Consider the following 55,886-nt stretch of genomic DNA (forward strand, 5'->3'; position numbering starts at 1 on the left):
CATCCGTAGCTCAGCTGGATAGAGTACTCGGCTACGAACCGAGCGGTCGGAGGTTCGAATCCTCCCGGATGCACCATATTCTCCTCAGTAACAGCAATCTCGATTGTTGCATGGTATGCGAAATTATCGCGAGTACCAGGGAGGATAACGTTGCGTCAGCAACGGCCCGTAGGGCGAGGCGCAGCCGAGTAATCCTCCCGGATGCACCATCTTCTCTTCAATAAAACTCTCCAATTTTCATCCCAGCAGTACGACGCATTTTATCTCCTCGATAATCAACACATTTCTTATTGGCAAGTCGCTCTTTCCACTATAATTTATCCCTGTAGATCTACCTGAACCGGGTGTGATGAATGCAAGGAGAGAAATCAATGAAATGGTTCAAAGCAATACCTGCCTTTTGCGCAACGCTTCTGGTCGCCGTATCTCTGGCAGGCTGTGCCGGATCGTCCACCAAAGAAAGCACCGGCGGTTATATTGACGATACCGTGGTAACTACCAAGGTAAAAAGCGCGCTGTTTAACGAAAAAGATATCAAATCCTCAGAAATTAGCGTGCAGACCTTTAAAGGCCGCGTACAGCTGAGCGGTTTCGTATCGTCGGCTGAGAGCGCTAAACGGGCGGTAGAGGTCACCCGTCGCGTGCAGGGCGTGCGCGTGGTTGAGAACGACCTGCGAATCAAATAATACCGTTTTCGCTATCCCGAGTTGATTAAGGCGCCTGCAGGCGCCTTTGCTGTCTCTGGCTCCCCCGCGACAAAACCCGCCTTTTGCGATACAGTAACGTTTCCTTATCCGGTTTGTGAGAACACGATGTACCAACGTTACGCAGGACTGATTTTCGATATGGATGGCACCATCCTCGATACCGAGCCGACGCATCGTAAGGCATGGCGTGAAGTACTGGGCCGTTACGGTATGCGTTTTGATGAGCAGGCCGTGGTCGCGCTCAACGGTTCTCCAACCTGGCGTATTGCCCAGGCGATTATCGAGCTGAATCAGGCTGATTTAGATCCGCATCGTCTGGCGCAGGAAAAGACCGTCGCCGTCAAAGCGATGCTGCTGGATAGCGTACGCCCGTTACCGCTGATAGAGGTGGTAAAAGAGTGGCATGGCCGTCGCCCGATGTCGGTCGGTACCGGTAGCGAAAGCGCTGTTGCCGAAGCGCTGCTGGCGCATCTTGGCCTGCGCCACTACTTCTCCGCGGTGGTGGCTGCCGATCACGTGGCGCAGCATAAGCCTGCGCCCGATACCTTCCTGCTGTGCGCGGAGCGCATGGGCGTCGCACCGGAAACCTGCGTGGTCTTCGAGGATGCCGACTTCGGTCTGGAGGCGGCGAAGCGCGCGGGTATGGATGCTGTGGATGTGCGTCTGTTGTGAGCGACGCGCTGTCGCTCCTGTCGCTTTTTGCCAGCAGCTTTTTAAGCGCCACTTTACTGCCCGGTAACTCAGAAGTGGTGCTGGTTGCTATGCTTCTTACGGGGGCAAGTCAACCGTGGATGCTGGTATTAATAGCAACAATCGGCAATAGCCTTGGAGGGGTAACTAACGTTATTCTGGGGCGCCTGTTTCCGCTGCGCAAGCAATCGCGCTGGCAGGAGAGGGCAACCGGCTGGCTTAAACGCTATGGCGCGGTGACATTATTATTGAGCTGGGCGCCTGTTATAGGCGATTTGCTGTGTTTACTAGCGGGATGGATGCGCATTTCCTGGGGACCAGTGCTCTTTTTTTTATGCCTTGGTAAGGCGTTGCGTTATATCGTCATAGCGGCGGCAACCCTTCAGGGCATGACGTGGTGGCACTAATTGGACTGATTGTTCAACCATTACAATTATGCTAATTCAAACGATTTCGACAGGCGGGAGGTCAAATTGATCCCGGATGTATCACAGGCGCTGGCCTGGCTGGAAAAAAATCCGCAGGCGCTGCAAGGCATTAAACGTGGGCTTGAGCGTGAAACGCTGCGCGTTAACGCCGACGGCACGCTGGCCACGACCGGCCATCCTTTAGCTTTAGGTTCGGCGCTGACCCATAAATGGATTACTACTGATTTTGCCGAAGCCCTGTTGGAGTTTATTACTCCAGTGGATGGCGATGTCGATCATATGCTGACTTTCCTGCGCGATGTGCATCGCTTCACCGCCCGCCAGCTCGGCGACGAGCGGATGTGGCCGCTGAGCATGCCGTGCTATATCGCGCCGGGTCAGGATATTGAACTGGCGCAATACGGCACCTCTAACGTTGGCCGGCTGAAAACGTTGTATCGCGAAGGGCTGAAAAACCGCTACGGCGCGCTGATGCAAACCATTTCTGGCGTGCACTATAACTTTTCGCTGCCGATGGCGTTCTGGCAGGCCAAGTGCGGCGTGGAAGATGCCGAAAGCGGCAAAGAGGCGATTTCCGCCGGTTATTTCCGCTCGATTCGTAACTACTACCGTTTCGGTTGGGTGATCCCGTACCTGTTCGGCGCGTCGCCAGCGATTTGCTCCTCGTTCCTGCAGGGTAAACCGACGACTCTGCCGTTTGAGAAGGCCGGAAACGGCATGTATTACCTGCCATACGCCACTTCTCTGCGTCTTAGCGACCTCGGTTATACCAATAAGTCGCAAAGCAATCTCGGAATTACGTTTAACGATCTGCACGAGTATGTGGCAGGATTGAAGCGGGCGATTAAAACGCCATCGGAAGAGTACGCTAAAATCGGTCTTGAGAAAGACGGCAAACATCTGCAGATCAACAGCAATATTCTGCAGATTGAAAACGAGCTGTACGCGCCGATTCGCCCGAAACGCGTGACCCGTAGCGGTGAAACGCCGTCCGATGCGCTGCTGCGCGGCGGCATCGAGTACATCGAAGTGCGTTCGCTGGATATCAACCCGTTCTCGCCGATCGGCGTGGATGAGCAGCAGGTGCGCTTCCTCGATCTGTTTATGGTCTGGTGCGTGCTGGCCGATGCGCCGGAGATGAGCAGCAGCGAACTGCTGTGTACCCGCACTAACTGGAACCGGGTGATTCTTGAGGGCCGTAAACCGGGCCTGACGTTGGGGATTGGCTGTGAAAGCGCGCAGTTCCCGCTGGCGCAGGTGGGTAAAGATCTGTTCCGTGATTTACGGCGCGTGGCGCAAACGCTGGACAGCATCCACGGCGGCGAGGCCTATCAACAAGTGTGCGATGAGCTGCTGGCGTGCTTTGACGATCCGGAATTAACGTTCTCAGCGCGCATTCTGCGTTCTATGATTGAAGAAGGGATTGGCGGTACCGGGCGTAAGCTGGCTGATGAGTATCGTACGATGCTGCGCGATGAACCGCTGGAAATTTTAAGCGAAGAAGATTTTATCGCCGAACGTGATGCGTCGGTCGCGCGACAGAAGAAAGTGGAAGCGGAAGATAGCGAGCCGTTCGAGGCACTTTTAGCACGACACGCGTAGTAAAAAGCGCTACAAAAGAAAAAGGCCACATCACTGTGGCCAAACTTTCATCTCTGATTCAGGGATGATGATGATAATAAATGCGCGTCTTTCATATACTCAGACTCGCTGTTGAACGAAGAGTTCATTTTATTTTAAAAAAAATCACTATCGGAGGTGAAGAATGCCGTTGTTAGATAGTTTCACAGTCGACCATACCCGAATGGAAGCGCCTGCGGTGCGCGTCGCGAAGAAAATGAACACGCCGCACGGCGATCAAATCACCGTTTTCGATCTGCGATTCTGCGTACCGAACCAGGAAGTGATGCCGGAGCGCGGTATTCATACACTGGAGCACCTGTTTGCTGGTTTCATGCGCGATCACCTGAACGGTAATGGCGTGGAAATTATCGACATTTCTCCGATGGGCTGCCGTACCGGTTTCTACATGAGCCTGATTGGTACGCCGGAAGAGCAACGCGTGGCCGATGCCTGGAAAGCGGCGATGGCTGACGTGCTGAAAGTCAAAGATCAGAATCAGATCCCTGAGCTGAATGTCTACCAGTGCGGAACCTACACCATGCACTCGCTGGAGGAAGCGCAGGATATCGCCCGCCACATCATTGAGCGTGATGTTCGCATCAACAGCAACGATGAACTGGCGCTGCCGAAAGAAAAACTGCAAGAACTGCACATCTAGTGCGCATGCGTCGGCCCGGCCATCGCGTCGGGCCGCTCTCCGCTTATCATGTCGACAACGCTCTCCTTTTCCTTCCAGCACCGCGCTCTGGTGCCATTTGCCCATGATTACGCCCACGGCGATAGCGAACCAATGCATTGCCACGACTGCGCTCAGTTATTGCATATTCTCAGCGGCGTGGTTCGGGTGGAAACGCCGGTCGGATTCTGGGTCGTGCCGCCGGGGCGCGGCGTCTGGCTACCGGCACATACGCCGCACGCGTTGCGCATAACCGGCAATGTGGCCGCACGGACGCTATTTATCGATCCGCTGGCCCGTGCCGATCTGCCCTCTACCTGCCAGATCGTGCAGATCTCACCGCTGCTGCGTGAGCTTATCGTCGCGTCGCTGGCGCTGGAAGAGCGCTATTTCCCCGGCACCCGCGATGAACGTATCTATGAGCTGATGCTGGATGAAATTCGCGGGATGTCGGTATTACCTTTCGGTTTGCCGGAACCGCATAGCGATAGCCTGCGTCGGTTATGCCAGCGGGTGCGCGAAGCGCCCGGTGAACCATGGGGCAGCCGTGAGGCGGCGCAAGCAGGCGGAATGAGCGAGCGTACGCTGAACCGCCATTTTCAACAGCAGACCAGTCTGACGTGGAGCGAATGGGTGCGCCGGGCGAAGCTGATGGAGGCGCTGGTTCGCCTGGCGCAGGGGCAGTCGGTACTACGGGTAGCGCTGGATCTGGGTTACGGCAGTCACAGCGCTTTTAGCGCCATGTTCCGCCGGGTAATGGGGACCGCGCCCAGCGACTATTTTCGCCCGTTGGATTAATCCCTGGCGTGAACGGCATTACACAACGCCTGTAACGACGCGCGGGCAACGTCATTATCAATGCCGACGCCCCATCGACTTTCGCCATTGGCAAAGACGCAGCGAATATAGGCAACGGAGCGGCTGTCGCTGCGCGCCCCGAGGGTATGCTCGTGGTAGTCCTTGATAACGAAATGACGTTTTAACAGCGCGCTCAGGCCGTTGGCGGCGGCGGATAACAAACCGTTACCACGTCCGTTCAAGCGGCGGGTTTCGCCATTCATCCGCAGCGCAGCCTGTAACGTCAGTTCGCCATCCTGCTGGCCGTCGCTCTGATAGTCGAGTAACGCCAGCGTCGGCTGCGCCAGCAGGCCGTAACGGCTGCGAAACAGCTGCCATAATGCGTTATGGGTCATTTCTTTACCATGGCTATCCGTTTCTTGCTGAACGTACTGGCTGAAGTCCTGCTGCAACGCCCGCGGCAGCTTAAGACCATGGTTCTGCTCAATCAGCCATGCGCTGCCGCTTTTACCTGACTGGCTGTTAACGCGGATCACCGCTTCATAGCTGCAGCCGATATCCTGTGGATCGATAGGTAAATACGGCATTTGCCAGCGATCTCCCGGTTTACGGGCATCAAACCCTTTTTTAATGGCATCCTGATGTGAACCCGAAAAGGCGGTGTAGGCCAGACTGCCTGCCCATGGATGACGCGGATGTACCGGGAGCTGGTTGCAGTTCTCGACGATCTCTACCACCCGATTCATCTGCGTAAAGCGCAACTGCGGATCCACGCCCTGGCTATAGAGATTCATCGCCAGCGTGACCAGACAGACGTTGCCGGTACGCTCGCCATTGCCGAACAGACAGCCTTCAACGCGATCGGCGCCGGCCATCACCGCCAGCTCGGCGCTGGCGACGCCGGTACCGCGATCGTTATGCGGATGCACGCTGATACACACATCCTGGCGGCGCGAGAAGTGGCGGCAAAAATATTCAATCCGATCGGCGTAGACGTTTGGCGTGTTGACTTCGACCGTTGCCGGGAGATTAATAATCATTGGCCGTTCGCCACAGGGCTGCCAGATTTCCGCCACCGCTTCGCAGATTTCAAGGGCGAATTCCGGCTCGGTAAAACAGAAGGTTTCCGGTGAATATTCATATTGCCAACGGGTGTCCGGCTGCTGTTCGCAATGCAGACGAATAAGCCGGGTGGCGCGGGTGGCGAGCTCGATCACTTCGGCCTTTTCCATGCCGAAAACTAGCTCGCGAAACAGCGGCGCGGTGGCATTGTAGAGATGGATGGTCGCCTGCCGGGCGCCGCGCAGCGCTTCAAAGGTTCGTGCTATGAGTTCTTCCCGCGCCTGAGTCAGCACCTGAATGGTGACATCTTCAGGGATGCGCTGCTCCTCAATCAGCTGGCGCACAAAGTTGAAATCGGTTTGCGAGGCGGAGGGGAAGGCGACCTCTATTTCTTTAAAACCGCACTCCAGCAACAGATCCCAGAACTGCAGCTTACGCGCGGCGTCCATTGGTTCGGCCAGCGCCTGGTTGCCGTCGCGCAAATCGGTGGAAAGCCAGCGCGGCGCGGTAGTGATTTGCCGCTCGGGCCAGCGGCGATCGGGCAGGGTGATAGGTGGATAAGGGCTGTATTTTTCGCAAGGATTGGTCAGCATGATGTTCTCCTGTAGTCGGAGCTTTATCCTGCATGACATAACCCATCGGCGGCTTTAGCGAAATGGACAGAAGCTAGCGCGAAATGGACAAGGTCCGGCAATAAAAAAGGGACCCGCAGATCCCTTTTGTTAATACTTAGTGTGCGCCCCCGCCACCGCCGCCGGCGCTGAACGGCGGCCTGGCGAACCACACCAGGCCTAGCAGAAGGATAAAGATCCCCGCCGAAACCCAGAAGATTTCGTTGGCGGAGATAATCAACCCCTGGTTGGTTATCTGCTGGGCAATCCAGCCGGAAGCCTGCTGCTGGGTCATTCCCATACCCTGTAATTGATCGTACATCTGCTGGGCGTTGGGGTTGAACGGCGTCACCGACTCGGTGAGCTGCGCATGGTGCAGCGCCTCGCGGTTGGTCCACATGGTGGTGGTAATTGAGGTACCGATGGAGCCGGCAAGGGTTCGGGTAAAGTTCGACAAGCTCGACGCCGCCGCCAGCCGCTCCGGCGGGAGGCCAGAGAGAGTGATGGTAGTCAGCGGCATGAAGAAACAGGCCACCGCAAAACCCTGGATAAACTGCGGCCAGGCCGATGCGCCGAAGTCCATTCCCGGTTCAAAGGTCCACGCGCGCCAGTAGAAGCACACCGCATACATAATAAAGCTGAAGGTCACCAGCCGCCGCATATCGAGCTTATGAGCAAAGCGGCCGATAATCGGCGACAGAATGACCGGGATCACTCCGACCGGCGCCGAAGCCAAACCGGCCCAGGTGGCGGTGTAGCCGTATACCTCCTGCAGAAGCTGCGGCAGCAATACAATGGCGCCGAAGTAGAGCATATAGGCCAGGCTGATACACAAACAGCCGATGGTAAAGTTACGCGACTTAAACAGCGACAGGTCGACTATCGGGTTATCGTCGGTCAGCTCCCAGACGATAAGGAAACTTATCGCCACCACCGCCACGATGGTCAGGATGATAATCTCGTTGGAAGCGAACCAGTCGAGCTCTTTACCGCGGTCGAGCATCACCTGCAGGCTACCGATCCCGATAATCAGCAACGCCAGCCCGACGCCGTCGATACGCCGCTGCTCGGTGCGGGTTTCACGGCCGCGCAGGGTCTGCAGCGTCATGAGAACCACCGCCACGCCAATCGGCACGTTGATGAAGAAGATCCAGCCCCAGTGGTAGTTATCGCTGATATAGCCGCCGAGAATCGGGCCGCAAATCGGCGCGACGATGACCGTCATCGACCACAGCGCCAGCGCGATTGAGCGTTTCGCTGGCGGGTAGTTGCTGAGCAGCAGACTCTGCGATAGCGGGATCAGCGGACCGGCGACGATCCCCTGAATCACGCGGAAGAAAATCAGCATCGTCAGGCTGTTCGACACCCCACAGGCCCAGGAGGCGATGGCGAATGCCACCGTCGACCAGACGAAGAGTTTCACTTCGCCGACGCGCTTAGCCAGCCAGCCGGTAATCGGGATGGAGATAGCGTTCGCCACCCCAAACGAGGTGATGACCCAGGTTCCCTGACTCAGCGACGAGCCAAGGTTACCGGCAATGGTCGGAATAGCCACGTTGGCGATAGTGGAGTCCAGCACCTGCATGAAAGTCGCCAGCGACAGCGCAATGGTCATGATGACCAGTTGCGCGCCTTCGAGCGGTTTTTGCTGTTGCATTACGCTCACCCCGAATTATCCGGCGTTGGCCTGGATGATACCGTCGATCAGTTTATTCACCGGCTCAAGGCCGATTTCACGGGCATTACTTTCATAGACCGGCGAGCTTCGTACCTGGCTTGCCAGCATCTCGCCTTCGCGATTGCTGGTGTCTACTTCAACCAGCGTCGACAGGCCGATGCGCAGCGGATGTTGCGCCAGCTGTTTAGCATCTATCTCGATACGAACCGGCAGACGCTGGACGACTTTGATCCAGTTACCGGTGGCGTTTTGCGCTGGCAGCAGGGAGAAGGCGCTGCCGGTACCCATATCCAGGCCGACCACTTTACCGGTGTACTTCACGTCATCGCCATAGATATCGCTGATGATGGTCGCCGGCTGGCCGATACGCATATGGGCGAGCTGGGTCTCTTTAAAGTTGGCGTCAACCCACAGGTTGGTGGCTGGAACCACCGCCATCAGCGGGGTAGTGGTACCGATCTGCGCGCCAGGCTGCACCGAGCGGCGAGAAACGTAGCCGCTAATCGGGCTGACGATTTGCGTACGCTGCAGCGCCAGCCAGGCGTTGCGGACTTCGGTCGCCGCCTGCAGCACCGCCGGCTGCTGTTCCAGTTTGGTGCCCAGTACGATTGCCTGATTGGCGTTGTACTGTTGAATGGCGACGTCGAGTTCGGCCTGCGCGCTGGCGACGGTGTCACGTGCGTGCTGCAGCTCTTCGCGGCCAATCAGGTTCGCGGCGCCCAGCGGGATACGACGATTAAGGTCTGCCTGCGCCTGGGCGAGGGCGGTTTTTTTGACGTCAATATTCGCCTGCAGCTGCTTGCTGTTGATCATCTGCTGGCGAGTCTGGCGCACGCTAGCCGCCAGCTGGGTTTTGGCTTTTTCAAACGCCTGCTGGGCGTCGGTCTGGTCGAGGGTGACCAGTGGATCGCCTTGTTGCACAAAGTCGGTGTTGTCGGCCCAGACCTTAGTCACGCTGCCGGAAACCTGCGCCATGATCTGTACCTGGTTCCCTGCCACATAAGCGTCATCGGTCTCTTCATAATGACGCAGGACTAAAAACCAATAAATGCCGTAGGCTACGGCCACAATAACAAAGAGCAAGGTCAGGAGCAGAAGGGCGCCTTTGCGTTTCCCTTTCTTGCTGCCTGATTGCTGCGGAGTTTGGCTCGCCGCATTTTCGCTCATCTGATTCTCCACAATTTTACATTCTTATTATTTCACATCGGCTGAGCCGACCTGTTTACCAGAAAGGCCAGCAGAAGATCTGCTGGCCTGACCGTGTTCCTTGCAACTCAAAATATTGTGCGGCTCCGTGCTTAGCGCAGGGATCCCGCCAGCGCGCCGTCTTCTTCCATTTGGTCGAGGCGGCCAAGCAGTTTACGGGTGATGTGCTCCAGCTGGTCTTTTTCCGCGGTGCTTAAAGAAGACCACAGCTGATGTAGACAGTTGTGCTGCGGAGGTAATACCTCGCGCAAGAATTGATGACCTTTGTCGGTCAGCTGCAGGTGCAGGCAGCGACGATCGTTGTCGCTTTCACGACGTTCGATCCAGCCGCGTTTTTCCAGTTCGTCGGCGATGCGGGTGGCATTAGTGCGTGACGAACCCAGCGCGCAGCTCAGCTCGGAAGGTTGAATGCTGTGATTTTCCTGAGACTCAAGCGTTATCAGCGCCATAAATAATGTCTCGTTAATCCCTTGCGCTTTCAGCATTTTGTTACGGTTTTCCAGCAGCTTACCCTGCATGTGCATACAGAGACGGGTGAGGAGAATCTCCTGGAAAGGGAAATCTTCATGGCGGCTGGCGCGGAATTTGAGCATCTGCTCAATGGGAGTAAACGAACTATCCATTTGGGTATAACCTCATTAATTACAGCCGATATAATAACTATTGTGACAAATAAAGCAAATGAATTATTGGTCACTATTAATACTTAAAATCTCCGGCGAGTCGCCGATTTTCCATGCCAAACCATAGGCTAAAGCGCTGAGTTGCGTAGGGATAATAATGCTGTTCGCCACCTGTAAGCTCAACCTGAACGCGACGAAACCTACCCGTGTTGGTAGTCACGGGGGCTGACGTCAGGGAGCAGGAGTTTCCATATTGGTGACTTATTGATAACGTTGGTGAAAATTACGCCTGGAAAGAGTTATTCACCTTAGCAGACGGCGTGATGGCTTCACAATCGCTAAAATGGGAAATCAGAAAATACGCATTTTTATGCATATTCGTTTCATGCTGGTACAGGGGAAGACAGTCCCCACGGCGATAAAACGCCGCGGGGAGAGGGAGAGATTACTTCTGCGCCGCCAGCGCTTCTTTCACCCAGCCATCGAACAACTGCTGGTGGGCTTTAATCCAACCATCAACGTGACCGTTGATGTCGGCTTCTGAAGCATGGCCGGCATGCATCATCGCGTTTTCGGCGTTGATATCGGCAATTGGCAGCTTCATCAGGCTAAACAGCTTCGCCGCCGCCGGGTTTTTCTCGGCCCAGGCTTTGTTGGCGACGATATGCATGGTGTTCACCGGGAAACCGTAGTTGACGCCGTTCGGCAGCTTGGTGTCGATATCCTTTTGTTCTCCCGGCAGGGAGGAGAACGGCACCTGCAGCCAGACCACATCTTTACCCGGTTTCAGCACGTCGCTGACCCAGTACGGCGTCCAGGTGTAATAAAGAATCGGTTTCCCTTCTTTATAACGGGCGATGGTATCGGCCATCATCGCCGCATAGTTACCCTGGTTATGGACCACTTTATTGTTCAGCCCATAGGCATCAATCTGATGGTTGATGACCGCTTCGCAGCCCCAGCCGGGGGTACAGCCGGTGAGATCGGCTTTGCCATCGCCGTTGGTATCAAACAGTTTGGCGATCTTAGGATCTTTCAACTGGTCGATGGATTTAATGTGGTACTGCTCGGCGGTTTTCTTGTCGATCAGATAGCCCTGCGCCGCGCCGGTGACGAAGGTTCCTTCACGGTAGAATTTTTTATCGCCGCCCGCCGCCGCGTACATATCATCGTGCAGCGGTTGCCAGTTGGTGGCAATAAAGGTGGCATCGCCAGAGGCGATGGAGGTGTAGGCGACGTTATAGTCGACCTCGCTCGGCTTTTCGACGTTATAGCCCAGTTTTTCCAGCGCGCGACTGACCAGCAGCGTCTGGAAGGTTTCTTCGGAAATAGTACTCTGCGCCGGTTTCACGGTGATGCCTTTACCCGGCAGCTCGGCAGCAAACGCGCTGGTCGTGACGAGGGCGGTAAACGCTGTGGCAAGGAGAGTTGTATGTCGCATCGTTATTCCTTCTCTTATTTACAGAAAGGGCGGGTAATCAGCCCCAGAGGTCCGGTGGTGTACCAGCGGCGGTTACCGCGGCTACGGGAATCGCGGCCGACGGCCTGCGTCAGGCGGTCAAGGATAATCGCGAGGATAACGATCCCGACACCGCCGACGCTCGCCAGCCCCATATCCAGTCGGCCAATACCGCGCAGCACCATTTGACCGAGGCCGCCGACGGCGATCATCGAGGCAATAACGACCATCGACAGGGCCAGCATCAGCGTCTGGTTGACGCCAGCCATGATGGTCGGCATCGCCAGCGGCAGCTGGACTTTGAACAGCAGCTGGCGCGGGCTGGCGCCGAAGGAGCGTGAAGCCTCAATGAGGTCTGCCGGCACCTGGTTAATCCCAAGGATCGTCAGGCGGACAATTGGCGGCAGGGCGAAGATAATGGTCACCACCACGCCCGGAACGTTGCCGATACCGAACAGCATGACGATCGGTACCAGGTAGACGAACGCCGGCGTGGTCTGCATCGCATCGAGTAACGGGCGGATGATTTTCGCCGCCCGCGGGCTACGCGCCAGCCAGATCCCCAGCGGCAGGCCGATTATCATGCAGAACAGCAGCGCGGTCAGCACCAGCGCCAGGGTGACCATCGCCTGCGACCATGCGCCGATAGCGCCGATGGCTACCAGCGAGATCAGGGTGGCGATACCCATGCCGACGCTGGAGATCTGCCAGGCGATCAGCGCGAAGAGAATAATCGCCACCGGCGCCGGCATCCCCAGCAACAGTTGCTGGAAGGCGCTGAGAATATAATCCACCGGCACGCGGATCCCCTGGAACAGGGGACGGAAGTGCAGCACGATCCAGTCGATGGCGTGGGTAACCCAGCTATCGAGCGGGATCAGCGTTTTATGGAACGGATCCATAATATTGAAATGTTCTGGCTGCGGCGCAGGCGCGCTGTTAAGCCAGTCGGCGCCGCCGCCGTCAGCGGGCGCCGGTGTTGGGTTGCCCCAGGCGTCGGCAGACTGCGCCGCGTTATCCGCTGGCGCTGCGGTATCCCATGGGTTTGATTGATCAGCCATTGTTTGCCCCCTCGCGATCTAAAGCCTGTAGCAGCATGCGTTTTGAAATAATGCCGAGATACTGGTGTCCTTCATCCACCACCGGGACGGCGCACGGCGCCTGGCCAACGTGGGAGAGCAGGTCGCTGAGCGGCGTTTGTGCCTCCACCGCCTGCGGGGAGTCAATTAACGCCGCATCGAGCCCCTGATTTTCGCTCAGCGCGCTTTTCAGAGAGTCGATGGAGACAATGCCGACAAACTTATTACCGCGTTCAATGACGTAGCCATATTCACGGTCTTCATCCTGCAATAATTTCAGCGCCGAACGCGGGCCGAAACCGGGAGTTTTACGAATCAGGCCAACCGGGCTACGGCGGGCAATATCTTTAGCGCTAAATACCTGGCTAATATCGACGCCGCGGAAGAAAGTACGAACGTAGTCATTCGCCGGGTTATTCAGAATTTCGTCTGGCGTGCCAATTTGCACCACTTCGCCATTTTGCATAATGGCAATACGATCGCCAATACGCATAGCTTCATCAAGGTCGTGGGAAATAAAGACAATGGTACGTTGATGCTTTGCCTGTAATTTGGTGAGCTCATCCTGCATTTCAGTACGAATTAACGGATCAAGCGCTGAGAAGGCCTCATCCATGAGCAGAATATCGGGGTTGATCGCTAATGCGCGGGCTAAGCCGACGCGCTGGCGCATCCCGCCGGAAAGTTCGTCGGGATAGGCGTGGGCGTAATTCTCCAGCCCCACCTGACGTAGCGCATCCAGCGCTTTCTGCTGGCGCTCTTCGGCGGAAACGCCGGCCAGTTCCATACCGAACGCGGTGTTATTCAACACGTTCATATGCGGCATCAGGGCGAATGACTGGAAAACCATCGCAATCTTTTTCCTGCGCACCTCGCGAAGCTCGGCATCTGAGATTTTGGCGATATCGACGCCGTCAATCAGCACCTGTCCGCGGGTGGGTTCAATCAGGCGATTGAGAAGGCGAACCATGGTGGATTTTCCTGAACCGGAAAGTCCCATGATGACGAATATCTCGCCTTCTTCAATGGCCAGACTGGCGTCTTTAACGCCAAGCGATAGCCCCGTTTTTTCCAGTATTTGCTCTTTGGTAAGTCCTTTTTCAATATATTTGAACGCGCGTTGCGGGTGCTCGCCAAATATCTTATAGAGATTCTTGATTTCTAATTTAATTGCCATGCAATAAATGATTTCCTGTCTTTAATTATATCGATATCGTACCTGGTGAAGATTATTACCTTTTTACACCCTAACATACTGAGATTCTGTGACAACCCTCGATGTGAATAGCTAGCCAAAATCTGAATAGGGATCTCTGGCTGAATTGCCCGTGATATAAGGGCTGAGCCATCATATACGGCTGGTGATATTTTTTGATTATGCATGAATAATGAATGGGAAAATTGGTGTAAATGAAGGAAATATGACACGAAAATGGCCAGAGGGTTATTTGTGTGATAATAGGAAATAATGTGAAATAGATCACTGGAGAATGTATCGATATATTCCCCAGCGATCGCGAGATTAAAAGTCCCAATCGTCGTCGGCGGTCGCTTCAGTTTTACCCATGACGTAAGAAGAACCGGAACCGGAGAAAAAGTCGTGGTTTTCATCGGCGTTTGGCGACAGCGCCGCAAGAATTGCCGGGTTCACGGCGGCCATTTCCGCCGGGAATAGCGCCTCATAGCCAAGGTTCATCAATGCTTTATTGGCGTTGTAACAGAGGAACGCGTTGACGTCGTCAAGCCACGGGCTGTCGGCATACAGTTCGCGGGTATAAGCCAGTTCGTTATCGTATAGATCCATCAGCAGATCAAAGGCGAAATTTTTCAACTCCTCACGCTTCGCGGCGCTGACGATTTCCAGCCCTTTTTGATATTTATAGCCAATATAGTAACCGTGCACCGCTTCGTCGCGAATAATCAGGCGGATTAAATCGGCGGTATTGGTCAGCTTGCCGCGGCTGGAAAAATGCATCGGCAACCAGAACCCCGAATAGAAGAGGAAAGATTCGAGGAACACGCTGGCGATTTTTTTCTTCAGCGGCTCATCGGCCTGGTAGTAATTGAGCATCAACTGCGCTTTGCGCTGTAGCGGAGCGTTCTCCTCGCTCCAGGCGTAGGCGGCATCGACATCTTTGCTCTGGCACAGGGTCGAGAATATCGAACTATAGGAGCGGGCATGCACCGCCTCCATAAAGCTAATGTTCGACAGCACCGCCTCTTCATGTGGAGTGAGAGCGTCGGTCATCAACGCCGGGGCGCCGACGGTATTCTGGATGGTGTCGAGCAGCGTCAGCCCGGTAAAGACGCGGATGGTCAACTGCTGCTCCTGAGCCGTCAGGGTCTGCCAGTGCGGAATGTCGTTGGACAGCGGCACTTTCTCCGGCAACCAGAAATTACTGGTCAGCCGGTTCCACACTTCGAGGTCTTTATCATCCTCGATTTTATTCCAGTTAATGGCGCTGATGCGCGATAAATGGGTCATCCTGTTCTCCTTACAGCGCGCAGGACACGCAGCCTTCGATTTCGGTACCTTCCAGCGCCAGCTGGCGCAGGCGAATGTAATACAGCGTCTTGATACCTTTCTTCCACGCGTAAATTTGCGCTTTGTTGATATCGCGCGTGGTGGCGGTATCCGGGAAGAACAGCGTCAGTGACAGCCCCTGATCGACATGTCGCGTGGCTTCGGCATAGGTATCGATAATTTTTTGCGGGCCAATTTCCCAGGCATCCTGATACAGCGCCAGATTGTCGTTAGTCATAAACGGCGCCGGATAGTACACGCGGCCGGTTTTACCTTCTTTACGGATCTCGATTTTCGCCACAATCGGATGAATGCTGGAGGTGGCATGATTGATGTAAGAGATCGAACCGGTCGGCGGGATCGCCTGCAAATTGCGGTTATAAATGCCGTAGCGCATCACGTCGTCGCGTAGCTGGCGCCACATCTCACGATCGGGCAGGGTAATCCCCGCACGGGCGAACAGTTCGCGCACCGTGGCGGTTTTCGGCTGCCAGTCACCCTGCAAATACTGCTGGAAATAGTCGCCGCTGGCGTAACGCGACTGCTCAAACCCGGCAAAACGCACGCCACGCTCGCGCGCCATTGCCATAGAGGTGCGCAGGGCGTGCCAGGTGACGGTGTAGAAATAGAGATTAGTGAAGTCCAGCCCCTCCGGGCTGCCGTAGGCGATCCCCTCGCGGGCCAGATAGCCGTGCAAGTTCATCTGGCCAAGGCCGATGGCGTGCGATGCGGCATTACCCGCCGCCACCGATGGCACCGAGCGGATATCGCTCATATCGGAGACCGCCGTCAGGCCGCGAACCGCTACTTCGACGGTGCGGGCGAAGTCCGGCGAATCCATAGCGTGGGCGATATTCAGCGAGCCGAGATTGCAGGAAATGTCCTCGCCAACGGTAGCGTAATCGAGATTTTCGTCAAAGGTGGAGGCGCTATTGACCTGCAGGATCTCCGAGCAGAGGTTGCTCATATTAATGCGCCCGGCGATCGGATTGGCGCGGTTCACCGTATCCTCGAACATGATGTACGGATAGCCGGATTCAAACTGAATTTCCGCCAGCCGCTGGAACAGATCGCGGGCGCGGATCCAGCGTTTACGAACGCGGTCGTCGGCCACCAGTTGCGCATACATCTCGCTGACGGCGATATCGCCAAAGGCTTTGCCGTACAGTCGCTCAACGTCATAGGGCGAGAACAGCGCCATCTGCGCGTCTTCTTTCGCCAGCTGGAAGGTGATATCCGGAATGACTACCCCCAGCGACAGGGTTTTAATGCGGATCTTCTCATCCGCGTTTTCCCGCTTGGTATCGAGGAAGCGCAAAATATCGGGGTGATGGGCGTGAAGGTAAACCGCGCCGGCTCCCTGACGCGCTCCCAGCTGGTTGGCGTATGAGAAGGCGTCTTCCAGCATTTTCATCACCGGTACCACCCCGGAGGATTGGTTTTCGATACGTTTAATCGGCGCGCCCGCTTCGCGCAGGTTGGAGAGCAGGAACGCCACGCCGCCGCCGCGTTTTGACAGCTGCAGGGCGGAGTTCACCGCCCGACCGATCGACTCCATATTATCTTCGATACGCAGCAGGAAGCAGGAGACCAGCTCGCCGCGCTGCTGTTTACCGGCGTTGAGGAAGGTCGGCGTCGCTGGCTGAAAGCGCCCGGCGAGGATCTCATCGGCCAGCTGTCGCGCCAGGGTTTCATCACCCTGGGCCAGGGTTAGCGCCACCATGCAGGCGCGGTCGGCGAAATGCTCCAGGTAGCGTTTGCCGTCGAAAGTGCGTAAGGCATAGCTGGTGTAGAACTTCCACGCGCCGAGGAAAGTACGGAAGCGAAAACCGTGTTGATGCGCGTGGGCGAAGAGGGCCAATACGAAACGTCGCTCATAGCGGGCCAGCACTGCCGGATCGTAATAACCTTCGTCGCTCAGCCATTGCAGTTTCTCCTCCAGCCCGGCGAACGGTACGCTGTTGGGACGCACGTGATTATGGATAAATGCTTCGACCGCCTGTTGGTCCTTTTCCAGGGGAATACGGCCGTTGCTGTCGTATAAATTCAGCATCGCATTGAGGGCGTGGAAATCAGACGCCCCGGCGGTTACACGTTCTGCGGTTGTCGTTGCCAAAATTCGCTTACTCCTTTACGCACGTTGTCGACATCTTGCTGGGTACCCATCAGCTCAAAACGATACAGATACGGCACGCCGCATTTCTGCGCGATGACCTCTCCCGCCCGGCCATAGGCCTCGCCGAAGTTACGGTTACCGGCGGCGATCACGCCGCGAATCAGCCGGCGATTATGCGGATCGTTTAAAAAGCGGATCGCCTGACGCGGCACGGCGCCTGCCGTCCCGCCGCCGCCGTAGCTGGGGACGATGAGAATATAGGGTTCGTCTACCTGAATTCGCTCACGCTCGTTGAGCGGGATGCGCACGGCAGGCAGCGCCAGACGCTGCACAAAGCGATGCGTATTTTCCGAGCTGCTGGAGAAGTAGACGATGAGGCTCATAGGCTGGCCGTAGCCGCGGCGGGACGCAGGCGATTAATCATATCGGGGCGGAAGCCGGACCAGCGGGTTTCCCCGGCCATCACCACCGGTAATTGCTGGAATCCCTGCTCGCGCAGCATGTCGATGGCTTCAGGGTGTTGGTCGATGTTGACCATATCGAAGGCGAAACCGCGGCTCTCCATCGCGCGTTTGGTGGCATGGCATTGCACGCAGTCATTTCGAGTGTAAATAATAATGCGCATGATTCGTATTTCCATTTAAGATAACAAGACGGCGTAAAAAATCGTGCCGAACGTTATGGGCTTACTGTTCAGGAAATACTAGATGTAGTTATTTAAAACTTCAACCACGCAATATATAGAGTTTTTCGATAAGTTATCCCCCACCGACTAGCCTGGCGGGGGAGGGAAGTCGATACCCGAAAATTACATCCGCATCGCGACCGCAAGTCGGTTGAAGGCGTTCATCAGGCTGATGGCGAAGGTTAAATCGCTAATCTGGCGGGGGGTAAAATGCTCTTCTAAAGGCAGGTACACCTCATCTTCAGCGTGGCTGGCTGCGATATCAGTAACCGATTCCGCCCATGCCAGGGCCGCGCGTTCCGCGGCGCTGAAGTGGGCGCTTACGCGCCAGCCTGCCAGCGCATCCAGCTTGTCCTGGGCAACGCCGGCTTTGCGTAACGCTTTGCTATGCATCTCAAGGCAAAAAGCGCAGCCGTTAATTTGCGACACCCGCAAATAGACCAGCTCCACCATCGTGCTGCCCAATTCGCTTTTTTCCAGCGCTATGCTGGCCTGAACCAACCCCTTATAGATTTCCGGGCTCAGTTCGCTGTACGGCTGACGTAATGTGGTCATCTTGCAGTTCTCCTCTCTAAGACCCGGGCAAAATAGCACTATAATGGACTGCATAAGATAGCCATATTGTGATGAAAAAAGCAGACCATAATGGAAGCCAAAAAAGTGCCGCACTACCAGCGTATCGCCCGACAGCTGAAATCAGCGATTGAGAATGGCGAGCTGGCCCCGGGAAGCCGCCTGCCCGCGAGCCGGGTTTATGCGCAGGAGCTTGGCGTGTCGCGGGCGACGATTGAAAATGCCTGGGGCGAGCTGGTGGCCCAGGGTTGGCTGGAGCGCCGCGGCCAGGCGGGTACCTTTGTCAGCGAGCGCCTAAGCCCGCGGCAGGTCACGGCTCAGCGCCCGACGGTAGGCCAGGGATCCTCCGCGCCGCAGCCTTTTCAAATGGGGCTACCGGCACTGGATCTTTTCCCGCGCGGGGTGTGGGCGCGGGTGATGGGGCGGCGGCTACGGACGCAATCGCGCTTCGACCTCGCGCCCGGCGATCCCTGCGGCGAACCGGTTCTCCGTCAGGCGATTGTCGACTATTTACGTCTGTCGCGCAGCATCGAGTGCCAGCCGGAGCAGGTTGTGATTAGCGGCAACTATGCGGCCTCAATGGCGCTAATTTTGCGTACCCTCGCGCAACCGGGGCAGCATATGTGGATGGAGGATCCGGGATATCCGTTCATTCGGCCGGTGGTTAGCGCGGCGGGGGTCAATATCGATCCGGTACCGATTGACCAACAGGGAATGGATATCGACTGGGCGCAGGCACACTTTCCGCAGGCGCGCTTTGCGCTGTTGACTCCAGCGCATCAAAGCCCGCTCGGCGTGGCCCTATCGCTGGAGAGGCGCCGCCAGGTACTGCAGTGGGCGGCGCAGCGAGATAGCTGGATTATTGAAGATGATTACGACAGTGAATTTCGCTATCAGGGGAAACCGCTACCGCCGCTGAAAAGCCTCGATGCGCCACAGCGGGTACTGTACGCCGGGTCATTTAGTAAATCGATGTTTCCCGCGCTGCGCGTCGCGTGGCTGGTGGTACCGCTGCCGTTGGCGGCGCGGTTTCGCCGTCAGGCTGAATTGAGCCACTGTAATGTACCGACCTTATGGCAGCAGACGTTGGCGGACTTCATCAATGAGGGGCATTTCTGGCGCCATCTGAAAAAAATGCGCGCCAGCTACGCGTTGCGCAGGCAGTGGCTGGAGTCGGCGCTGCAGGAGCAGGGTTTTCAGGTGGTACCGCAGTCCGGCGGGATCCAACTGGTGATGGCGGTGAAGGGAGACGATCGCGAGCAGGCCCGGCGCTGCCAACGAGCCGGGCTGGCGGTGCAGGCGTTGAGCGATTGGCGCATGCTTAGCCGCGGTGAGGGCGGGCTATTGATGAGTTTTACGAATATAACGTCGGCGGTGATGGCGCGTGAAGTGGTAGGCGAATTAAAGCAAGCGCTGGCCAGCGGGGAATAACAAAAAACCCTGCGTACCATTGGGACGCAGGGTCAGACGCGTATTTGTTATCTTCACATGTAGTCTATCAATACTATTATCGACGCAAATTAAGCAAAACGCCAATAAATACCCCAACGGCGGCGGCCGCGCCAACGCTCTGCCAGGGTTTATCGCGCACGTAGCTGTCGGCGCAGCCGGCGGCATCCCGGGCGCGTTCAACGGTATCATAGGCCGCCTGGCGCAGGCGGGTATTGCCGTTCAGGCGGGCACGCGTCTCTTTCAGCAGCGACTGCGCTTTTTTGCGCGCATTCTCAGCTTCATCTTTCGCATCGCTGCCCCATGATTTCAGCACTTCTTCCAGCGTATCCGCTAATTGGCTGACTTCGTTATGAATATCCTCGGCGCTTTCATCAATGTCGTTGCGGTTCACACGGTTAGCCATTGGTTTCTCCCTTTGTTCCATTCGAGTTATTAAGTGTAGGACATGATTTTGCATTATGCTTTTGCGGGAGTTTATGGAATTTTCTGAAAGCGCTGCTATTCGTGAATAAGGTAAGGTAAATGTGCGGTAAAAGATAACGAGGAATCAGTATGTATTTAAGACCCGATGAGGTGGCGCGTGTTCTTGAAAAAGCCGGCTTCACCATGGATGTTGTGACGCAAAAAGCGTATGGATATCGCCGTGGCGATAATTATGTTTATGTGAACCGCGAAGCGCGCATGGGGCGTACCGCTTTAGTTATTCATCCGGCGCTCAAAGAGCGCAGTAATTCACTGGCTGAACCTGCCAGCGAGATTAAAACTTGCGACCATTATGAACAGTTTCCGCTCTATTTGGCGGGGGATGCGCAGCAGCATTACGGCATTCCCCACGGTTTTAGTTCGCGGATGGCGCTTGAGCGTTTTCTGAATGGGCTGTTTGGCGAAGCTCAGCCGCAGATGTCTCACGGCTAAATAGTCAAATGCGGGTTGGTTGAAAGCGGGCGACTGGCAGCGGCCAGTCGCTGAATGATAAGGATCAGGCTTTAGCTTGCTGATAAGGGCTGACGCGGAACAGGCGACGGCAGAAGTCGAGAAAGTAGCCGTACACTGCGCCCATCATCATTGATACCAGAATGTTTGAACTGACCGCGGCGGCAATTTGATGCCAGTCTGCGCCTACCGACAGTAGAATCAATACATACACCGGTGACTGGAAAGTCACATATGCGACGACGTCAGCAATGTTTTTCATCCATCCCGAGGTGCTGATTCGGCGCGCCTGGCGCATGGCGAAGTCGCGATAGAAGCCATAAGGCACCGCAATAATAATGTTGACCGGGATCGCGACCAGGCGTGAAGATAACGACTGCTCAAAGGTCATTCCGGAGAGGAAAATTTCGATCATCATATTGACAACGGTGCAGTAGACCACCATTGCAAAGGTGTCTGCTACCGCATGACGCAAGCGGGATTGAGCAGAGAACATCGGTATGCTCCTCGAAAAATGAAGTCAATAACGCCGAAAAGTGCGCATGTTGTAGCGGTTTTAGGCTGCCTGTTTTGATGTGTGTAGAGTATATCTCTGTGTAGTAAGTGGCAACTAGCTATAAATATTTATTTATCGCCTTTTTGTCGATAAAACACTCTGTGAACTGGCGTTTTGCTCAGCTTGCGCTACTTTTGTTCCTTTTTTTGATTATGTTGTTTAATATCAAATAGATATGATTTTGTTTTGTAAGGTGACGAGTAAGCATGACAGGGGAAGGGAGGTTGATAAGGCGGGCGCCTGATTACGTTATGTGATGCTGGTCACTATTGGCGTTATTTACTGTATGAATACCTTTTATCAGCATTTGCTGCTGTATGTAAATAATGGGTTTTATTCTGATTATGTGAATTTAAATTCATTACCACAAAGCTATTGGCATTCCCCACGGCGGGCGAAGATTTTATAACTCACTGAAGTGGCTATAAATATAACATTATGAATATTATCATGTCGCACTATGCATTATTCATCTGCGCTAGACTGTATTTATGTTCTATTTCGCTATTACCCGCCAATAAATTTCAGCGCGTTCATAGGTGTAATCCTGTACATATTTATTTGAATAAGCTAAGGCTGGAAATAAATATACATATCTATTAAACTGACCGGGTAATTCTTGTTTTATTTTTTCGATTTGGGATTTTTGATCTTTATGTCTTTTATGTTACAAAAACTGAATAATATTCGCTCACTGCGTGCTATGGCGCGTGAATTCTCCACTGACGTGCTTGAAGAGATGCTGGAAAAGCTCAGGATCGTCACTGAAGAAAAACGCGCTGAGCAGCAGAAGACGCAACAGCAGCAGGCAGAATATCAGGAGAAAATTAATACCTGGCTGGAATTAATGGTTGCTGATGGTATTTCACCTGATGAATTAGTGCTGCATGAAATGGCCCCGGCGAAGAGCAGTAAAAAGCGTAAGCCGCGTCCCGCTAAATATCGTTATACCGACCATACCGGCGCAGAAAAAACCTGGACCGGGCAGGGACGTATGCCGAAGCCGATCGCTTTAGCCGTCGCGCAAGGGAAATCGCTTGAGAGCTTCCTGATTTAAATCGAGCGTAGGTTAAAACGGTGGGATTCCCCACCGTTTTACTTAGCAGACGCCGAAATCGCCTTCTTCGGTATAAGGCGTAACATCAACCGCTTTCAGAGTAAACTTTTCACCCTGCTCGTTACTTGCCTGAACGACGACCAGACTATCGCCATTCACTTCCACTACCTTCAATTTTGGCCCGCCGACGCGCGGTTGTACCAGATCGCCTGTTGCAAACATGGTGTTTCTCCTGTGCATTGGTCACAACTAAGAACCTAAACGATAGCTCAACGACGCTGACGGATTCAATGATCGTGCTGTTTTTTGTTAAAACAATGTGGGGGTGGATGTATTATCTTTGTTAATGGTTTTAACGGCGCTGCGGTGAAGGCAACTAACGCTGCCAGCGAGGAATGATTAAAAACAGAACATGGTCAGATAAGCGAATATGAAGTATATCATTTTACTTATTATTATAATTGCTGTGCTCTACGTCCATTATCGCGGAAAGGTTCGCTATCGTTTCTGGCGACAGCTTTCCGATCATTCAACTTTTACCGCGCCCCTTAATGGCTTTATGTACCTTTTTTCTCGCGTGCCAAATACGCCGTATCTACGCCCGGAGACTTTTCCAGAGTTGGCGATATTACAAAAGAACTGGTTGGTTATTCGTGAAGAGGGGATTAACCTGCAGCGTCTGGAGCAAATAAAAGCGGCGGAAAAATATAATGATGCCGGATTTAACTCATTCTTTAAAACCGGCTGGAAACGTTTTTACCTGAAATGGTATGAAGACGCGCATCCCTCCGCCAGCCAGCTATGTCCAAAAACGACCGAGCTGCTGCGTGGGATTCCTTCGGTTAAAGCGGCAATGTTCGCCACGCTACCCGATGGTAGCCGTTTGCCTCGCCACCGCGATCCTTACGCCGGGTCGCTGCGTTTTCATCTCGGGCTGGCGACGCCGAATGACGACCGCTGTTTTATTGAAGTGGACGGCGAACGCTACAGCTGGCGCGATGGTGAAGGCGTGCTGTTTGACGAAACCTATATTCACTATGCGGAAAATACCAGCGGTGAGAATCGGCTGATTCTTTTTTGCGATATCGAACGGCCCATGCGTTACCGCTGGGCGCAGAAGGTGAACCACTGGCTGGGGCGAAATTTAATGAGCGCCGCCGCCGCGCCGAACGACGTCGGCGACCGCACCGGCGGAATTAATCGCAGCTTCCGTTACATTTATCAAATCCGCATTATTGGCAAGCGATTGAAAAAATGGAATAAAACGGTTTATTACATCGTCAAATGGCTGCTCTTCGGCGGCATCGCCCTACTCATCTGGCAGGCGTTTTAACGCCGGTTCCACGGCATGACCGCCAGCAGGCGCGCCATGCCGCAGAAACCGGTGAGACCAGCGAAAGTGAGCCCCGCGCCAACGAAACCACTCAGCAAGAAAAAGCCGCTGTTGACGGCGTAGCCCAGCACTACGCCCAGCAAAATCAGCGCGCCTGCGGCGATTTGCACCTGGCGCATTAGCGGCAGCGGCTGGGATTTATCTTCGACTATCGGCAACCCCGCTGCCCGCCACGCCTGAATACCGCCAGCCAGCAGCTTAACCTGCGCGGGCGCGGCGGCGGCGGCCAGAAAACTGGCGTTATTTTGCGTGCGCGAGCCGGCCTGGCAGTGAAAAATGATGGTGTCGCCCGGCTGCGCATTGAGCGCCGCGCCGTGAGTTAATTGTTCTAATGGCAGCAGTGTCGCCGCCGGAATATGCTCGCGGGCGTATTCGTCGGCAGCGCGGATATCAATTAACCGCGCCCCCTGGGCGATAAGCGCCAGGGCTTCGTTGGCTGAAACGGTAGCGATAATCATAAGGACTCCTTACGGGCAGTAAATGGTCTTCAGCGTAGCGATGACCTGCTGAACGGCGGGATGGGTAATGAAATAGCGCAGGCGCTGCGCATCGCGCTCGCAGTCGATTAGCCCTTCATCACGCATTCGTGCGAGGTGCTGAGAGGTGGCGGAAGGGCTCAGGCCGGTGATTTGCGCCAGCTCGCCTGCGGTTGTACGCGGGGCTTCGCAGAGCATGCACAGAATCAGTAATCGGTGGGGATTGCTCATCGCCTTCAGCAGGACAGCGGCTTCCCCGGCGCTGGCCTGCAGTTGTTGTGCTGTGGTCATTTTATTTTAGTATTTGCTAAATTTAGATTATTCTAAAATAAAAGATGACCCTTTACCAGCCGTATAAAGAACGGAGCTCACGCCTGCTGAGCGGCCCTGGCGATATGCTGGCGGGCGTGGGCAATGCCCGCGTCGCGGCCGTGCGGGCGAATATCCATCCCTTCGGCGTAGATAAATTCGACGTCGCTAATCCCCATCAATCCCAGCACCGCGCGCAGGTAAGGGGTGACCGCATCGCTGGGTTGCCCGTCATGGACGCCGCCGCGCGAACTAATGACCACCGCACGCACGCTTTCCACTAGTCCCTGAGGCCAGGTCTCGGTGTAGCGGAAGGTTTCCCGCGCCCGTGCCACCAGATCGAACCAGTTTTTGAGATCGGTTGGCACGTTGAGGTTATACATCGGCGCGCCGATCACCAGCAGATCGCTGGCCTTTAACTCGCCGATGAGTGAATCAGAGAGGGCGACGCCTTGCTGAATCGCCGGGCGCGGGTCTTGCGCGCCGCGCAGCGCGGCAAACAGCGCGCCGTCGAGTTTCGGCAAGGCGAGGGTGGTCAGATCGTGTTCGACGACCGAATCCTGATGACCGGCCTCGCGGCGGGTCTGCATATATTCATCTATTAGCTGGTTGGTTAGCGACGCCGGGCCGTTGATGCTGGATTTTAAAATCAAAACGTTACTCATGACGGACTCCTCATAAAGTTGATGGTCCGCAGGGTAACACTGTCTTTTTTTCTCCAGTAGTGACATTATTTTTTATCATTGTATCTATTCAGGAACCAATCAATGCGCAGTGATTTAAATGCGATCCCGGTATTTGTCGCCGTCGTCGAATGCGGCAACTTTGCGCAAGCCGCGGAGAAGCTGAACGTGACGCGCTCCGCCGTCGGCAAGACCATTTCCCGGCTGGAGCAGCGGCTTGGCGTCGCGCTGTTTCAGCGCACCACGCGTCGGCAGGCGTTGACCGAAGAAGGCGAGGTCTTTTATCTGCAATCCCGCCGGGCGCTGGATAACCTGCGGGATGCGGAAAATGAAATTCAGCGCGGGAAAACCCAGGTGCAAGGGCGGCTGCGAATCAGCCTGCCGGTGCTGTTTGGCCAGCGCTGCGTGGCGCCGATCTTGTTTCCTCTTAGCCAACGTTATCCGGAGCTTAAGCTCGAGCTGTCGTTTAGCGACCGTCAGGTCAATCTGTTTGAAGAAGGGTTCGATATGGCGATACGTATCGGCGCGTTGAGCGATTCCAGCTTTCTTAAGGCCCGGCGTTTAGGCCAGCACGGCATGATTCTCTGCGCATCGCCGTTATATCTGCATAATCAACCAGCGCCGCAGACGGCGGAAGAACTGCACGAGCATCTTACCATCGGCTATCTCTACGCCGGGCAGATGCAGAAATGGCATTTGCGCGATACGCAGGGAGCGGCGCTCGCGTTTCGCCCTCAGCCCGGACTGGCGATGGATGATTTCGCCGCCATCGCCGCGGCGGCAAAAAGCGGGCTGGGTATCGCCTGGCTGCCGGATTGGCTGGTGGCGGACGAGATAGCGCGGGGAGAACTCCAGCAAATATTGCCGTCGTCCGTCAGCGGCAGTTTTGCGATCAGCGCCGTCTGGCCGGAAGCGGTATGGGTGCCGCAGAAAATTCGCGTGGTGGTAGATGAACTGCTGGCGCGGCTGCCGCAGCAGTTAGCCGGTGGAGAAAACCAGGAGGATTCTTCAGCGTCAGGTTAATCCGGGCTTAAGGTATGCCGGCGATAATGACAGCATGATGACTGTGACGAGAACTCGCCATGAACCTGTTAGAAACGTTTAACCAGAACGCCTTCCTTACGCTGAATGCCGGGCCAGGTACGCCGGACAGCCTATTGCTACTGGCTCAATTCTCCGCCAGCTGGCTTATTCTCATTGTGCCGGCGATATTGCTGGGATTATGGTTCCTTGGCGGTCGTCAGGGGCATCGACAGGCGCTGTTTTGCGCCATGACGATTTTGATAGCGTTAGGGCTGGGGGTTGCCTGTGGAACCCTGTGGTTCCATCCGCGGCCGTTTATGATGCCGCTGGGTCATACCTGGATAAGCCACCCGGCGGATAACTCTTTTCCAAGCGATCACGGCACCGTAATGTTCAGCGCCGCCTTCGCGCTGCTGTCATTACGCCTGCGCGGCATTGGGCTGCTGGTGCTGGCGGCGGCGCTGCCGGTAGCATGGGCGCGTATTTTTCTCGGCGTCCATTTCCCGCTGGATATGCTGGGCGCGGCGCTGATTTCAGCACTGAGCCTCTGCGTAGCAAAAGTGGTCTGGCAACGGCTGGGGCAGACGCTGGTGGCGCTGTGCGAAGCGCTGAGCCGCCGTCTCTTCTCCTGGCTGCCGGCGCGCTTTACGCCGTAGTCACTTCCTTTGTACGCGCGCGGCCCGTCGATACAGCGTGCTGCGCGCGACGCCTAACGCCTGCGCCGCTTTACTCACATTGCCGTTAAAGCGGGCCAGCGTATCGGCAATCAGCTTTGCATCATGTTGTTGAAGCCCGCCCGGAGCGCTGGTTTGCTGCGAGCTTTGATACTCCTCCGGCAGCGCCGCGACGCCCAGGCATTCGCCATCGTCCGCCAGCGCCAACAGGACTTTGAGCAGGCTTTGCAACTGACGCACGTTACCCGGCCAACGACATAATGTCAGTTGATGAATCAACGCGTCAGAGAGGGTTATATGGCGTTCTGCCGCGCCAAGCGAGCGCCACAACGCTGGAATAAACTGCTTGAGTTCAGGCCATTGGCGTAGCGGCGGGATGGTAAAAGCATACTCGCGCAGGCGGTAGAGCAGGTCTTCGCGAAATGCGCCTTCGGCGACACGCTGCGCGAGATGACGGTGGGTAGCGCAAATCAAGGCGAAGTTCACCGGCGCGCTGCGATTCCCACCCAGCGGCATGACCTCTTTTTCCTGCAATACCCGCAGCAGACGGGTTTGCAGAGCCAGCGGCATATCGCCGATTTCATCGAGGAACAGCACCCCACCATCGGCTTCGCGAATTTTGCCGATATAGCCGTTTTTATTCGCGCCGGTAAAGGCCCCCGCCTGATAGCCGAAAAGCTCCGATTCAATCAGCGATTCTGGAATGGCCGCGCAGTTGATGGCGACAAATTTACCGCTGCGCCAGCGGCTATGCGCATGCAGTTCACGGCTGAGGAACTCTTTGCCGCAGCCGGTTTCGCCTTCGATACACAACGCGATACCGGCGTTGAGCAGGCGGACCATTTTCTCGCCTTCGCCGGACGCGCAAAACGGCAGGTTAAGTGCTGGTTGTGCGGGGACGGCGACGCTGGCGCGGGTTGGCGCGCGCAGACGGTAGTAGTAGTCACGTTGCTGGAAGGTCATCGGTAGCGGCACGCTGACCGCCGTTTGCGTCAGGCGGGGGAACAACTGCTGGAAGGTCATCTGTCCGATCTGTCCAGCCTGCAGGCCCAGTTCGCGGATGGCCAGGCGATTGGCCGCGGTCAGCAGGTTATCGGAGAAAACCAGCAGCAGCTCTTCGGCGCTATCGAGCTTCTGTACCCGCGAGTGCAGGCTCATTAACCACTGTTGCGGATGCAGACTCTGTTTCACCCACAGATATTCAATCTGTTTGGCGGCCTCTTTTATCCACGCCAGAGAGTGGGGATGCGGGATATGCGCCGGGCCGGAAATATCCAGCGCCCCGGCAATCTGGCCATCGGGGCTTTGTAGGGGAACCGCCGCGCAATACAAATCCTGATTACGGGTTAAATAGTGTTGGCGGCCTTCGACTTCGCAGCTGTCGTCAATCGCCAGCGCGGTACCGATAGCGTTGGTGCCGCGACCGCTTTCGCTCCAGATATTGCCTGGCTCCAGCGCGAAGCTTTGCGCTTTTTCCATCGCTGCGCTATTGCCGAAGGTTTGGAGCACCAGCCCGCTGGCATCGGAAAGAATCACTACCGATTGCAGCCCGGCGGCACGTTGCGCCAGCGGCGTCGCCACCGGTTGCGCCAGCCGTTGTAGGCTGCGGTTGCTTTCCAGCACGTCGGCCAGTTCGCCGCCGCGCAGGCGCGGAAATTCGTCGCTCGTTGGCTGCAGGCCATAACGCTGGCTGCGTTGCCAGGAGTCGCTCAGCAGCGTGCTGGACTGCGCCTCGGGGGTGATAGTGAACGGATTTCCTTGCACGGCGCACCTCGTGGTCGGCTGGTTTGTGTTGCAATATTGTAGCAATTAGGTTTTCTTGGTGTTGCGATTCGCAACACAGAAGCGGGATCCTGTGCGACAAAGAGGACGCGAATCGGCAGAGGGATATATGTAATTATTTGGAAATTATGAATTTTATGTGAAGTACGCAAACCTGGCATAACCCCTGCTACAGGAAAAAGCGTGCAGCGGACAATAGCAAAAACCACCACGCCGCTGCGCCTTAACCCTACAGAAGGAGATTGCTATGCGTTATGTTCATCCTGGCAAACCGGGCGCTTTGGTTTCATTCAAATCGGCCTACGGCAACTTCATAGACGGTAAATTCGTCGAGCCGTTAAGCGGCGAATATTTCATGAATACTTCTCCCGTCGATGGGAGCAACATTGCGCAGTTTCCCCGTTCCGACGCCAAAGATATCGATTTGGCCCTTGATGCGGCACACCGGGCGGCGGACGCCTGGGGGCGAACCTCGGTACAGCAGCGTTCTCATCTTCTGCTGCAGGTCGCCGACCGCATTCAGGAGAATCTGGAGTATCTGGCGGTAGCGGAGAGCTGGGATAACGGCAAACCAATCCGCGAAACCCTGAACGCCGACCTGCCGCTGGCGGTCGATCATTTCCGCTATTTCGCCGGTTGTCTGCGCGCGCAGGAAGGCAGTACCGCCGAAATTGACGACACCACCGTGGCTTATCATTTCCACGAACCGTTAGGCGTGGTTGGGCAAATTATTCCGTGGAACTTCCCGCTGCTGATGGCGGCATGGAAACTGGCGCCCGCGCTGGCGGCAGGCAACTGCGTGGTCTTAAAACCGGCGGAGCAGACGCCGCTGAGTATTACTTTGCTGATGGAAATTATCGGCGATCTCTTCCCGGCAGGGGTGTTGAACGTGGTGCAGGGCTTTGGCAAAGAGGCCGGCGAAGCGCTGGCCACCAGCAAGCGGATCGCTAAAATCGCCTTTACCGGCTCGACGCCGGTAGGCCGTCATATTATGGCCTGCGCGGCGGAGAATATTATTCCCTGTACCGTTGAGCTGGGCGGCAAATCGCCGAATATCTATTTTGCCGACGTAATGGATGGCGAGGAGGAGTTTATCGAGAAGGCGGTGGAAGGGCTGGTACTGGGCTTCTTCAATCAGGGAGAAGTCTGTACTTGTCCGTCGCGCGCGTTGATCCACGAATCGATCTACGAGCCGTTTATGGAGCGGGTAATGGCAAAAGTGATGCAGATCCGTCGCGGCGATCCGTTTGATACCGAAACGATGATCGGCGCTCAGGCATCACGCCAGCAGTTCGATAAGATCCTGTCATATATCAAGATCGCTCGTGATGAAGGCGGGCAGATCCTCACCGGCGGCGATCGCGCGAGCATTACCGCCGAGCTGGATAGCGGCTTCTATATTCAGCCGACGCTGATTAAAGGGCACAACGAGATGCGCAGCTTCCAGGAGGAGATCTTTGGCCCGGTCATCGGCGTGACCACCTTTAAGGACGAGGCGGAGGCGCTGGCGATCGCGAACCAGACGCAGTTTGGTTTAGGGGCCGGGGTGTGGACGCGGGATACTAACCTGGCGTACCGCATGGGGCGTGGCATCAAGGCCGGACGAGTGTGGACCAACTGCTATCACGTTTACCCGGCGCATGCTGCGTTTGGCGGCTATAAGCAGTCCGGCGTCGGGCGGGAAACCCACAAGATGGCGCTGGAAGCCTATCAACAGACTAAAAACCTGCTGGTGAGCTACGGCACTGCGCCGTTGGGGCTGTTCTGATTCATTTATAACGGCTGACCCGGGGGCGGCGTAAGCGCCTTCCCCGGGCTACAGGACTGGCGCCCGGTCTCATCTTATTGTTTGCGCTTTCCAGCAGCGGACCTGCGCGCCATTCGCTTGCGCCTCCAGCGGCTGCGGCCGTTCGCAGCCCTGGCTGGCGTAAGGACAGCGTTCCCGAAAGTAGCAGCCCGTCGGCAGCCGGCGGTTACCCGGTAGTTCGGTATTGCGCACGCCTTCGCCTAATGGTGAACCGATGCGCGGTACCGACTCCATCAATAGCCGGGTATAAGGATGCGCAGGGTTATCCAGCACCTGCCGCGCCTCCCCCATCTCAACGATTTGCCCGAGATACATCACCGCCACCCGATCGCTCATATGGCGTATCACCGAGACGTTATGCGAAATCAGCACGTAGGTGAGATTCTGCCGCTGCTGGAGTTCGACCAGCAGATTAAGGATCTGCGCCTGCACCGAGATGTCCAGCGCCGAAGTCGGCTCATCAAGCACGATTATCTCCGGCTGCGACGAGAGCGCGCGGGCGATGGCGATACGCTGGCGCTGGCCGCCGGAAAAAGCGTGCGGCAGCCGATCGAGATATTCGCTACGGATCCCCACCTGTAGCGCCAGCTGCTCGGCGAGATCGCGACGCGCCTTTTCAGGCATGCGCGACTGGATCCACACTGGTTCGGTGATGGTGCGCCAGACTGGTAGCCGTGGGTCCAGCGATGAGAGCGGATCCTGAAACACCATCTGCATGCGTCCGCTCTGGTTTTCGCCGCGCGCCGGCGCGCGGGTTAAGTGGCCGGAAGAGGGCTTTAACATGCCCATCAGCAGCTTCGCCAGGGTGCTTTTCCCACAGCCGGATTCGCCAACGATCCCTAAGGTTTCGCCGCGCCTGGCCGTCATATCCAGCCCATTTAGCGCATAGACGCGTTCGATGACTTTCCCGCGCCAGTTTTTCTGCGCGGCAAAGGTCAGGTGCACATCATTGAGGGTTAATAGCGTCTCAGACATGGGCGTTCTCCCGTTGCGGGTACCAGCAGGCAGCCTGTCTATCGGCGGCGCTATCATGAGCCTGCAGCGTGGGGGTGATACCGCAGGCTTCACCCGCGGCGAAGCAGCGTTCGCGGAAGGCGCAGCCGGCGGGAAGATGCGCCAGATTCGGCACGGTGCCGGGAATAGAACGTAGCGGCGTGCGCGGTTCTCCCTTATCAGGAGCGCTGTTTAACAGGCCAATAGAGTAGGGATGCTGCGGCTGCTGTAGTACTTCTCCGGTGTTGCCGCTTTCAATGACCGCGCCGGCGTACATGACGTACAGCCGATCGCACACCTGAGAGACCACTGCCATATCATGGCTGATAAACAGCACCGCCGTGCCGGTCGCCTGGGCCTTTTGCTTTAACAGGCGCAGTACCTGACGCTGCACGGTGACGTCCAGCGCGGTGGTCGGTTCGTCGGCAATCAGCAGGTCGGGCTCGCAGGAGAAGGCGATAGCGATCATCACCCGCTGGCGCATGCCGCCGGAGAGTTCGAAGGGATAGCGCTTGAGCACGCTTTGCGGATCGGCAATTTGCATATCCGCCAGCAGCTCGACGGCGCGGGCGCGTGCTTCACGCAACGACATGGGACGGTGCTGGCGGATGACGTCTACCATCTGCTTACCGATGCGTCGGGTGGGGTTAAGCGCGGTCATCGGCTCCTGAAAAATCATCGCGACCTTGCTGCCGCGAATATCGCGTAGCGTTTTTTCCGTCAGGTTGAGCATATCGTGACCCATCAGGGTGATAGCGCCGCTATGAATATGATAGCTACCGGCGGGAAGCAGCCGCATCGCCAGCATCGCGGTCACCGATTTGCCGGAGCCGGATTCGCCCACCACGCCGACGATTTCACCGCGATCGATGTGCAGCGAGATATTATTCAGCACGTTGACCTGGCCCTGATAGACCGGGAAACTCAGGCGAACGTTATCGATAGTTAAGACCCGATTTTCCATTAGTTGCGCCCTCCGGCTTTGGGATCCAGTAGATCCTGGATGCCATCGCCAAACAGGTTAAAGCCGACGGCGGTGATCAGGATCGCCGCGCCGGGGAAGGCGCAGTACCACCACTGATCGAGCACGTAGTTGCGGCCGTTAGCGACCATCGCGCCCCATTCCGCGGTGGGCTGCTGGGCGCCGAGGCCAATAAAACCGAGCGTGGCGGCCATCAGAATCGCGCTGCCGATATCCAGCGAGGCCTGCACCACCAGCGGCGGCAGGGCGTTACGCAGAATATGCCAACTGATCAGATGCCAGCGCGAGGCGCCAAACGTCACCGAGGCCTCGACGAAAGTATGCTGACGAACCACCAGCGTCTGGCCGCGCGCCAGGCGCACGTAAAATGGAATACGCACGATGGCGATCGCCAGCATCGCGTTGAACAGGCTCGGGCCTAACGCCGCCGCCAGCGCCATGGTCAACACCAGCGACGGAATCGACAGCATAATGTCCATCAGACGCATAATCAGCGCGTCGCTGCGCCCGCCAAGCACCCCGGAGAGACAGCCCAGCAGCGAGCCGCTGATCCCGGCGATCAATACCACCGCCAGCCCGGCGGCCACCGACTGCTGGCTGCCGATCAGCACGCGGCTGAACAGATCGCGGCCAACCTCGTCGGTACCAAACCAGTGATCGAACGACGGCGCCTGCAGACGCGCGGCAAGGTTGATAGCGTTAGGATCGTGCGGCGTCAGCCACGGCGAGAAGATCATTAAAAACAGCATGATCAGCATGATCGCTGCGCCAATCAGCGTTAGCGGGCTCTGGCGGATCAACCACCAACGACGCTTCCAGTGGCCGCTTTTTTCAGCCTTTGGCCGTGGAAGCGGTTGTTCCTGAGTCATCATCACTTAGCTTTCTCCCCGACCCATGCGCGGGTCGATCCATAAATAGAGCAGGTCGACTACCAGGTTGACCAGTACGTAAGCAAAGGAGACCACGATGGCGAAGCCCATCACGGCGGGGAAATCGAGCGCCTGAATCGAAGACACCACGTAAGCGCCCATTCCAGGCCAGGCGAACACCGTTTCAGTGAGCACCGCGCCGTACAGCAGATCGCCCAGCGCCAGCCCGAGTACGGTGATGGAGGGAATCAGCGCGTTGGGTAGCGCATAGCGCACCACAATGGTGAATTTCGGCAGGCCGCTGGCTAACGCGGTCCGAATGTAATCCTCATTGAGCTGCTCGAGCATTGCCGAGCGGATCTGCCTGGCGACGATGCCAAGATGAACGAAGGCAAGGGTGGCCGCCGGCAAAATGAGGTGCTGCAGGGCATTGAAGAAGACTTCAATATTGCCTTCCAGCAGTGAATCCAGCAGATAAAAACCGCTGACGCGGGTGGGCGGATCGAACCAGTCATCGAGCCTGCCGCTGCCGGGTAGCCAATCGAGCTTGCCGTAAAACAAGACGATTACCCCGAGACCGAGCCAGAATGCCGGAGTCGAGATGCCGGTCAGCGCCATCAGGCGCACCAGGTGATCGGTCCAGCGATTGCGGTAAACCGCCGACAGCACGCCGAGCGGGATGCCGACCACTAGGGCAATCAGCAGCGCGCAAAAGGCCAGTTCCAGCGTCGCCGGGAAGAAGGTTTTTAAATCTTCCAGTACCGGGCGGCCGGTGCGAATCGAGGTGCCGAGATCGCCGTGGAGCAGGGCGTCAACGTAGCGGGCAAACTGCTGCCAGAGCGGTAAATCCAGCCCCAGCTGCTGGCGAATATGGCGGACGATTTCATCGCTGGCGCGATCGCCCGCCAGCAGCCGCGCCGGGTCGCCGGGAATCAGGTGCGAAATAATAAAGGTAATCACGCAGACGCCGGCGACAACTAAAATCAGCCCCCAACAGCGCTGCCGTATTAAACCCCAGAAACTCATGATGGCGCTCCTCGGTCGGGCCTGCGACGGCCCGACCCGACAAGATGGAGAGACGGCCCGCTACTTGTGCATGTCGGCGATATTGTAAATCTGCTCAAGCATCGGGTTGAAAACGAAGCCTTTCACCTCCTTGTTCATGGCGACCTGATAGTTCTTCTGGAACAGGTAGACGTAGGCGGCGTCATCAATGACGATTTTTTGCGCCTGCTGATAATCTTTGGTCCGCGCCGCCTGATCGGTGGTGGCAACCGCCTGTTTCAACAACGCATCAACCTGTGGGTTGTCGTAGAACGCGCGGTTTCCCGGCAGCCCTTTTTTGTCCGACTCGAACCAGTAGTTCATAAACATATAGGGGTCGGCGAAATCCGGGCTCCAGTTACCGATCGCGATGTCGTAATCACCTTTACCCACACGCTCGCGCATGGTGGCGTTGGCCAGTTTCTCCAGCTTGACCTGGATACCCAGCGCCTGCAGGTTGGCCTGAGTGGAGAGCGCAATCGGCTCCCAGTTCGGATCGTTATCAGAGTAGAGGAACGTCAGCGTTTTCGGCTTATCCGCTACCTTGTCCAGCGCCGCTTTGGCTTTGTCGAGATCTAATGAATACTGCATGGCGCTGGCGTCGTAACCCCACATGCCATCGGGGATCGGCCCGCGCATCTGCTTACCGTTACCGCCGAGAATGCCGTCGACCATGCCTTTATAGTCCGTTGCCCACGACACCGCGCGGCGCAGATCCGCCTGGTTCATCGGCGCTTTGCTGTTGTTGAGATACAGGTAGGTGACGCGCAGAGCCGGATAGTCGTAGACCGTCACCTTGTCCTCTTTCTTCAATGCCGCAAATTGATCGACCGGCAGGGCGTCGGCGATATCCAGGTCGCCCTTGGTCAACTGCAGACGGCGAGCGGCGCTTTCGCCGATGATTTTCACCGTGACGCGCTTAAAGGCCGGCTTGTTGCCGCTGAAGTGCGGGTTGGGTACCAGCACCAACTGTTGGCCTTTCTGCCAGCGCTGCAGGCTATACGCGCCGGAGCCTGCGGTGTGCTCGGCCAAATAGGCGCGGGCGTCATCGGCGGCGTTGGCTTTCAGCACCGCAGGGTTAATGATGGAGGCGCCGTCATTGGCGAGGGTATGCAGGAACGGCGCGAAAGATTCCGGTAGCGTGAAACGTACGGTGGCCGGATCGACGACATCCACCTTCAGCCCGCTGGGAAACGCCTCCGATGGCCCCTGTTTAATGCGCATTAGCCGTTCGAAAGAGAGTTTGACCGCCTCTGCCGTCACCGGCGAGCCGTCGGCAAACTGCGCGCCTTTGCGCAGCGTGAAGGTCCAGGTTTTGCCGTCGTCGGAGGCCTGCCAGTTTTCGGCGAGATCGCCTTCGACATCGGTTGAACCTTTGCCATTATCGGTTTTGTATTTGACCAGCCGCTGGTAGGCCGGATAGGTCACCGTCCAGTCGTTGTTATCGATGGTGACGGCCGGGTCGAGCGTTTGCGGGTCGGCGGCTTTGCCGATCACCAGCATATCTTTCGGCACCGCGGCAAAGGCGGAAGGGATGGCGGCGCAGAGCGCGGCGGCTAATAGTAACGGGCGAAAACCTACGGATGCTGGGCGAGTCATGTTCATGGTGAAACTCCGTCAATCTGAGCGGGGGAGAAACAGGCGAAAACATCATCGAGTAGCGGATAACCGGCCGCGTCCGGTAGTTCGAAGTGCCACCATTCCGTGGTAATACCTTTAAAGCCGCCGCCGAACATAATGGCGTTCAGCAACAGGCGATTGCGCTGGGCCTCCTGAGCTACCGCCGGGTGGTAGGGATGCGAGCGATCGTCCATTTCGTCAAAGGCGGTGCCCATGTCGAGTAGGTTGTTGTGTTCATCGAGTAGCGTTACGTCGATGGCGGTGCCGCGGCTGTGGTTGGAGCCGATATTGGCCGGTACGACATAATCCTGGTTCGGGCAGGCATTCCACAGCAGTTGCTGGGCGCGCTGTGGACGATAGGCGTCAAGTACCAGCAGGCGATAGCCCGCCAGCGCGGCGATGGCGATAGATTTCTCCAGCGCGACGGCCGCGTCGGGGTGCAGCAGGCAGCGGGCTTCGCGGTAAATCGGTTGGCCGGTAATGTTATCGGCGGTAGCGTATTTCAGGTCGACAGGCAGCGTGGGAAAACGCGCGGCGATATCCACCAGGGAAAGATGGCTCATCGAAAATTTCCTTAACGTTCAAACTGACCAAATTCCTGCTGCAGCGCGCGGTTCGCGGCAAGGCGGCTGGAGAGGTTCGGCCCCAGCCGTTCCACCACCGCGGAGAGCAGCAGATTAAAAAGGCAACCGATCGGCGCCAGCGAATCCCAGAAGTGGCCGGTATCGGTTTTTACCTGTAGTAAATCAACCGGATAGTCGCGCGCCCACGGACACCAGATATCGGTGACCAGCGCGGTGGCAACCCCGCGTTCGCAGGCGACCCGGCAAAACTGGCGCGCGGCGACGGAGTAAGCGCGGGTATCGGTCAGCACCACATAGGGGCGCTGGTATTCAGAATTCAATGATTCCAGCCAGCTACCGGAACTGCCGTCGGCGTAGGTCACGCGCGGGCGCAGGTATTCCAGATGGCTGAAGAACGTGTTGGCGATGCCGCGGGTCGACTGAATGCCGAGCACGATAACCGCGTCGGCCTCGGCGATGCGTTGACTGACGCGGGCGAAGGTCGGTTCCTGCGCCAGTTGATAGACATAGCGAATGGCATCCAACTCCATCTGCAACGACAGGCTGGCGCGATCCGGCTGCGCCTGCTGCTGTGACCAGGAGTCAAGCCGGTCGATAACTCCCCACTGGCGGTAGGGCGTTGAAGCGGGCTCCTTCAGGCTGTGCTTCACGTCATCGAGATTGCGATAGCCCAGCTTGCGCAGATAGCGGCCTACGGTTATCCCGCTGGTGCCGGTGGCCTGCGCAATGCTGTCGGCGGTCTCAAACGGGATATGCTCCCGATGGCTTAACAGCCAGCTGCCAATACGCTTTTCGCTCGGCGTGAGCTGGCTGAAAGTGGATTCAATAATGTGAAACAAGCCGTTGCTATCGTTCATCTCTGCCCTTAATGATAGTTCGCTCTCATTTAACAGAATTCTGATACTCAATTAACAAAGCACGATGTGTGCCAGCTATTGCGGAAAATAGTATTTCCAGCAATATCGCTAAATTATTGGGAGGTGAGCGGATCCTGAGCGTAGGATTTGGTTATTCATTGCACAAATAAGGTGCAATGAATCCTGGTTGTGCATCACAAAATAAAAACATTTCATTAACATTTTGTGATATGGATAAAGCATGGATGCTATCAATAGGAGGTGTGCTGGCTGGGTGACGACATTACGCTGGACAGGAAAGGGTGAAAAATGAAAATCGCATTTGGCGAAATAAGATCGTTACTACAAAGTCAGCGTATTTTCCTCGGCGGGCAGAGGCTGGTTTGCGACCATCCGTTTTATCGTGATGAGCAACCAATTGAAGTACCAGAAAATTTATGCACTGAACCGTATACCACCTATTGGGGGCGCTGTGGCGAGCGGTTGGCTTCGCTGGGGGCTTTCAGTTACACCCGTACGTTGTTGCCGGCGTTTATTCAGGTTGGGCGCTACACCTCAATCGCTGATAGATTACAGGTATTAGGCGATCGTCATCCCTTAGAGTGGGCAAGCTCCAGCCCGGTTTTTTACGCCCGTCATTCAGCGCTAATGGCAACCCTGGCAGCGGATAACGGACGGGAAAATCATTTTTACGCTTTTGAAAAACAGACGCGCCCCATCGTGATTGGCAATGATGTCTGGATTGGACAAAACGTGACGTTGGCGCAGGGGATTACCATTGGCGATGGCGCGGTTATCGCCGCCAACGCGCTGGTGGTGAAAGATGTTGCCCCGTATACCATGGTTGGCGGGAACCCGGCGAAGCTCATCAAATACCGTTTTGCCGAACCGATTGTTGAGCAGTTGTTAGCGCTGCGCTGGTGGCAATATTCTGCACAGGATATTGCTATGTTTCCGGTGAACGAGGTGGCGCGCTTTTGTGAATTACTGCGCCATGCGCAGGAGCAAGGTGAACTCACGCCGCTTGCGCTACCAAAGCTGACGGCAACGGTGGTGAAAACCGTGGTCGCTGGCAGCATGAAGATGAAATCATAAGGAATTTAAGATGAAGTTAAAGTTGGGTGTGGCCCTGATGGCGGCGGTGATAGCCTGCGGCGTCCAGGCGCGTGATATGCAGTCAATTCAACAAAGCGGCGAGTTAAAAGTCGGCGTGCCGGGGGACTACGCGCCGTTGGCCTTTCATAACGGCGCCGGCGAACTTATCGGCTACGACGTCGATATGGCGCACGATCTGGGGAAAACGCTGGGAGTGAAGGTGACGTTTATTATCACCAGCTGGCCAACGTTATCGACTGATTTAAAAGCCGATAAGTTTGATATCGCTATGGGAGGCGTAACGGAGACGGCGGCACGGGCAAAAGATTTCTCCCTGAGCCATCCGGTGGTGGCCAATGGTAAAATCGCTCTGGCGAACTGCAGCGCCGCGCCAGCGCTCGGCAGCCTTGAAAAAATCGACCAGCCGAATGTGAAGGTGATTGTGAACCCCGGCGGTACCAACCAAAGTTTCGTTGATGAGCATATCAAGCATGCGCAGATCATCCGCGTGCAGAACAATATCGATAATCTGCAGGCGCTGCGGCAAAAAACGGCCGATATGATGGTGACCGACCTGATAGAAGGGGATTACTACCAGAGCAAGGAGCCCGGCGTGTTCTGCGTGGCGAATGAGACGCCGTTCCCCGGCACCGCCAGCTATAAGGTCTATATGATGAATAAGGATAATCCGGCGCTGCTTGAGAAAGTGAACCACTGGCTGGATAGCCAGGACAAAAATGTGCTCAAGCGGAAGTGGAAAATTCAGGGGTAATTCATGATTCCCGCTGCCGCCAGAATGCGACATTCTGGCGGCGCAGTGGATTAGCTTTTCTGCCGCGCCTGATAGCGGAAGTAGCAGTAGTAGCCAATCGAGGCGGTTAGGCAAAGCATGTAGCCGAACGACTCGCTACCCTCTTCAACGGTGTTTTTCACCACCCGCGCGTAGTTCTCATCGAGTACGGCATACCATAAGCCATGCATGCCGAACAGCCGTGAGAAGACCAGAATCGCCAGCAGGCCGCTTATCATCATGCCGTAGTAAGGCGTGCGGGTGTATTGCGCCAGTTGCGACAGCGTTTGACGAGCGTGGCGCAGCGGAGCGATTAGCGCGGCTATCGTCGTTGCCAGCGCGAACCACACCCAGCTGCCGTGAGTAATAAGATCAAACAGCGCATCCAGTTCGCGGATCAGCATCGCCAGGAAGAAGCCGCCAACGAGGATATTACAGTAGCGCAGGAGCTCATATTTTTTCGCCAGCAGGAAGTGCATCAGCACGATTATCGCCAGCACGCCCTCCTGCACTACCTCGGTAAGCGAAATCTCCGGGATATCGTTGCCAAACACCCGGATATCCATCCATAGACAAAGTACCGCGATGGCGGAAGCCGCCGCTGCGCCGAGAAAGAAAAGTAAGCTTCTGATGACAGACATTAACACCACTATTTATGTTCAAAACAGCAATGATAAGTATCGTGAATGCGACTTCCTGTTCACTTTGTGCGACATCGCGGCGTGTTTTAAACCTTTTGAGCTATTTAGCGCTAAATAGCGCAACTGCAGGTGAGAAAGGGGAGCTTTGCTCCCCCTGCTTAGCGGGGTAATTCAGACAATATCATCGACTACGCCGCCATCGACCCGTAGCGCGGCGCCGGAGGTGGCGGATGCCTGCGGCGAACAGACGTAGACCACCATATTGGCCACCTCATCCACCGAGGCCGCGCGCTGAATAACCGAAGCGGGGCGCTGCGCCATAACAAACTCTTTCGCCAGTTGTTCCAGCGGCTTACCGGTTCGCGTGACCTCATCTTTCATCATTTCGGCAAAACCGTCAGAAAGGGTTGGGCCGGGCAGCACGCTGTTTACGGTGACGCCGCTGCCGGCGACGTATTTCGCCAGTCCGCGCGCCAGCGACAGTTGCGCGGTTTTGGTTACGCCGTAGTGGATCATGTCGGCGGGAATATTGCGTGCCGATTCGGAGGAGATAAAGACCACCCGACCCCAGCCTTTACGCACCATGGCGGGCAACAGCGCGCGTGACAGGCGAACGCCGGACATCACGTTGGTTTGCCAGTAGTTTTCCCAGGTGGCGTCATCGGTGGCGTAAAAATCCTGCGGGCCGTAAATACCGGCGTTATTCACCAGGATATCGACTTCATTCACCGCCTGCAGCAGTTGGCTGACGCCCGCGGCGTCACTGAGATCGGCCACCGCGGGATAGGGCCGGAATCCCGGCACCTCCTGTTGCAGCCGCGCCATCGCCGCATTAACGCTATGTTCGCTGCGGCCGTTGATAATCACTTCCGCGCCGCTGGCCGCCAGCCCTTTGGCAATGGCATAACCGATGCCGGCCGTGGATGCCGTCACCAGCGCGACTTTCCCCGATAAATCAATATTCATGGTTGAGCCTTTTTTATGGAATGGAGTAGTAAGCGTAGCAGGTGGGGGAAGGGGGCTTCGGTCAGTGGCAATCAACAATATCGATGGTGATATCGAAATTATCCGTTAGAGCATAGCGGTGAGAGCCTCTAATAATGGAGGCTGTTTTTGGCGATTACACTGATACTGATGAGTAAACGATGAATACTACTTTTCCCAGTATAGTCCTCGGCGATATGCGCGTTACTGCCGTAAGCGATGGCTATTTGCAGGTAGGTTTTGGCCTGTTAACCAAAATTGATGAAGACGAGTGCAGAAACATCCAGGCTAACGCCCGTAGCGCACAACCGAATGCGGTCAACATAAACACCTTTCTGGTACAACAAGCCGGGATGAATATCCTGATCGATAGCGGCGCTGGCGGCGTTAAAGGGTGGGGAGGCCAACTGATCAATAATCTGGCTAAACTTGGCGTCAAACCAGAGGATATTGACGCCGTACTGTTGACCCATGCGCATCCCGATCACATCGGTGGCTTAATTAATTCGCAGCAAGACGCGGTATTTCCTCGTGCTGAATTGATAATACCTCAAGATGAATTCAGTTATCTCGAAGATGATCGTAATTTGGTTACAGCCAGTGAACGCGTTAAAGGTAATGTTATGTTCGCGCGCAGCGTGTTTAAACAATATCAGCATCGTTTACGGCTGATTGATGAAGGCGAGGTGTTTGCTGGTATCAGAGCCCTGGCATTAAAAGGACATACGCCAGGTCATACGGGGTATCTCCTCTCTGGAAGCATAGAACGCGTATTAGTGTGGGGGGATATTGTGCATTTTCCCCATATTCAGCTATTAGACCCCGAGGTCACGATAGCCTTCGACTTCGACCCGCTTTTGGCGCAGGAGACGCGCATTCGCCTTCTTGAAAAGGTCTGCGCTGAACAGATACTGGTTGCCGGGATGCATTTTGATACAGCTGGTTTCGCCAGGATTAAAAAATTCTCGTCCGGCTATCAAATTATCCCGGCGGACGGAATTAATAGCCAGTCTCACGCAGCCGTGGATCCTGAAATACGGATGCCACCATGAGGTTCAACTGCTGCAAATCGAAATGGGCGCCCTCAGGGCGGCAGAGTAGCTCAATTCCGAAATCATTAAACTCACCTGTTAATGGATGGATTTTTATTTTGCGCTGGATCTCATCACTGATTGAGCAACGCAGCACCAGCGAGACCCCTTTGCCATCGGCGATATTTGAGAACAGCACCGGGTAAGAGCCGCACTCCACGACGCGCCTGGGAGTAATGTTGCCTTCACGGAATAACATATCCAGATTGCGCGTTGAAGTTGCGCATTTTTTACTACTCAATAAAAAGACATTGTCATCCAGAGCGGAGGTCGCGGTGATGGCTGGATGATCTTTCGCGGTGATAATCACTAACTCACTAGTGAGCAACATAGCGCGCGTATGCTGTGGGGAGGAGAAGCCCGCGCCAATAATGACCGCATCATATTCGTGTCTATCGAAAGCATTAAGTAAACTGCTGGTATTGCCGATTGAAACATCAATATCCCAGCCTAAGTCATGGCCTGAATCAATCAATGCGCTGATAACATAGGGCGGCAAACATTCAATGATGCCGATTTTAATCGTTAATCGGCGTCTTTTTGAAAGGGTAATGTTGTGTTTGCAATCATCCGCCAGGTTAAGCATTTTGAGGGCATATTCATACAATATCTTTCCCTGCTCGGTTGGGATGCACCCCTCGTTCTTCCTGTCTAATAGCGTGGCATCCAGGCTACTTTCCAGGCTGCGTATCCGATGGGAAATACTGGATTGCACTCGATTCAGACGTTCTGCCGCCAGGGTGATATTCCCCGTTTCCACAACAGTAACGAACGCCAGAAGTTCATTAAGCTTCATCTTAAACCTTATATGAGCGTTATTTTCTAACCGCCAGCATATTTATAAATTTTGGTGACTACTTTGTCATCAGATTTTTAATTATTGACGAATATAGCGATGATTATCGCGGTGACGAACGGCCATCGATTTTTTCGCTAATAATCTCGATTTTATTCTCTGGTTTTTCCCTCTGGCGACATTCATAACAATAAAACCATTTGATCTGTTTTGATAAGGACCTGCGGATATGTCGCTGGTAAATAGTTGTTCACTTGATCAAGGTTTTGAGGCGCCGAGGCGCTATTTAGCCGCCGCGGCCATATTAATTGGCGTGCTAATGGCGGCGCTGGATAGTTCCATTGTCAATGTCGCCTTGCCTTCGATTGCCAGTGCGTTACGGGTCGATTCGGCGTCCGGTATCTGGATCACCAACGGCTATCAGGTAGCCAGCGCGGCGACGATGCTGATTTGCGCGTCGCTGGGCAGCAGAATCGGTGAGAAGCGTTTTTATACGGCGGGAATGGCGTTATTTACGCTCTCTTCGCTGGGCTGTAGCCTTGCGCCGACCTTTGGCGTACTGGTTACCATGCGGATACTGCAAGGGGTAAGCTATGCGGTCATGATAAGCGTGGGGCTGGGCTTGTACCGGGTTATTTTCCCACCCCGCGCGCTAGGAACGATTTTCGGGCTGAATGCGCTGGCCTTCGCGGTTGGCACGGCTATCGGTCCGGCGCTGGGCGGATTTATCATCTCGTCGCTCTCCTGGCCGTGGCTTTTCTATATCAATATCCTGCCTGGCGGCGCTGCGATTGTTTTCTCCTTGATTTCATTAGGGGAGGATAACGAAAAGGAGCAGGGCTTTGATTGGGCCGGGGCCGTGAGTTCAGCGGCGGCATTAGGCTTGATGGTGGTGGCGGTCGATCAAATTGGCCGCTGGGAGGGCCGAACGCTTATCTACTGCGCGGTGGCATCAGTGGCGTTATTTGCCTTCTTTTTTATCGCCCAGACGCGAGCGAAGCATCCACTATTGCCGCTTGATATATTTCGCTCACGCCAATATACCCTGGCGGTGATCTCGTCCAGCTCTTTGTTCATCGCCCAGGGAATGGCATTGGTCGGTTTACCGTTTGTATTGCAACATACCTACCATTACTCAGTACTGGAATCGGCTTTTATCTTTACGCCGTGGCCGGTGGCGGTCGCAATCTGCGCCCCGCTGGCGGGAAGCTTGTCAAACCGTTTTAATCCGACGCAGATTTCAACTGTCGGGGTGGTTATCTTTTGTCTTGGCTTAGGCTCGCTGGCACTGTTGCCGGGCGCTGCGACGGTGAATGATTTTCTGTGGCGGACCGCCGTTTGCGGGGTGGGGTATGGCTTATTCCTGCCGCCAAATAATAAGGAGATGTTTGCTAATGTCTCAGCAAATCGCACGGCAACGGCCTCCGGGGTATTATCCACCGCCAGGACGACTGGGCTGTCCATCGGTGCGGCGCTGGTGGCGATGGTTATTGCGCTGTTGAACGGCTTAACCGGCCCAGGCGGCGCACAGTTTGCCGTTTATGTGTTTGGCCTCGCCTGCGCTATTGCGGCGATATCCTCTATTGCCAGTACCTTACGCTTGCATCGCTAAAGAGAGGAATGCCGGTAGTGGTGAAAATGCAACCGCTACTGGCACGTTCGATTATGAGTTTTTAGCATTTTTACCCGTTTAGCGCGGGTTCAAAATTTTTAATATATTCAGCAAAACAGATTGTTTTCTTTCGTTATAATAAGGCACTTGAATGCGCTGACCCCCGGAATGGACCTGCTTTCTGATGCTGGAAATAAAAAATATCGCCTGCCTGCGGGATGAACGAACCCTTTTTACCCACCTATCGTTTGCGGTACAACCCGGCGAGATTATTCAAATTTCAGGCCCCAACGGCGCGGGAAAAACCTCGTTATTACACCTCCTGACCGGGTTATCGACGCCAGAAGAAGGGGAAATTCTCTGGCAGGGCAAACCGCTGCGGCGTACTCGCGATAGCTGGCACGCGCAGCTCTTGTGGCTCGGTCATCAGGTGGGGGTTAAAGGGGCGCTAACGGCGGACGAAAATCTGCGCTTTTACCATCCTGAGGCGACCATTGAGGCGCGCTGGCAGGCGCTGGCGCAGGTTGAGCTGGTGGGCTTTGAGGATGTTCCGGTAGCGCAACTCTCTGCCGGGCAACAGCGGCGCGTCGCGCTGGCGAGGCTTTGGCTCAGCCGCGCGACGTTCTGGATTTTAGATGAACCCTTCACCGCGCTCGATGCGGCTGGCGTGCAAACGCTGACCACCCGGCTGGAGCAGCACGTCGGCCAGGGCGGTGCGGTCATCCTGACCACCCATCAACCCCTGCGCCCTCTGTGCGTTCCCTTACGCACGATTATGCTGAGCGACGATGAGGCGGTTGCGGCATGATTAAGCAGATATTCTGGCGCGACCTGCGCCTCGCCTTTCGCAATTACGCCGAAATTATCAACCCGCTGTGGTTTTTCCTGATTATTATCACCCTGTTCCCCCTCAGTATCGGCCCCGAACCGCAGCTGCTCCGGCAGATTGCGCCGGGCATTGTGTGGGTGGCTGCGCTCCTCTCTTCGCTGCTGGCAATGGACCGGCTGTTTCGCGATGACTGGCTGGATGGCTCGCTGCAGCAAATGATGCTGATGCCGGTGCCGCTGTCGCTGGTGGTGCTGGCAAAGATCGCGGCGCATTGGGTGGTCTCCGGGCTGCCGCTGCTGATAATCTCTCCGCTGATCGCCATGTTATTTGGACTTTCGACGGCGGAGTGGCAGGTGCTGGCCCTGACGCTATTGATGGGCACGCCAACGCTGAGCTTTATTGGCGCCATCGGCGTGGGGCTGACTGTCGGTCTGCGGCGCGGCGGCGTATTGCTGAGCCTGCTGGTGCTGCCGCTGATGATTCCGTTACTGATTTTCGCCACTGCCGCCGTGGGCGCGGCGCAGATGCAGTTGCCGGTTGACGGCTATATGGCCATTCTTGGCGCCTTTCTGGCGGGAAGCGCCACCTTAAGTCCGTTTGCTACCGCGGCGGCACTCAGAATTAGCGTGCAATAATTCCCGTTCCCTCGGGGCAATGAGGCAAAAAAAATGTGGAAAGTGTTACATCAACTCGCCATTCCAGAGCGCCTGTATAGCGTATGCGGACGATGCATTCCGCTGATGGCTATCCTCAGCGCGCTGTTTCTGGTGGTGGGCTGCGTCTGGGGATTTGTCTACGCCCCGGCAGATTATCAACAGGGTGAAAGCTATCGCATCATGTATCTGCACGTTCCGGCGGCGATGTGGTCGATGGGGATTTACGGCTCAATGGCCGTGACCGCTTTTGTCGGCCTGGTCTGGCAGATGAAAATGGCGGATAAAGCGGTGATTGCGATGGCGCTGCCAGGCGCGGTTTACACCTTTATTGCGCTGGTGACCGGTTCCGCGTGGGGAAAACCGATGTGGGGAACCTGGTGGGTGTGGGATGCGCGTCTGACTTCCGAACTGGTCCTGCTGTTTTTATACGTCGGGGTGATTGGCCTGTATCACGCTTTTGACGATCGCCGGCTGGCCGGGCGCGCCGCCGGGATACTGGTGCTGGTCGGGGTGGTCAACCTGCCGATTATTCATTATTCCGTGGAATGGTGGAACACCCTGCATCAGGGCTCGACCAATATGCAGAAAACCATCGACCCGTCGATGCGCATGCCGTTGCGTTTAACCATTTTCGGTTTCTTATTCCTCTTTATTACTCTGACATTAATGCGTATGCGTAATTTAATTCTGTTACAGGAGCGCCGCCGTCCGTGGGTCGTGGCGCTGGCTGGCGCTAGTAAGCGCGAGGAGAACTCATGACCAGCGCTTTTCACTCCTGGAGCGATTTCTGGCAGATGGGCGGCTACGCCTTTTATGTCTGGCTGGCGGTTGCAGTGACGGTCATCGCGCTGCTGATTTTGTTCATCCATACCCGCTGGCAGCGCCGGGCGCTACTGGCGGATATACGCCGGCAGATGGCGCGCGAGCGGCGGGTATCGGCGGCGCGTAAGCAAAGCACTATGAAGGGAGATGCGTTGTGAATCCTCGGCGTAAAGTACGTCTCTGGCTCGCCTGCGGAGTGATTGGGGGGCTGGCGCTGACCGTTGGTCTGGTGATGTATGCATTAAGCTCCAATATCGATCTCTTCTATACCCCAGGCGAAGTGATATACGGCAAACGGGAAAATGGCCAGAAGCCAGAGCCGGGGCAGCGTCTACGTATCGGCGGCATGGTGATGCCCGGCAGCGTGAAGCGTGACGATAAAACCCTCGATGTGACCTTCAAACTCTATGATGCCCGCGGCGTCGTCGAGGTGAGCTATACCGGGATCCTGCCGGCGTTGTTCCGCGAAGGGCAGGGGGTCGTAGCCCAGGGGACGCTGCAGGACGGGACGCATATCCGCGCGAAAGAAGTGCTGGCGAAACACGATGAAAATTACACCCCTCCGGAAGTGAAAGAAGCGATGGAAGAGAATCATCATCCGGCTGAAAAGCCACAGGGAGCCGCGCAATGATCCCCGAAATCGGCCTCTTCCTGCTGTGCCTGGCGCTGGGCATTTCCTGCCTGCTGGCGCTATTTCCCTCCTGGGGCGCGATGCGGCAGGATGCGCGGATGATGGCGCTGGCGAAGCCGCTGTCGGTAGCGATGTTTGCCGCCATCCTCGGGGCGTTTCTCATTCTGGTGTATGCCTTTGTGGTGAATGACTTCACCGTTCTGTATGTCGTCAGTAACTCGAATACGCTGCTGCCGGTGTGGTATCGCGTAGCGGCGACTTGGGGGGCCCACGAGGGATCGTTGCTGCTGTGGGTATTGCTGATGAGCGGCTGGACCTGCGCGGTCGCGGCCCTGAGCCGTAATATTCCGCTGGAAGCCTCTTCGCGGGTGCTGGCGGTAATGGGGATGATCTCCTTCTGCTTCCTGGCGTTCATCCTGCTGACCTCAAATCCGTTCGTGCGCACGCTACCTGATTTCCCCATCGAGGGGCGCGATCTGAACCCGATGCTGCAGGATATCGGGCTGATCTTCCACCCGCCGATGCTGTACATGGGCTATGTGGGCTTCTCCGTGGCCTTCGCTTTCGCCATTGCGTCGCTGATGACCGGGCGCCTTGATAGCGCGTGGGCGCGCTGGTCACGCCCGTGGACGCTGGCGGCGTGGAGCTTTCTGACGGTCGGTATCGTGCTGGGGTCGGCGTGGGCCTATTATGAGCTCGGCTGGGGCGGCTGGTGGTTCTGGGATCCGGTAGAAAACGCCTCCCTGATGCCGTGGCTGGCGGGAACGGCGCTGATTCACTCGCTATCGGTCACCGAAAAGCGCGGCAGCTTTAAATCCTGGACCGTACTGCTGGCGATTCTGGCGTTCTCGCTGTGCCTGCTGGGCACTTTCCTGGTGCGTTCCGGGGTACTGATTTCCGTACACTCCTTCGCTTCCGATCCTACGCGCGGCATGTTTATTCTGGCGCTGTTGGTGATCACTATCGGCGGTTCGCTGCTGTTATTCGCCATCAAAGGCGGCAAGGTACGTTCCCGGGTGCGTCACGAACTGTGGTCGCGCGAGTCGCTGTTGCTGGGCAACAATGTGCTGCTGATTGCCGCCATGCTGGTGGTACTGCTGGGGACGCTGCTGCCGCTGATACACAAGCTACTGGGGCTAGGCAGCATTTCTATCGGCGAGCCGTTCTTTAATTCCCTCTTTATTGCGCTGATGATCCCGTTCTCGTTGCTGCTTGGGATCGGGCCGCTGGTGCGCTGGCGTCGCGATGAATTCCACAAGCTGCGTAAGCGGCTGCTGATTGCCGCGGTGGTTGCCGTCGTACTGGCCATCGCACTGCCGTGGCTGATGCAGGATCGTATTAAAGCCATGACCGTAGTTGGCCTGCTGATGTCGCTGTGGGCATTCGTGCTTACCGTGATGGAAGTGGTGGAGCGCGCCACCGACCGCCACCCCTTCTGGCGCGGGCTGACCCGCCTCGGACGCAGCCACTGGGGAATGGTCGCCGGCCATGTGGGGCTGGTGGTCACCGTCATTGGCATCGCCTTCAGTCAGAATTACAGCATCGAACGCGACGTGCGAATGAAGCCGGGCGATAGCGTCGATATCCACCAGTATCACTTTGTGTTCCGTGACGTGCGGGATATCACCGGGCCGAACTACTTTGGCGGTGAAGGGGTGATCGAAGTTTCGCAGAATGGCCATCACGTGAGTACGCTGCGGGCGGAGAAACGCATTTACAGCAGCAGCCGGATGGAGATGACCGAAGCCGCCATCGACGGCGGGCTGGCGCGCGACCTGTACGCTGCGCTGGGTGAAGAGCTGGCCGACGGTAGCTGGGCGGTGCGCTTGTACTATAAACCTTTTGTTCGCTGGATCTGGTTCGGCGGGATGTTAATGGCGTTTGGCGGCGTGCTGTGCATCCTGGACCCACGTTACCGCTTACGTAAATCACTGCCGGAGAACGCGTGATGAACCGCAAAGTCTTATATTTACCGCTGGCTATCTTCCTGATTCTGGCGGCGGCGCTGATGTGGCAACTGATGCGCAATAGCGACGGCGACGATCCTACCGTGCTTGAATCTGCGCTGGTGGGTAAACCTCTGCCGGATTTCCGCCTGGCGTCGCTGGAAAAACCGGATGTCATGCTGGATCCCTCTAACATTATCAATGGTAAACCGGTGCTGATTAACGTCTGGGCCACCTGGTGCCCCACCTGTCGGGCGGAGCATCAGTATTTGCGCTCCCTGGCGGCGCAGGGCATTCGCATCGTTGGCATCAACTATAAAGACGATCGCCAGAAAGCGGTGAACTGGCTGCACGAATTGGGCAACCCGTATGCGCTGGGGGTGTTTGACGGCGACGGCATGCTGGGGCTGGATCTTGGCGTGTATGGCGCGCCGGAAACTTTCCTCATCGACGGCAAAGGCATTATCCGCTACCGCCATGCCGGCGATGTGAACGAGCGGGTCTGGCAGCAGGAGATTCTGCCGCTGTGGAATAAATATAGCCAGCAGGGGGGCGCGTGAAATATCTGCTCATCACTTTACTGACGGCGCTGTTCTCGTTTCAGGCGCTGGCGGCGATTGATACCTATCCATTTAAAGATGAGGCTCAGGAGCAGCAGTTCCGCCAGTTGACCGAACAGCTGCGCTGCCCGAAATGCCAGAACAACAGTATTGCCGATTCGAACTCGATGATTGCCGCCGACATGCGCAAAAAGGTCTGGCAATTGATGGAGCAGGGACAAAGCAATCAGCAAATCACCGATTACATGGTGGCGCGCTACGGCAACTTCGTGACCTACGAACCGCCGGTGACCCCCGCGACGATTATCCTCTGGCTGCTGCCGGCTTGTTTCGTTGTGGGCGGCGCGCTGGTGATTTTCCGTTTAAGCCGTCGCTCACGGGCTGAACGCATCAGCGAGCTGAGCGCGCAGGAACAGGAACGCTTAAAGGCGCTGCTTGATGACAATAAAAGGACCCTGAAATGATTGTCGCTTTGCTCATCATGTTGGTGTTACTGCTGGGAACCGCGGCGCTGCTGTTTATTCCGTGGAGCGGCAGGCAGCGCGTTGACCGCAATACCATGAACCATATGATTTATCGGGCGCGCCTGCAGGAGCTTGATGAGGATCTTTCAGCGGTGAATGCGGCGCAGCAACAGCAGCTGGTTGACGATTTACGCTTGAATTTATTGGAAGATTTGCCCGAATCTGCCGAAACGAATCACAAAAATAGTAGTTATTGGGTGTATATTCTTGGGGTTATTATACTAACCTCTTTATGCGTAGGGGTTTTTATCCGAACGAGTTACATGACCCGCGTGGTTGAGTGGCAGCAAGTTGTCCAGCAAACGCCGCAGTTGATGCAGCGGGTGATGGATCCACAGGGTAAACCGTTGTCGGAAGAAGAGCTGTTTCGACTGGCGCTGGGGCTACGCACCCGCCTGCAGCAATACCCGGCCGACCAGCTGAGCTGGACGATGCTCGGCAGGCTGCAACTGGTGCTCAATAATCCAGGCGCCGCGTTACAGGCGTTTGATAAGGCGCGACAGCTGGCGCCAGGCAACGCCGATGCGCAGCTGGGATATACCGAAGCGTTACTTCACTCTACGGATCCCAACGATAGCCGTGAAGCCCAGCAACTGCTCGATACGTTGCTGAAGAATAACCATAACGATGTGCGGGTGCTTAGCCTGGCGGCGTTTAACGCCTTTGAGCACCAGCAGTATGACAAAGCGATCGCAGCGTGGCAGCTGATGCTGCAACTGTTACCGGCGGATGATGCTCAGCGAGAAATTATCATTCGTAGTATTGACCGGGCTAAAAAAGAACAAGCCGCTATTCTGCAATAATTAAAATAACGTGAGTATTGTTCGAAGGCATATTGGATTTGCAATGGGTTATCGCTCTGAAATCACAGGATAATCATCCCCGGCTGATTATCCTGGCTCCGAAAATTTCCAAAAATTTAGTTGGATTAGAAGGTGAGTGCAATCGTTATAGATTTATTTATATAACGATTGCCATCTGGCAGGGACTTTTGCGTCTTTCATTTAGGAAAAGGGTTAAATAATAAGATGAGTAAACTTTCACTGGAACGCTCTGGTAGGCGAAAAATTATATTTATCGCCTTGCTGGTTGGGATCATTATTGGCGTGGTATTGCTGGCTGGTACCGCGACTATTATGCATAAAACCAGCGATACCGAATTTTGTGTGTCATGTCATACCATGCAGCAGCCTCTGGCGGAATATCAGGGCAGCGTGCATTTCCAGAACGATAAAGGTATTCGCGCCGAGTGCGCCGATTGCCACGTTCCTCATCAGCCGATCGATTATATGCTGACCAAAATTGGCGCCCTGAAAGATGTCTGGGGTGAAATGACCGGCAAAATCGACACCCCGGAAAAATACGAGGCGCATAAACTGGCGATGGCCCAGAGCGTCTGGGATGGGTTGAAGAAGAGCGATTCGGCGACCTGCCGTTCCTGCCACGACTATAAAGCGATGGATATTCTGGCGCAAACCCCTGAAGCCCGTAAGCAGCACCCGGTCGCAATCAAAGAGGGCGAAACCTGCATCGACTGCCATAAAGGCGTGGCGCATATTCTGCCTAACATGAGCGGCCTGGCGGCGGCAGGGGCGAGCGAGCTCGCTAACGCGGCGGCGAAAACTCCGGCGACCGCGACCACCCTTTACACCATTCAGACCCAGCCGTTCTGGCTGAGCGAGAAAGCAGGCGACCATAACGACGGTAACCTGATGGCCTCCACTGAAGTGAAAGTGGTGAAGCGTGAAGGCGACATGGTGCTGGCGGATGTTCATGGCTGGCAACAGGATGGCGTCACCGAAGCCTTCTACGCCGCGCGCGGCAAACGCATCATGAGCGCGCTGCTGGGCGAAGAAGCTCGCAAAGCGTTAAAAGTCTCTGGCTCCGTTACCGATGAAGAGACCAAACAGGTCTGGCATGAAGTCGATCTGCAGGTCTGGCTGCCGGCGAAAAATCTGATTGGCGATCAACAAAAAATCTGGAGTTACGCTTCTGAATTAATGGCTAACAACTGTACCGGCTGTCATGGCCTGACCGAGTTGAATCGCTTTAACGCCAACCAGTGGATTGGGGTGGTTAAAGGTATGTCCGGCCGTACTTCACTGACTCAGGAACAGGTTCGTCTCCTGACCCAGTATGTACAAAAACATGCGAGCGACATGCCAGCAGCGGCCAATCAGGACAAACAATAAGGAGCCATGATGAAAAAGAATAACGATTATGACATGGCGGATCAGAGCCAGGAACCCGGTATGAATCTGACGCGTCGCCGTTTTCTGGCTGGCGCCAGCGCTCTGATGGCGGCGCCGCTGCTGGCGGGGCTGTGGCCGCGTTCGGCGCTGGCGGAGGCCATTAGCCAGGCGATGCCGCAGTTTATCGCATTGCGCCAGGCTGAAAGCGGTATTCTCACCGGTGCCCACTGGGGCGCGTTTGAAGCCATCGTCCGCGACGGCAAAATGGTTGACGTTCGCCCGATTAAAGACGATCCGTATCCCAACGAACTGATTACCATGGCGCCGTATCAGGTTCACGCCGAAAACCGGATTAAATATCCGATGGTGCGTAAAAGCTGGTTAGAAGGCGGGGCGAAAAACGGTAAGCCGGAGCTACGCGGCCGCGATGAGTGGGTCCGCGTCAGCTGGGATAAAGCCCTGCATCTGGTGGCGGGTGAAATCAGCCGTCTGCAAAAAGAGCATGGCCCATCATCTATTTATGCCGGTTCTTACGGCTGGAAAAGCGTCGGGATGTTCCACAACCCGAGAACGCTGCTGCAGCGCATGATGAACCTGGCGGGCGGCTTTGTCGGCTATTCCGGTGACTACTCCACCGGCGCGGCGCAGGTGATTATGCCGCACGTGGTCGGTTCCGTTGAGGTTTACGAACAGCAGACCGCGTGGCCAAACGTGATTGATAACAGCGAGCTGGTGGTGATGATCGGTTGTAACCCCATGATCACGCTGAAAAACAGCTGGAACCTGCCGGATCACGTCGGCCAGACGGGTTTTGAAGCGCTGAAGAAAAAGGGCACCCGGATGATCTGTATCGACCCGGTGCGCAGCGACAGCGCGCGTGAGTTAGGCGCCGAGTGGATCGCCCCGCGCAGCTACACCGACTGCGCGCTGATGGCGGGGGTAGCCCATACGCTGCTGGCTGAAAATCTGCATAACCCAGATTTCCTGAAAACCTACACCGTAGGGTTCGATAAATTTGAAGCCTACCTGAACGGTAAAGAAGATGGCGTCGTCAAAGATGCCAACTGGGCTGCGGATATCAGCGGCGTTGATGCTGAGACTATCAAGCAGCTGGCGCGAGATATGGCGAAGCATCGCACCATGATCATGGGCGGCTGGGGCATCCAGCGTCAGCATCATGGCGAACAGGCCCACTGGATGATGGTGACGCTGGCGGCGATGCTGGGGCAGATTGGCCTGCCCGGCGGCGGTTTCGGCTTTAGCTATCACTACTCTTCCGGCGGTAGCCCAACCGCGCGCGGCGGTATTCTGGCGGGGATCTCCGCCGGTAGCCCAACGTCGCCGGCGGCGAAAGATATTACGCCGTTCCCGGTGGCGCGCATCGCCGATGCGCTGGCGAACCCAGGCAAGACCATCGACTATAACGGCACGAAAGTCACCTATCCGGATATTAAAATGGTGTACGTGGCGGGCGGTAACACCTTCCACCAGCATCAGGATACCAACAACCTGGTGAAAGCCTGGCAGCATCCGGAAACCGTGGTGGTGAACGAACCGTACTGGACGGCGACGGCGAAACACGCCGACATCGTACTGCCGGTGACCACCACCTACGAGCGCAACGACATGGATATGGGCGGCGACTATTCGCAGCTTTATGTCTTCCCGCTGCGCCAGTGCGTACCGCCGCAGAACGAAGCGAAAAACGACTTTGATGTCTTTGCGGGGATTTCCGAGATCCTTGGGGTGCATGAGGCCTTTACCGAAGGCAAAGATGAGATGCTGTGGTTGAAGGGCATGTATGACGAGATGAAAGCCCAAGCGCGCAACGCTCGCGTGGCGCTGCCGCCGTTTGATATGTTCTGGGCTTCCAACAACTACATTCGCTTCCCGATCCCGCAAGAGAACACTCAATGGGTGCGTTTCGCCGATTTCCGCGAGAACCCGCTGCTCAACCCGCTGGGGACGCCGTCAGGGAAAATCGAGATCTACTCTGACGCCATCGCCAAAATGGGCTACGAGGACTGTAAAGCGATTCCAACCTGGATGCCGCCGCACGAGTGGTATCGCGGGCCGGAAGCCGAGAAATATCCGTTGTCGCTCAATACCGGCCACCCGATTAACCGTCTGCATTCTCAGCTCGATAATACGCCGCTGCGCAAGAAATACGCGGTAGCCGATCGCGAAGCCATCTGGATCCATCCGAAAGATGCTAGCGCGCGCGGCATCAGTGAAGGCGATCTGGTTCGCGCCTTTAACGATCGCGGGCAGATCCTGGTCGGAGCGGTGATTACCGATAACGTTCGCGAAGGCGTGGTGCGCATCAGCGAAGGGGCATGGTTTGATCCGGCCGATCCGTCACAGCCGGGATCGCTGTGTAAAAACGGTAACGTCAACTGTCTGACCTTTGACGTTGGCTCCTCCAGCCTGGCGCAGGGGAACTGTGGACAGATGTCGCAGCTGCAGATCGAGAAGTACACCGGACCGGTGCTGAAAAACACCGCGCACGATGTGCCGGTAGGCGCGTAACCCGCAGCTGACGTTTGAAAGACAAAACGGACACTTCCGTGAGGGAGTGTCCGTTTTATTGTTTTATGGCTTTGACGAACCGGCCAGGTAAGCGCTAGCCTGCGTACCGACGTCAGGAATTCGTAGGTAGCCGTTTCCCACAACTCAGGCGAAAAATCATATCCATATCGGCTTTTGAATTCATCATCCAGCCTGTCGCTGTAACTCTCAATGAAAGTATCAATGTCTTGGCCTGCTGGCTAATTGATAGTGAGGCACCCACTGCTTTTTCCTGCACCAAGCAAAGATTTGATATTTTCTCGATTAAGATAGATTGGTCTAGAAATTACGTCTTCGCAACGGTTTCCAGAAGTGAGCGTTTCTGTCGGGTAATTCACTCTCTTGATTTTTCCCGCCTGTAGACCATGCTCATTTGATACATGCGAGAAACAATAACGTCATCTTTAGCCGAAGGCGATACAGGTAGTTGGCCTTTGGTATATCTAATGATGCCCCTTAACAATAAGAGACCACCATGCTTGAACTCCGTCCTAATTGTGAATGCTGTGATAAAGAT

General features: G+C 55.9%; 58 protein-coding genes and 1 pseudogene (1 of these 59 cut by a window edge). 29 read left to right on the forward strand and 30 right to left on the reverse strand.

The genetic code is table 11. The features are described from left to right. Window positions 1–371: 371 nt before the first annotated feature. The 6 genes from AC2CGP_RS17645 to AC2CGP_RS17670 all read left to right on the forward strand — a co-directional run bounded on the left by AC2CGP_RS17645 (window position 372) and on the right by AC2CGP_RS17670 (window position 4,922). On the forward strand, window positions 372–686 hold the full coding sequence (locus tag AC2CGP_RS17645) for a BON domain-containing protein (RefSeq protein WP_015370060.1): 315 nt from the start codon (window positions 372–374) through the stop codon (window positions 684–686). Window positions 687–812: 126 nt separating this feature from the next. Beyond that, on the forward strand, window positions 813–1,379 hold the full coding sequence (gene yqaB, locus AC2CGP_RS17650; RefSeq protein ID WP_020078121.1) for a fructose-1-phosphate/6-phosphogluconate phosphatase: 567 nt from the start codon (window positions 813–815) through the stop codon (window positions 1,377–1,379). Next, on the forward strand, window positions 1,376–1,804 hold the full coding sequence (locus AC2CGP_RS17655; protein ID WP_015370062.1) for a YqaA family protein: 429 nt from the start codon (window positions 1,376–1,378) through the stop codon (window positions 1,802–1,804). Before yqaB ends, AC2CGP_RS17655 begins: the two co-directional genes overlap by 4 nt. A 66-nt stretch (window positions 1,805–1,870) precedes the next feature. Next, a complete protein-coding gene (gshA, locus tag AC2CGP_RS17660) occupies window positions 1,871–3,427 on the forward strand; it encodes a glutamate--cysteine ligase (RefSeq protein ID WP_015370063.1) in 1,557 nt (518 codons plus the stop codon). 163 nt (window positions 3,428–3,590) lie between these two features. Further along, window positions 3,591–4,106, forward strand: coding sequence for an S-ribosylhomocysteine lyase (gene luxS / locus AC2CGP_RS17665; RefSeq protein ID WP_015370064.1), 516 nt, complete (start codon window positions 3,591–3,593; stop codon window positions 4,104–4,106). Window positions 4,107–4,154: 48 nt separating this feature from the next. Then, the gene (locus AC2CGP_RS17670; protein ID WP_015370065.1) at window positions 4,155–4,922 is read left to right on the forward strand and encodes an AraC family transcriptional regulator; all 768 of its coding nucleotides are present in this window, start codon (window positions 4,155–4,157) and stop codon (window positions 4,920–4,922) included. Here the strand turns inward: AC2CGP_RS17670 and leuA are convergent. The 13 genes and pseudogenes from leuA to AC2CGP_RS17735 all read right to left on the reverse strand — a co-directional run bounded on the left by leuA (window position 4,919) and on the right by AC2CGP_RS17735 (window position 18,520). After that, window positions 4,919–6,577, reverse strand: a complete 1,659-nt coding sequence (gene leuA, locus AC2CGP_RS17675) for a 2-isopropylmalate synthase (RefSeq protein ID WP_032715676.1) — start codon at window positions 6,575–6,577, stop codon at window positions 4,919–4,921. The genes AC2CGP_RS17670 and leuA overlap by 4 nt on opposite strands. Before the next feature lie 136 nt (window positions 6,578–6,713). Beyond that, window positions 6,714–8,252 carry a multidrug efflux MFS transporter permease subunit EmrB gene (gene emrB, locus AC2CGP_RS17680; RefSeq protein WP_020078123.1) on the reverse strand — a complete coding sequence of 513 codons (1,539 nt, stop codon included), beginning with the start codon at window positions 8,250–8,252 and terminating at the stop codon, window positions 6,714–6,716. Window positions 8,253–8,267: 15 nt separating this feature from the next. Next, window positions 8,268–9,440: a multidrug efflux MFS transporter periplasmic adaptor subunit EmrA gene (emrA, locus tag AC2CGP_RS17685; RefSeq protein WP_032715675.1), complete on the reverse strand. Its 1,173-nt coding sequence runs from the start codon at window positions 9,438–9,440 to the stop codon at window positions 8,268–8,270. A 131-nt stretch (window positions 9,441–9,571) separates the two neighbouring features. Further along, window positions 9,572–10,102, reverse strand: coding sequence for a transcriptional repressor MprA (gene mprA, locus AC2CGP_RS17690; RefSeq protein WP_015370069.1), 531 nt, complete (start codon window positions 10,100–10,102; stop codon window positions 9,572–9,574). Window positions 10,103–10,165: 63 nt separating this feature from the next. Beyond that, window positions 10,166–10,318 (reverse strand): annotated as a pseudogene (locus tag AC2CGP_RS17695) (hypothetical protein); the annotation flags it as partial. Window positions 10,319–10,547: 229 nt separating this feature from the next. Then, the gene (gene proX / locus AC2CGP_RS17700; protein ID WP_015370071.1) at window positions 10,548–11,543 is read right to left on the reverse strand and encodes a glycine betaine/L-proline ABC transporter substrate-binding protein ProX; all 996 of its coding nucleotides are present in this window, start codon (window positions 11,541–11,543) and stop codon (window positions 10,548–10,550) included. A gap of 14 nt (window positions 11,544–11,557) precedes the next feature. Further along, window positions 11,558–12,622, reverse strand: coding sequence for a glycine betaine/L-proline ABC transporter permease ProW (proW, locus tag AC2CGP_RS17705; RefSeq protein ID WP_015370072.1), 1,065 nt, complete (start codon window positions 12,620–12,622; stop codon window positions 11,558–11,560). Further along, window positions 12,615–13,817, reverse strand: a complete 1,203-nt coding sequence (gene proV / locus AC2CGP_RS17710) for a glycine betaine/L-proline ABC transporter ATP-binding protein ProV (RefSeq protein WP_015370073.1) — start codon at window positions 13,815–13,817, stop codon at window positions 12,615–12,617. Before proV ends, proW begins: the two co-directional genes overlap by 8 nt. 345 nt (window positions 13,818–14,162) lie before the next feature. Then, window positions 14,163–15,125, reverse strand: a complete 963-nt coding sequence (nrdF, locus tag AC2CGP_RS17715) for a class 1b ribonucleoside-diphosphate reductase subunit beta (RefSeq protein ID WP_015370074.1) — start codon at window positions 15,123–15,125, stop codon at window positions 14,163–14,165. Between the two features lie 10 nt (window positions 15,126–15,135). Continuing rightward, entirely contained in the window at window positions 15,136–17,280 is a 2,145-nt protein-coding gene (nrdE, locus tag AC2CGP_RS17720) for a class 1b ribonucleoside-diphosphate reductase subunit alpha (RefSeq protein WP_015370075.1), read from the reverse strand. Continuing rightward, a complete protein-coding gene (nrdI, locus tag AC2CGP_RS17725) occupies window positions 17,253–17,663 on the reverse strand; it encodes a class Ib ribonucleoside-diphosphate reductase assembly flavoprotein NrdI (protein ID WP_015370076.1) in 411 nt (136 codons plus the stop codon). Before nrdI ends, nrdE begins: the two co-directional genes overlap by 28 nt. Then, window positions 17,660–17,905, reverse strand: coding sequence for a glutaredoxin-like protein NrdH (gene nrdH, locus AC2CGP_RS17730; protein WP_015370077.1), 246 nt, complete (start codon window positions 17,903–17,905; stop codon window positions 17,660–17,662). Before nrdH ends, nrdI begins: the two co-directional genes overlap by 4 nt. A gap of 183 nt (window positions 17,906–18,088) precedes the next feature. Then, the gene (locus AC2CGP_RS17735; RefSeq protein ID WP_015703232.1) at window positions 18,089–18,520 is read right to left on the reverse strand and encodes a carboxymuconolactone decarboxylase family protein; all 432 of its coding nucleotides are present in this window, start codon (window positions 18,518–18,520) and stop codon (window positions 18,089–18,091) included. Window positions 18,521–18,610: 90 nt separating this feature from the next. On the opposite strand from AC2CGP_RS17735, the gene pdxR reads away from it, so the two are divergent. After that, the gene (pdxR, locus tag AC2CGP_RS17740) at window positions 18,611–19,969 is read left to right on the forward strand and encodes a MocR-like pyridoxine biosynthesis transcription factor PdxR (RefSeq protein ID WP_475702460.1); all 1,359 of its coding nucleotides are present in this window, start codon (window positions 18,611–18,613) and stop codon (window positions 19,967–19,969) included. 76 nt (window positions 19,970–20,045) lie between these two features. On the opposite strand, the gene AC2CGP_RS17745 is transcribed toward pdxR, so the two are convergent. Continuing rightward, the gene (locus AC2CGP_RS17745; protein ID WP_015370080.1) at window positions 20,046–20,393 is read right to left on the reverse strand and encodes a DUF883 family protein; all 348 of its coding nucleotides are present in this window, start codon (window positions 20,391–20,393) and stop codon (window positions 20,046–20,048) included. Between the two features lie 149 nt (window positions 20,394–20,542). Here AC2CGP_RS17745 and AC2CGP_RS17750 point away from each other — a divergent pair, with 149 nt between their 5' ends. Continuing rightward, entirely contained in the window at window positions 20,543–20,905 is a 363-nt protein-coding gene (locus AC2CGP_RS17750; RefSeq protein WP_015370081.1) for a DUF2002 family protein, read from the forward strand. Window positions 20,906–20,969: 64 nt separating this feature from the next. Here the strand turns inward: AC2CGP_RS17750 and alaE are convergent, their stop codons facing one another. Beyond that, entirely contained in the window at window positions 20,970–21,419 is a 450-nt protein-coding gene (gene alaE / locus AC2CGP_RS17755; RefSeq protein WP_015370082.1) for an L-alanine exporter AlaE, read from the reverse strand. 715 nt (window positions 21,420–22,134) lie between these two features. Between alaE and stpA the strand changes: the two genes are divergently transcribed. Continuing rightward, complete coding sequence (gene stpA / locus AC2CGP_RS17760) at window positions 22,135–22,536, forward strand: DNA-binding protein StpA (protein ID WP_032706443.1); 402 nt, start codon at window positions 22,135–22,137, stop codon at window positions 22,534–22,536. 42 nt (window positions 22,537–22,578) lie between these two features. On the opposite strand, the gene AC2CGP_RS17765 is transcribed toward stpA, so the two are convergent. Continuing rightward, on the reverse strand, window positions 22,579–22,758 hold the full coding sequence (locus tag AC2CGP_RS17765; protein ID WP_015370085.1) for a hypothetical protein: 180 nt from the start codon (window positions 22,756–22,758) through the stop codon (window positions 22,579–22,581). Window positions 22,759–22,966: 208 nt separating this feature from the next. Here AC2CGP_RS17765 and lpxO point away from each other — a divergent pair, with 208 nt between their 5' ends. Next, window positions 22,967–23,869, forward strand: coding sequence for a lipid A hydroxylase LpxO (lpxO, locus tag AC2CGP_RS17770; RefSeq protein ID WP_015370087.1), 903 nt, complete (start codon window positions 22,967–22,969; stop codon window positions 23,867–23,869). Here lpxO and AC2CGP_RS17775 read toward each other — a convergent pair. From AC2CGP_RS17775 to AC2CGP_RS17785, 3 genes are all read right to left on the reverse strand, one after another. Beyond that, window positions 23,866–24,387: a rhodanese-like domain-containing protein gene (locus AC2CGP_RS17775; RefSeq protein WP_475702461.1), complete on the reverse strand. Its 522-nt coding sequence runs from the start codon at window positions 24,385–24,387 to the stop codon at window positions 23,866–23,868. The two genes, lpxO and AC2CGP_RS17775, sit on opposite strands and share 4 nt — an antisense overlap. 9 nt (window positions 24,388–24,396) lie before the next feature. After that, window positions 24,397–24,696, reverse strand: coding sequence for an ArsR/SmtB family transcription factor (locus AC2CGP_RS17780; RefSeq protein WP_015370089.1), 300 nt, complete (start codon window positions 24,694–24,696; stop codon window positions 24,397–24,399). Window positions 24,697–24,773: 77 nt separating this feature from the next. Continuing rightward, the gene (locus AC2CGP_RS17785) at window positions 24,774–25,379 is read right to left on the reverse strand and encodes an FMN-dependent NADH-azoreductase (protein WP_049052420.1); all 606 of its coding nucleotides are present in this window, start codon (window positions 25,377–25,379) and stop codon (window positions 24,774–24,776) included. A gap of 102 nt (window positions 25,380–25,481) precedes the next feature. Here AC2CGP_RS17785 and AC2CGP_RS17790 point away from each other — a divergent pair, with 102 nt between their 5' ends. Both AC2CGP_RS17790 and AC2CGP_RS17795 read left to right on the forward strand, forming a co-directional pair. Then, complete coding sequence (locus AC2CGP_RS17790) at window positions 25,482–26,420, forward strand: LysR family transcriptional regulator (RefSeq protein ID WP_049052418.1); 939 nt, start codon at window positions 25,482–25,484, stop codon at window positions 26,418–26,420. 59 nt (window positions 26,421–26,479) lie between these two features. Beyond that, window positions 26,480–27,076, forward strand: coding sequence for an undecaprenyl-diphosphatase (locus AC2CGP_RS17795; RefSeq protein WP_015370092.1), 597 nt, complete (start codon window positions 26,480–26,482; stop codon window positions 27,074–27,076). On the opposite strand, the gene AC2CGP_RS17800 is transcribed toward AC2CGP_RS17795, so the two are convergent. Next, window positions 27,077–28,858 (reverse strand): sigma-54-dependent Fis family transcriptional regulator, encoded by a 1,782-nt coding sequence (locus AC2CGP_RS17800; RefSeq protein WP_049052414.1) that lies wholly within the window; start codon window positions 28,856–28,858, stop codon window positions 27,077–27,079. 265 nt (window positions 28,859–29,123) lie between these two features. Between AC2CGP_RS17800 and exaC the strand changes: the two genes are divergently transcribed. Beyond that, window positions 29,124–30,644: an acetaldehyde dehydrogenase ExaC gene (gene exaC / locus AC2CGP_RS17805; RefSeq protein ID WP_015703226.1), complete on the forward strand. Its 1,521-nt coding sequence runs from the start codon at window positions 29,124–29,126 to the stop codon at window positions 30,642–30,644. 69 nt (window positions 30,645–30,713) lie between these two features. On the opposite strand, the gene AC2CGP_RS17810 is transcribed toward exaC, so the two are convergent. The 7 genes from AC2CGP_RS17810 to AC2CGP_RS17840 are packed head-to-tail and all read right to left on the reverse strand — an operon-like array spanning window position 30,714 to window position 37,632. Continuing rightward, complete coding sequence (locus AC2CGP_RS17810; protein ID WP_045413259.1) at window positions 30,714–31,658, reverse strand: oligopeptide/dipeptide ABC transporter ATP-binding protein; 945 nt, start codon at window positions 31,656–31,658, stop codon at window positions 30,714–30,716. Continuing rightward, the gene (locus tag AC2CGP_RS17815; protein WP_045413262.1) at window positions 31,651–32,640 is read right to left on the reverse strand and encodes an ABC transporter ATP-binding protein; all 990 of its coding nucleotides are present in this window, start codon (window positions 32,638–32,640) and stop codon (window positions 31,651–31,653) included. Before AC2CGP_RS17815 ends, AC2CGP_RS17810 begins: the two co-directional genes overlap by 8 nt. Then, window positions 32,640–33,533: a D,D-dipeptide ABC transporter permease gene (gene ddpC / locus AC2CGP_RS17820; RefSeq protein WP_015703223.1), complete on the reverse strand. Its 894-nt coding sequence runs from the start codon at window positions 33,531–33,533 to the stop codon at window positions 32,640–32,642. Before ddpC ends, AC2CGP_RS17815 begins: the two co-directional genes overlap by 1 nt. After that, window positions 33,534–34,553, reverse strand: a complete 1,020-nt coding sequence (locus tag AC2CGP_RS17825; RefSeq protein ID WP_047038950.1) for an ABC transporter permease — start codon at window positions 34,551–34,553, stop codon at window positions 33,534–33,536. Between the two features lie 60 nt (window positions 34,554–34,613). Next, the gene (locus AC2CGP_RS17830; RefSeq protein ID WP_047038947.1) at window positions 34,614–36,176 is read right to left on the reverse strand and encodes an ABC transporter substrate-binding protein; all 1,563 of its coding nucleotides are present in this window, start codon (window positions 36,174–36,176) and stop codon (window positions 34,614–34,616) included. Then, complete coding sequence (gene ddpX, locus AC2CGP_RS17835) at window positions 36,173–36,754, reverse strand: D-alanyl-D-alanine dipeptidase (RefSeq protein ID WP_015370100.1); 582 nt, start codon at window positions 36,752–36,754, stop codon at window positions 36,173–36,175. Before ddpX ends, AC2CGP_RS17830 begins: the two co-directional genes overlap by 4 nt. A gap of 11 nt (window positions 36,755–36,765) precedes the next feature. Further along, window positions 36,766–37,632, reverse strand: a complete 867-nt coding sequence (locus AC2CGP_RS17840; protein WP_059304846.1) for a MurR/RpiR family transcriptional regulator — start codon at window positions 37,630–37,632, stop codon at window positions 36,766–36,768. A gap of 309 nt (window positions 37,633–37,941) precedes the next feature. On the opposite strand from AC2CGP_RS17840, the gene AC2CGP_RS17845 reads away from it, so the two are divergent. Further along, window positions 37,942–38,727, forward strand: coding sequence for a CatB-related O-acetyltransferase (locus tag AC2CGP_RS17845; RefSeq protein WP_059304847.1), 786 nt, complete (start codon window positions 37,942–37,944; stop codon window positions 38,725–38,727). A gap of 10 nt (window positions 38,728–38,737) precedes the next feature. Next, complete coding sequence (locus AC2CGP_RS17850) at window positions 38,738–39,499, forward strand: transporter substrate-binding domain-containing protein (RefSeq protein ID WP_020078136.1); 762 nt, start codon at window positions 38,738–38,740, stop codon at window positions 39,497–39,499. A 50-nt stretch (window positions 39,500–39,549) separates the two neighbouring features. On the opposite strand, the gene AC2CGP_RS17855 is transcribed toward AC2CGP_RS17850, so the two are convergent. Next, on the reverse strand, window positions 39,550–40,158 hold the full coding sequence (locus AC2CGP_RS17855; RefSeq protein ID WP_020078137.1) for a hypothetical protein: 609 nt from the start codon (window positions 40,156–40,158) through the stop codon (window positions 39,550–39,552). Window positions 40,159–40,329: 171 nt separating this feature from the next. Then, window positions 40,330–41,124: an SDR family NAD(P)-dependent oxidoreductase gene (locus AC2CGP_RS17860; RefSeq protein ID WP_015370106.1), complete on the reverse strand. Its 795-nt coding sequence runs from the start codon at window positions 41,122–41,124 to the stop codon at window positions 40,330–40,332. Window positions 41,125–41,303: 179 nt separating this feature from the next. Here AC2CGP_RS17860 and AC2CGP_RS17865 point away from each other — a divergent pair, with 179 nt between their 5' ends. Next, the gene (locus tag AC2CGP_RS17865) at window positions 41,304–42,194 is read left to right on the forward strand and encodes an MBL fold metallo-hydrolase (RefSeq protein ID WP_171824692.1); all 891 of its coding nucleotides are present in this window, start codon (window positions 41,304–41,306) and stop codon (window positions 42,192–42,194) included. Here the strand turns inward: AC2CGP_RS17865 and AC2CGP_RS17870 are convergent. Continuing rightward, on the reverse strand, window positions 42,142–43,029 hold the full coding sequence (locus AC2CGP_RS17870) for a LysR family transcriptional regulator (protein WP_047057982.1): 888 nt from the start codon (window positions 43,027–43,029) through the stop codon (window positions 42,142–42,144). The genes AC2CGP_RS17865 and AC2CGP_RS17870 overlap by 53 nt on opposite strands. A gap of 229 nt (window positions 43,030–43,258) precedes the next feature. Here AC2CGP_RS17870 and AC2CGP_RS17875 point away from each other — a divergent pair, with 229 nt between their 5' ends. From AC2CGP_RS17875 to AC2CGP_RS17935, 13 genes are all read left to right on the forward strand, one after another. Then, window positions 43,259–44,641: a DHA2 family efflux MFS transporter permease subunit gene (locus tag AC2CGP_RS17875; RefSeq protein WP_475702464.1), complete on the forward strand. Its 1,383-nt coding sequence runs from the start codon at window positions 43,259–43,261 to the stop codon at window positions 44,639–44,641. A gap of 184 nt (window positions 44,642–44,825) precedes the next feature. Further along, a complete protein-coding gene (gene ccmA, locus AC2CGP_RS17880) occupies window positions 44,826–45,449 on the forward strand; it encodes a cytochrome c biogenesis heme-transporting ATPase CcmA (protein WP_015370110.1) in 624 nt (207 codons plus the stop codon). Next, window positions 45,446–46,105: a heme exporter protein CcmB gene (gene ccmB, locus AC2CGP_RS17885; protein ID WP_045378271.1), complete on the forward strand. Its 660-nt coding sequence runs from the start codon at window positions 45,446–45,448 to the stop codon at window positions 46,103–46,105. The genes ccmA and ccmB overlap by 4 nt, the downstream gene beginning before the upstream one ends. A gap of 33 nt (window positions 46,106–46,138) precedes the next feature. Beyond that, complete coding sequence (locus tag AC2CGP_RS17890; protein WP_063446085.1) at window positions 46,139–46,885, forward strand: heme ABC transporter permease; 747 nt, start codon at window positions 46,139–46,141, stop codon at window positions 46,883–46,885. Then, complete coding sequence (ccmD, locus tag AC2CGP_RS17895; protein ID WP_045378277.1) at window positions 46,882–47,106, forward strand: heme exporter protein CcmD; 225 nt, start codon at window positions 46,882–46,884, stop codon at window positions 47,104–47,106. Before AC2CGP_RS17890 ends, ccmD begins: the two co-directional genes overlap by 4 nt. Beyond that, window positions 47,103–47,579, forward strand: coding sequence for a cytochrome c maturation protein CcmE (ccmE, locus tag AC2CGP_RS17900; protein WP_015703212.1), 477 nt, complete (start codon window positions 47,103–47,105; stop codon window positions 47,577–47,579). The genes ccmD and ccmE overlap by 4 nt, the downstream gene beginning before the upstream one ends. Continuing rightward, a complete protein-coding gene (locus AC2CGP_RS17905; RefSeq protein ID WP_020078141.1) occupies window positions 47,576–49,528 on the forward strand; it encodes a heme lyase CcmF/NrfE family subunit in 1,953 nt (650 codons plus the stop codon). The genes ccmE and AC2CGP_RS17905 overlap by 4 nt, the downstream gene beginning before the upstream one ends. Then, on the forward strand, window positions 49,528–50,085 hold the full coding sequence (locus tag AC2CGP_RS17910) for a DsbE family thiol:disulfide interchange protein (RefSeq protein WP_015370115.1): 558 nt from the start codon (window positions 49,528–49,530) through the stop codon (window positions 50,083–50,085). Before AC2CGP_RS17905 ends, AC2CGP_RS17910 begins: the two co-directional genes overlap by 1 nt. Further along, window positions 50,082–50,549, forward strand: coding sequence for a cytochrome c-type biogenesis protein (locus AC2CGP_RS17915; protein WP_015703210.1), 468 nt, complete (start codon window positions 50,082–50,084; stop codon window positions 50,547–50,549). The genes AC2CGP_RS17910 and AC2CGP_RS17915 overlap by 4 nt, the downstream gene beginning before the upstream one ends. Continuing rightward, window positions 50,546–51,412, forward strand: a complete 867-nt coding sequence (gene ccmI, locus AC2CGP_RS17920) for a c-type cytochrome biogenesis protein CcmI (protein WP_015703209.1) — start codon at window positions 50,546–50,548, stop codon at window positions 51,410–51,412. Before AC2CGP_RS17915 ends, ccmI begins: the two co-directional genes overlap by 4 nt. Before the next feature lie 225 nt (window positions 51,413–51,637). Beyond that, entirely contained in the window at window positions 51,638–52,801 is a 1,164-nt protein-coding gene (locus tag AC2CGP_RS17925) for a NapC/NirT family cytochrome c (RefSeq protein ID WP_006798114.1), read from the forward strand. 9 nt (window positions 52,802–52,810) lie between these two features. After that, window positions 52,811–55,330: a trimethylamine-N-oxide reductase TorA gene (torA, locus tag AC2CGP_RS17930; protein WP_407609204.1), complete on the forward strand. Its 2,520-nt coding sequence runs from the start codon at window positions 52,811–52,813 to the stop codon at window positions 55,328–55,330. A gap of 514 nt (window positions 55,331–55,844) precedes the next feature. After that, a protein-coding gene (locus tag AC2CGP_RS17935) for a DUF1272 domain-containing protein (RefSeq protein WP_213759432.1) crosses the window boundary here: on the forward strand, window positions 55,845–55,886 show its 5' portion. Its footprint extends 186 nt past the window's final position; the window shows 42 of its 228 coding nt (coding positions 1–42); it begins with the start codon at window positions 55,845–55,847; its stop codon lies off the right edge, out of view.

The sequence above is a fragment of the Klebsiella sp. SYXHC3 genome (assembly GCF_057196925.1).

Coding starts and splice junctions, on each gene's coding strand:
- AC2CGP_RS17645 (WP_015370060.1), top strand. CDS start 372: ATGAAATGGTTCAAAGCAATACCTGCCTTTTGCGCAACGCTTCTGGTC.
- yqaB (WP_020078121.1), top strand. CDS start 813: ATGTACCAACGTTACGCAGGACTGATTTTCGATATGGATGGCACCATC.
- luxS (WP_015370064.1), top strand. CDS start 3,591: ATGCCGTTGTTAGATAGTTTCACAGTCGACCATACCCGAATGGAAGCG.
- AC2CGP_RS17670 (WP_015370065.1), top strand. CDS start 4,155: ATGTCGACAACGCTCTCCTTTTCCTTCCAGCACCGCGCTCTGGTGCCA.
- leuA (WP_032715676.1), bottom strand. CDS start 6,577: ATGCTGACCAATCCTTGCGAAAAATACAGCCCTTATCCACCTATCACC.
- emrB (WP_020078123.1), bottom strand. CDS start 8,252: ATGCAACAGCAAAAACCGCTCGAAGGCGCGCAACTGGTCATCATGACC.
- emrA (WP_032715675.1), bottom strand. CDS start 9,440: ATGAGCGAAAATGCGGCGAGCCAAACTCCGCAGCAATCAGGCAGCAAG.
- mprA (WP_015370069.1), bottom strand. CDS start 10,102: ATGGATAGTTCGTTTACTCCCATTGAGCAGATGCTCAAATTCCGCGCC.
- proX (WP_015370071.1), bottom strand. CDS start 11,543: ATGCGACATACAACTCTCCTTGCCACAGCGTTTACCGCCCTCGTCACG.
- proW (WP_015370072.1), bottom strand. CDS start 12,622: ATGGCTGATCAATCAAACCCATGGGATACCGCAGCGCCAGCGGATAAC.
- proV (WP_015370073.1), bottom strand. CDS start 13,817: ATGGCAATTAAATTAGAAATCAAGAATCTCTATAAGATATTTGGCGAG.
- nrdF (WP_015370074.1), bottom strand. CDS start 15,125: ATGACCCATTTATCGCGCATCAGCGCCATTAACTGGAATAAAATCGAG.
- nrdI (WP_015370076.1), bottom strand. CDS start 17,663: ATGAGCCTCATCGTCTACTTCTCCAGCAGCTCGGAAAATACGCATCGC.
- nrdH (WP_015370077.1), bottom strand. CDS start 17,905: ATGCGCATTATTATTTACACTCGAAATGACTGCGTGCAATGCCATGCC.
- AC2CGP_RS17735 (WP_015703232.1), bottom strand. CDS start 18,520: ATGACCACATTACGTCAGCCGTACAGCGAACTGAGCCCGGAAATCTAT.
- pdxR (WP_475702460.1), top strand. CDS start 18,611: ATGGAAGCCAAAAAAGTGCCGCACTACCAGCGTATCGCCCGACAGCTG.
- AC2CGP_RS17745 (WP_015370080.1), bottom strand. CDS start 20,393: ATGGCTAACCGTGTGAACCGCAACGACATTGATGAAAGCGCCGAGGAT.
- AC2CGP_RS17750 (WP_015370081.1), top strand. CDS start 20,543: ATGTATTTAAGACCCGATGAGGTGGCGCGTGTTCTTGAAAAAGCCGGC.
- alaE (WP_015370082.1), bottom strand. CDS start 21,419: ATGTTCTCTGCTCAATCCCGCTTGCGTCATGCGGTAGCAGACACCTTT.
- stpA (WP_032706443.1), top strand. CDS start 22,135: ATGTCTTTTATGTTACAAAAACTGAATAATATTCGCTCACTGCGTGCT.
- AC2CGP_RS17765 (WP_015370085.1), bottom strand. CDS start 22,758: ATGTTTGCAACAGGCGATCTGGTACAACCGCGCGTCGGCGGGCCAAAA.
- lpxO (WP_015370087.1), top strand. CDS start 22,967: ATGAAGTATATCATTTTACTTATTATTATAATTGCTGTGCTCTACGTC.
- AC2CGP_RS17775 (WP_475702461.1), bottom strand. CDS start 24,387: ATGATTATCGCTACCGTTTCAGCCAACGAAGCCCTGGCGCTTATCGCC.
- AC2CGP_RS17780 (WP_015370089.1), bottom strand. CDS start 24,696: ATGACCACAGCACAACAACTGCAGGCCAGCGCCGGGGAAGCCGCTGTC.
- AC2CGP_RS17785 (WP_049052420.1), bottom strand. CDS start 25,379: ATGAGTAACGTTTTGATTTTAAAATCCAGCATCAACGGCCCGGCGTCG.
- AC2CGP_RS17790 (WP_049052418.1), top strand. CDS start 25,482: ATGCGCAGTGATTTAAATGCGATCCCGGTATTTGTCGCCGTCGTCGAA.
- AC2CGP_RS17795 (WP_015370092.1), top strand. CDS start 26,480: ATGAACCTGTTAGAAACGTTTAACCAGAACGCCTTCCTTACGCTGAAT.
- exaC (WP_015703226.1), top strand. CDS start 29,124: ATGCGTTATGTTCATCCTGGCAAACCGGGCGCTTTGGTTTCATTCAAA.
- AC2CGP_RS17810 (WP_045413259.1), bottom strand. CDS start 31,658: ATGTCTGAGACGCTATTAACCCTCAATGATGTGCACCTGACCTTTGCC.
- AC2CGP_RS17815 (WP_045413262.1), bottom strand. CDS start 32,640: ATGGAAAATCGGGTCTTAACTATCGATAACGTTCGCCTGAGTTTCCCG.
- AC2CGP_RS17825 (WP_047038950.1), bottom strand. CDS start 34,553: ATGAGTTTCTGGGGTTTAATACGGCAGCGCTGTTGGGGGCTGATTTTA.
- AC2CGP_RS17830 (WP_047038947.1), bottom strand. CDS start 36,176: ATGAACATGACTCGCCCAGCATCCGTAGGTTTTCGCCCGTTACTATTA.
- ddpX (WP_015370100.1), bottom strand. CDS start 36,754: ATGAGCCATCTTTCCCTGGTGGATATCGCCGCGCGTTTTCCCACGCTG.
- AC2CGP_RS17840 (WP_059304846.1), bottom strand. CDS start 37,632: ATGAACGATAGCAACGGCTTGTTTCACATTATTGAATCCACTTTCAGC.
- AC2CGP_RS17845 (WP_059304847.1), top strand. CDS start 37,942: ATGAAAATCGCATTTGGCGAAATAAGATCGTTACTACAAAGTCAGCGT.
- AC2CGP_RS17850 (WP_020078136.1), top strand. CDS start 38,738: ATGAAGTTAAAGTTGGGTGTGGCCCTGATGGCGGCGGTGATAGCCTGC.
- AC2CGP_RS17855 (WP_020078137.1), bottom strand. CDS start 40,158: ATGTCTGTCATCAGAAGCTTACTTTTCTTTCTCGGCGCAGCGGCGGCT.
- AC2CGP_RS17860 (WP_015370106.1), bottom strand. CDS start 41,124: ATGAATATTGATTTATCGGGGAAAGTCGCGCTGGTGACGGCATCCACG.
- AC2CGP_RS17865 (WP_171824692.1), top strand. CDS start 41,304: ATGAATACTACTTTTCCCAGTATAGTCCTCGGCGATATGCGCGTTACT.
- AC2CGP_RS17870 (WP_047057982.1), bottom strand. CDS start 43,029: ATGAAGCTTAATGAACTTCTGGCGTTCGTTACTGTTGTGGAAACGGGG.
- AC2CGP_RS17875 (WP_475702464.1), top strand. CDS start 43,259: ATGTCGCTGGTAAATAGTTGTTCACTTGATCAAGGTTTTGAGGCGCCG.
- ccmA (WP_015370110.1), top strand. CDS start 44,826: ATGCTGGAAATAAAAAATATCGCCTGCCTGCGGGATGAACGAACCCTT.
- ccmB (WP_045378271.1), top strand. CDS start 45,446: ATGATTAAGCAGATATTCTGGCGCGACCTGCGCCTCGCCTTTCGCAAT.
- AC2CGP_RS17890 (WP_063446085.1), top strand. CDS start 46,139: ATGTGGAAAGTGTTACATCAACTCGCCATTCCAGAGCGCCTGTATAGC.
- ccmD (WP_045378277.1), top strand. CDS start 46,882: ATGACCAGCGCTTTTCACTCCTGGAGCGATTTCTGGCAGATGGGCGGC.
- AC2CGP_RS17905 (WP_020078141.1), top strand. CDS start 47,576: ATGATCCCCGAAATCGGCCTCTTCCTGCTGTGCCTGGCGCTGGGCATT.
- AC2CGP_RS17910 (WP_015370115.1), top strand. CDS start 49,528: ATGAACCGCAAAGTCTTATATTTACCGCTGGCTATCTTCCTGATTCTG.
- ccmI (WP_015703209.1), top strand. CDS start 50,546: ATGATTGTCGCTTTGCTCATCATGTTGGTGTTACTGCTGGGAACCGCG.
- AC2CGP_RS17925 (WP_006798114.1), top strand. CDS start 51,638: ATGAGTAAACTTTCACTGGAACGCTCTGGTAGGCGAAAAATTATATTT.
- torA (WP_407609204.1), top strand. CDS start 52,811: ATGAAAAAGAATAACGATTATGACATGGCGGATCAGAGCCAGGAACCC.